Source organism: Candidatus Protochlamydia phocaeensis, assembly GCF_001545115.1.
GTDB lineage: Bacteria > Chlamydiota > Chlamydiia > Chlamydiales > Parachlamydiaceae > Protochlamydia_A > Protochlamydia_A phocaeensis.
On the sequence record NZ_FCNU01000023.1, the window covers coordinates 57,672 to 115,342 of the forward strand.

47 protein-coding genes (2 of these 47 cut by a window edge) are annotated in these 57,671 nt (G+C 42.9%); 22 read left to right on the top strand and 25 right to left on the bottom strand.

The features are described from left to right. Both BN3769_RS08955 and BN3769_RS15140 read left to right on the top strand, forming a co-directional pair. On the top strand, positions 1–630 hold the final stretch of the coding sequence (locus BN3769_RS08955) for an LOG family protein (protein ID WP_068469731.1). It extends 1,485 nt beyond the left edge of the window; 630 of the gene's 2,115 nt are visible here — the last part of the coding sequence; the start codon falls outside the window, past its left edge; its stop codon occupies positions 628–630. A gap of 10 nt (positions 631–640) precedes the next feature. Continuing rightward, on the top strand, positions 641–769 hold the full coding sequence (locus BN3769_RS15140; protein ID WP_255354190.1) for a hypothetical protein: 129 nt from the start codon (positions 641–643) through the stop codon (positions 767–769). A 100-nt stretch (positions 770–869) separates the two neighbouring features. Here the strand turns inward: BN3769_RS15140 and BN3769_RS08960 are convergent, their stop codons facing one another. From BN3769_RS08960 to BN3769_RS14755, 3 genes are all read right to left on the bottom strand, one after another. Beyond that, a complete protein-coding gene (locus BN3769_RS08960) occupies positions 870–1,799 on the bottom strand; it encodes a hypothetical protein (RefSeq protein WP_068469733.1) in 930 nt (309 codons plus the stop codon). Positions 1,800–1,803: 4 nt separating this feature from the next. After that, positions 1,804–2,910, bottom strand: a complete 1,107-nt coding sequence (locus BN3769_RS08965; RefSeq protein WP_079989493.1) for a DUF1207 domain-containing protein — start codon at positions 2,908–2,910, stop codon at positions 1,804–1,806. Positions 2,911–3,113: 203 nt separating this feature from the next. Then, positions 3,114–3,320 (bottom strand): hypothetical protein, encoded by a 207-nt coding sequence (locus BN3769_RS14755; RefSeq protein ID WP_154017870.1) that lies wholly within the window; start codon positions 3,318–3,320, stop codon positions 3,114–3,116. Positions 3,321–3,743: 423 nt separating this feature from the next. Between BN3769_RS14755 and BN3769_RS08970 the strand changes: the two genes are divergently transcribed. After that, the gene (locus BN3769_RS08970) at positions 3,744–4,640 is read left to right on the top strand and encodes a M48 family metallopeptidase (RefSeq protein ID WP_068469734.1); all 897 of its coding nucleotides are present in this window, start codon (positions 3,744–3,746) and stop codon (positions 4,638–4,640) included. 123 nt (positions 4,641–4,763) lie between these two features. On the opposite strand, the gene BN3769_RS08975 is transcribed toward BN3769_RS08970, so the two are convergent. Continuing rightward, the gene (locus tag BN3769_RS08975; RefSeq protein ID WP_068469736.1) at positions 4,764–5,219 is read right to left on the bottom strand and encodes an NUDIX hydrolase; all 456 of its coding nucleotides are present in this window, start codon (positions 5,217–5,219) and stop codon (positions 4,764–4,766) included. 327 nt (positions 5,220–5,546) lie between these two features. Continuing rightward, positions 5,547–6,281 (bottom strand): hypothetical protein, encoded by a 735-nt coding sequence (locus BN3769_RS08980; protein WP_068469738.1) that lies wholly within the window; start codon positions 6,279–6,281, stop codon positions 5,547–5,549. Positions 6,282–7,028: 747 nt separating this feature from the next. On the opposite strand from BN3769_RS08980, the gene BN3769_RS08985 reads away from it, so the two are divergent. Further along, complete coding sequence (locus tag BN3769_RS08985) at positions 7,029–8,522, top strand: cyclin family protein (protein WP_068469740.1); 1,494 nt, start codon at positions 7,029–7,031, stop codon at positions 8,520–8,522. 194 nt (positions 8,523–8,716) lie between these two features. Then, positions 8,717–10,294, top strand: a complete 1,578-nt coding sequence (locus BN3769_RS08990; RefSeq protein ID WP_068469742.1) for a hypothetical protein — start codon at positions 8,717–8,719, stop codon at positions 10,292–10,294. Between the two features lie 4 nt (positions 10,295–10,298). On the opposite strand, the gene BN3769_RS08995 is transcribed toward BN3769_RS08990, so the two are convergent. Continuing rightward, positions 10,299–10,844, bottom strand: coding sequence for a histidine phosphatase family protein (locus BN3769_RS08995; protein WP_068469744.1), 546 nt, complete (start codon positions 10,842–10,844; stop codon positions 10,299–10,301). Positions 10,845–11,387: 543 nt separating this feature from the next. Here BN3769_RS08995 and BN3769_RS09000 point away from each other — a divergent pair. From BN3769_RS09000 to BN3769_RS09015, 4 genes are all read left to right on the top strand, one after another. Next, entirely contained in the window at positions 11,388–11,996 is a 609-nt protein-coding gene (locus tag BN3769_RS09000) for a LysE family translocator (protein ID WP_068469745.1), read from the top strand. Between the two features lie 158 nt (positions 11,997–12,154). Beyond that, positions 12,155–12,892, top strand: coding sequence for an HAD family hydrolase (locus BN3769_RS09005; protein ID WP_068469748.1), 738 nt, complete (start codon positions 12,155–12,157; stop codon positions 12,890–12,892). 14 nt (positions 12,893–12,906) lie between these two features. Then, on the top strand, positions 12,907–13,608 hold the full coding sequence (locus BN3769_RS09010) for an HAD family hydrolase (protein ID WP_068469750.1): 702 nt from the start codon (positions 12,907–12,909) through the stop codon (positions 13,606–13,608). 271 nt (positions 13,609–13,879) lie between these two features. Beyond that, positions 13,880–14,242 (top strand): hypothetical protein, encoded by a 363-nt coding sequence (locus BN3769_RS09015; RefSeq protein ID WP_068469752.1) that lies wholly within the window; start codon positions 13,880–13,882, stop codon positions 14,240–14,242. Positions 14,243–14,380: 138 nt separating this feature from the next. On the opposite strand, the gene BN3769_RS09020 is transcribed toward BN3769_RS09015, so the two are convergent. The 3 genes from BN3769_RS09020 to BN3769_RS09030 form a co-directional block, all read right to left on the bottom strand. Next, positions 14,381–15,571 carry an FAD-dependent oxidoreductase gene (locus BN3769_RS09020; RefSeq protein ID WP_079989495.1) on the bottom strand — a complete coding sequence of 397 codons (1,191 nt, stop codon included), beginning with the start codon at positions 15,569–15,571 and terminating at the stop codon, positions 14,381–14,383. A 50-nt stretch (positions 15,572–15,621) separates the two neighbouring features. Then, the gene (locus BN3769_RS09025; protein WP_068469757.1) at positions 15,622–16,368 is read right to left on the bottom strand and encodes a sulfite exporter TauE/SafE family protein; all 747 of its coding nucleotides are present in this window, start codon (positions 16,366–16,368) and stop codon (positions 15,622–15,624) included. A gap of 177 nt (positions 16,369–16,545) precedes the next feature. Then, positions 16,546–17,244: a two pore domain potassium channel family protein gene (locus BN3769_RS09030; protein WP_195155567.1), complete on the bottom strand. Its 699-nt coding sequence runs from the start codon at positions 17,242–17,244 to the stop codon at positions 16,546–16,548. Between the two features lie 223 nt (positions 17,245–17,467). Here BN3769_RS09030 and BN3769_RS09035 point away from each other — a divergent pair, with 223 nt between their 5' ends. From BN3769_RS09035 to BN3769_RS09045, 3 genes are read left to right on the top strand one after another with little or no spacing between them, the layout of a single operon-like run. Continuing rightward, on the top strand, positions 17,468–18,643 hold the full coding sequence (locus BN3769_RS09035) for an efflux RND transporter periplasmic adaptor subunit (RefSeq protein ID WP_068469760.1): 1,176 nt from the start codon (positions 17,468–17,470) through the stop codon (positions 18,641–18,643). Between the two features lie 4 nt (positions 18,644–18,647). Continuing rightward, the gene (locus BN3769_RS09040) at positions 18,648–21,779 is read left to right on the top strand and encodes an efflux RND transporter permease subunit (RefSeq protein WP_068469762.1); all 3,132 of its coding nucleotides are present in this window, start codon (positions 18,648–18,650) and stop codon (positions 21,777–21,779) included. Position 21,780: 1 nt separating this feature from the next. Continuing rightward, positions 21,781–23,298 (top strand): efflux transporter outer membrane subunit, encoded by a 1,518-nt coding sequence (locus BN3769_RS09045; RefSeq protein WP_079989496.1) that lies wholly within the window; start codon positions 21,781–21,783, stop codon positions 23,296–23,298. Positions 23,299–23,342: 44 nt separating this feature from the next. Here BN3769_RS09045 and BN3769_RS09050 read toward each other — a convergent pair whose 3' ends face one another. The 3 genes from BN3769_RS09050 to map form a co-directional block, all read right to left on the bottom strand. Next, positions 23,343–23,732, bottom strand: a complete 390-nt coding sequence (locus tag BN3769_RS09050) for a DoxX family protein (protein WP_068469764.1) — start codon at positions 23,730–23,732, stop codon at positions 23,343–23,345. A gap of 65 nt (positions 23,733–23,797) precedes the next feature. Next, positions 23,798–24,400 carry a DNA-3-methyladenine glycosylase I gene (locus BN3769_RS09055; RefSeq protein ID WP_068469766.1) on the bottom strand — a complete coding sequence of 201 codons (603 nt, stop codon included), beginning with the start codon at positions 24,398–24,400 and terminating at the stop codon, positions 23,798–23,800. A 126-nt stretch (positions 24,401–24,526) separates the two neighbouring features. Next, positions 24,527–25,420, bottom strand: a complete 894-nt coding sequence (gene map / locus BN3769_RS09060; protein ID WP_068469768.1) for a type II methionyl aminopeptidase — start codon at positions 25,418–25,420, stop codon at positions 24,527–24,529. A gap of 442 nt (positions 25,421–25,862) precedes the next feature. Here map and BN3769_RS09065 point away from each other — a divergent pair, with 442 nt between their 5' ends. Then, entirely contained in the window at positions 25,863–27,587 is a 1,725-nt protein-coding gene (locus BN3769_RS09065; protein ID WP_079989497.1) for a metallophosphoesterase family protein, read from the top strand. Positions 27,588–27,637: 50 nt separating this feature from the next. Here the strand turns inward: BN3769_RS09065 and BN3769_RS09070 are convergent, their stop codons facing one another. Both BN3769_RS09070 and BN3769_RS09075 read right to left on the bottom strand, forming a co-directional pair. After that, entirely contained in the window at positions 27,638–29,017 is a 1,380-nt protein-coding gene (locus BN3769_RS09070) for an amino acid carrier protein (RefSeq protein ID WP_068469771.1), read from the bottom strand. A gap of 598 nt (positions 29,018–29,615) precedes the next feature. Then, on the bottom strand, positions 29,616–30,818 hold the full coding sequence (locus tag BN3769_RS09075) for a TIGR02452 family protein (protein WP_068469773.1): 1,203 nt from the start codon (positions 30,816–30,818) through the stop codon (positions 29,616–29,618). 95 nt (positions 30,819–30,913) lie between these two features. On the opposite strand from BN3769_RS09075, the gene BN3769_RS09080 reads away from it, so the two are divergent. The 5 genes from BN3769_RS09080 to abc-f all read left to right on the top strand — a co-directional run bounded on the left by BN3769_RS09080 (position 30,914) and on the right by abc-f (position 37,482). Then, entirely contained in the window at positions 30,914–31,273 is a 360-nt protein-coding gene (locus BN3769_RS09080; RefSeq protein ID WP_068469775.1) for a peptide chain release factor-like protein, read from the top strand. Between the two features lie 109 nt (positions 31,274–31,382). Beyond that, complete coding sequence (locus BN3769_RS09085) at positions 31,383–32,429, top strand: phospholipase D-like domain-containing protein (protein WP_068469777.1); 1,047 nt, start codon at positions 31,383–31,385, stop codon at positions 32,427–32,429. A gap of 448 nt (positions 32,430–32,877) precedes the next feature. Next, on the top strand, positions 32,878–34,668 hold the full coding sequence (locus tag BN3769_RS09090; protein ID WP_068469780.1) for a thiamine pyrophosphate-requiring protein: 1,791 nt from the start codon (positions 32,878–32,880) through the stop codon (positions 34,666–34,668). A gap of 41 nt (positions 34,669–34,709) precedes the next feature. Beyond that, positions 34,710–35,711, top strand: a complete 1,002-nt coding sequence (locus BN3769_RS09095; protein ID WP_228840663.1) for an NAD(P)H-quinone oxidoreductase — start codon at positions 34,710–34,712, stop codon at positions 35,709–35,711. A 130-nt stretch (positions 35,712–35,841) separates the two neighbouring features. Continuing rightward, positions 35,842–37,482 (top strand): ribosomal protection-like ABC-F family protein, encoded by a 1,641-nt coding sequence (gene abc-f, locus BN3769_RS09100; RefSeq protein WP_068469782.1) that lies wholly within the window; start codon positions 35,842–35,844, stop codon positions 37,480–37,482. Between the two features lie 392 nt (positions 37,483–37,874). Here the strand turns inward: abc-f and BN3769_RS09105 are convergent, their stop codons facing one another. Beyond that, positions 37,875–39,425 (bottom strand): protein kinase domain-containing protein, encoded by a 1,551-nt coding sequence (locus BN3769_RS09105; protein WP_068469784.1) that lies wholly within the window; start codon positions 39,423–39,425, stop codon positions 37,875–37,877. A 748-nt stretch (positions 39,426–40,173) separates the two neighbouring features. Here BN3769_RS09105 and BN3769_RS09110 point away from each other — a divergent pair. Beyond that, positions 40,174–44,655 (top strand): hypothetical protein, encoded by a 4,482-nt coding sequence (locus BN3769_RS09110; protein WP_068469786.1) that lies wholly within the window; start codon positions 40,174–40,176, stop codon positions 44,653–44,655. A gap of 295 nt (positions 44,656–44,950) precedes the next feature. Continuing rightward, entirely contained in the window at positions 44,951–45,721 is a 771-nt protein-coding gene (locus BN3769_RS09115; protein ID WP_068469788.1) for a class I SAM-dependent methyltransferase, read from the top strand. Positions 45,722–45,735: 14 nt separating this feature from the next. Here the strand turns inward: BN3769_RS09115 and BN3769_RS09120 are convergent, their stop codons facing one another. From BN3769_RS09120 to BN3769_RS09130, 3 genes are read right to left on the bottom strand one after another with little or no spacing between them, the layout of a single operon-like run. Continuing rightward, positions 45,736–46,125 carry an NUDIX domain-containing protein gene (locus BN3769_RS09120; RefSeq protein WP_068469791.1) on the bottom strand — a complete coding sequence of 130 codons (390 nt, stop codon included), beginning with the start codon at positions 46,123–46,125 and terminating at the stop codon, positions 45,736–45,738. Between the two features lie 8 nt (positions 46,126–46,133). Beyond that, positions 46,134–46,883 carry a 2-phosphosulfolactate phosphatase gene (locus BN3769_RS09125; RefSeq protein ID WP_068469793.1) on the bottom strand — a complete coding sequence of 250 codons (750 nt, stop codon included), beginning with the start codon at positions 46,881–46,883 and terminating at the stop codon, positions 46,134–46,136. Positions 46,884–46,901: 18 nt separating this feature from the next. Further along, positions 46,902–47,357: a GyrI-like domain-containing protein gene (locus BN3769_RS09130; protein WP_068469795.1), complete on the bottom strand. Its 456-nt coding sequence runs from the start codon at positions 47,355–47,357 to the stop codon at positions 46,902–46,904. 278 nt (positions 47,358–47,635) lie between these two features. On the opposite strand from BN3769_RS09130, the gene BN3769_RS09135 reads away from it, so the two are divergent. Continuing rightward, the gene (locus tag BN3769_RS09135) at positions 47,636–48,058 is read left to right on the top strand and encodes a hypothetical protein (RefSeq protein WP_068469797.1); all 423 of its coding nucleotides are present in this window, start codon (positions 47,636–47,638) and stop codon (positions 48,056–48,058) included. 160 nt (positions 48,059–48,218) lie between these two features. Continuing rightward, the gene (locus BN3769_RS09140) at positions 48,219–49,064 is read left to right on the top strand and encodes an aminoglycoside 6-adenylyltransferase (RefSeq protein WP_068469798.1); all 846 of its coding nucleotides are present in this window, start codon (positions 48,219–48,221) and stop codon (positions 49,062–49,064) included. A 49-nt stretch (positions 49,065–49,113) separates the two neighbouring features. Here the strand turns inward: BN3769_RS09140 and BN3769_RS09145 are convergent, their stop codons facing one another. The 7 genes from BN3769_RS09145 to BN3769_RS09175 form a co-directional block, all read right to left on the bottom strand. After that, positions 49,114–50,868 carry a glycosyl hydrolase family 18 protein gene (locus tag BN3769_RS09145; protein ID WP_068469800.1) on the bottom strand — a complete coding sequence of 585 codons (1,755 nt, stop codon included), beginning with the start codon at positions 50,866–50,868 and terminating at the stop codon, positions 49,114–49,116. 578 nt (positions 50,869–51,446) lie between these two features. Further along, entirely contained in the window at positions 51,447–53,003 is a 1,557-nt protein-coding gene (locus BN3769_RS09150; protein WP_068469803.1) for a hypothetical protein, read from the bottom strand. 79 nt (positions 53,004–53,082) lie between these two features. Next, positions 53,083–54,036 (bottom strand): ribose-phosphate diphosphokinase, encoded by a 954-nt coding sequence (locus tag BN3769_RS09155; RefSeq protein ID WP_068469805.1) that lies wholly within the window; start codon positions 54,034–54,036, stop codon positions 53,083–53,085. Further along, a complete protein-coding gene (gene kynU / locus BN3769_RS09160) occupies positions 54,033–55,316 on the bottom strand; it encodes a kynureninase (RefSeq protein WP_068469807.1) in 1,284 nt (427 codons plus the stop codon). Before kynU ends, BN3769_RS09155 begins: the two co-directional genes overlap by 4 nt. Continuing rightward, positions 55,313–56,098, bottom strand: a complete 786-nt coding sequence (gene trpA / locus BN3769_RS09165; RefSeq protein WP_068469809.1) for a tryptophan synthase subunit alpha — start codon at positions 56,096–56,098, stop codon at positions 55,313–55,315. Before trpA ends, kynU begins: the two co-directional genes overlap by 4 nt. Before the next feature lies 1 nt (position 56,099). Next, the gene (gene trpB, locus BN3769_RS09170; protein ID WP_068469811.1) at positions 56,100–57,290 is read right to left on the bottom strand and encodes a tryptophan synthase subunit beta; all 1,191 of its coding nucleotides are present in this window, start codon (positions 57,288–57,290) and stop codon (positions 56,100–56,102) included. After that, positions 57,287–57,671, bottom strand: partial view of a phosphoribosylanthranilate isomerase gene (locus tag BN3769_RS09175; protein ID WP_068469814.1) — the 3' portion only. It continues 239 nt past the right edge of the window; the window shows 385 of its 624 coding nt (coding positions 240–624); its start codon lies beyond the right edge, outside the window — the gene reads right to left on this strand; it ends in the stop codon at positions 57,287–57,289. Before BN3769_RS09175 ends, trpB begins: the two co-directional genes overlap by 4 nt.

Consider the following 57,671-nt stretch of genomic DNA (forward strand, 5'->3'; position numbering starts at 1 on the left):
GCCGGAGATTTTGGCCAGGAACTGCAGAAGCTCCTTCAGGGAATTTTAGATATGCGGGCCGAAATGAACCATCCCCTCCTTAGCAAAAATACACCTCTTGCCCTAGTGACAGGCGGGGGGCCGGGAGCGATGGAAGTGGGCAACCGCATTGCCAAGGAGCTCAATATTTTATCGTGCGCGAATATAGTCGATTTCCGGCAAAAAGATGCCTCGGTCGTCAACGAACAGCTGCAAAATCCCTATATAGAAGCCAAAATGACCTACCGTTTAGATAAACTGGTAGAAAGGCAAGCGGAATTCAACCTGGACTTTCCCATTTTTCTAATGGGAGGCGTTGGAACAGACTTTGAGTATTGCCTAGAAGAAGTCAGGCGCAAAGTCGGCTCTGTCAATGCCACACCCATTATTTTATTTGGAGAAGCCGAGTATTGGCACAAAAAAATTACAAATCGATTCGAATGCAATTTGCACAGCGGAACAATCAAGGGATCAGAATGGCTGAGCAATTGTTTCTATTGCATTCAAAAAGCGGAACAGGGCTTAAAGGTCTATCGAGACTATTTTTCAGGCGCCTTGCAAATCGGCAAAAATGGCCCCATTTATGAAGAAGGGTTTGTCGCAGTGACTTAGCAAGTAAATTGTGGCAAAGTTGCTCGGGTCCTTGCTAGATAGGCGTTGGTTCTTATTTATTCTTGGAATGGCTTACAGCCAGACTTTTGAAGAAAGCTGCCAAAAAGCCCCTCTCTATGCCGGCTGCTTAAAAAGATAAACCAGAACCCAAAAGAATATACAAAAGCCAGTTAAGCTTTTTCGCGACGATTTTCCCCTCTAAGGGATGCATTAAAACCGCTAATCATTTTTTACAGGATTTAACGTTCTGCCTGCTCCTTTTCTGCTTGTTCGGCATTGAAAAGCGCAACTTTCAGAAATGGAGCCACTTGATCGACCGGCACTTTTTCATCCAAATTAGAGGACTTGGTTAGCAAAATAGATAAATAGTCAAGCCCTGCTACGTCTTGATTGGCAATTTTTTCAATATTGCGCCAATAATTGCGCCTATAGTTAGGATATTTTTTTAAAAAGCTTAGGATTTGGCTAATGGTTGGACTGATTTCATTGATAAGAGAGCCTTCTTTATAATAATTTTTCCACCCTTGAAAAGCTTGGCGGACGATAAGAGGCAAAGTGGAATCCGGCAATGTCTGCAAGTCTTTTAGGTTTTTATATTCCTCTTTTTGAATGAGCTGAACATAGGCTTCCGGAGCTTTTTTCCAGTTTTTAGGCTGCCATTCCTCCACTTGCTGTAAAAACTCCTCAAATTCCCCAGGAGCAATCGAGCGCGGAATGAAATTAGGGACCAATAAACGCTTCCAGGTATGATAGAGAAAAAGAAGATCCGGAGGAGCCGAGACAAGGTCTTCCGTAGAACTCAAGTTCAACGTCTCCTTTGTTGATAAAAACCCTGGCAAATAACCTGTTTTATTAGAAACATTGGAACGCAAAAAAGAAGGGAATTGCCATAAAAAGACAGAGAAATCCCGATTGCTGACGTCAAGAAAAGGCTCTACCTTTTTTTCCTTTTGAACAACTCCTTGATACCATCCCGTCATCCCCCAAATAATTGCAATCACAGCAGTGGCTAAGAAAATCCATAGCCAAATCGGAAAACCCGCTGCCGGAGACGGGCTTTCCTGAATAAAATCCTTCTCCGATAAAGGCGGCGGAGAAGAGGGTTGGGAAGGAGAGCTTTTGCTCTCCAATGTATCTTTATCAAAAGGGCCTGGCTCGTCTGGGTTCATATCATTAATATCCGTAAGAGCCTCTTACACTAAAATAATGGGTAGGATGCTTGCAAAATTGACCATCTAAAGAGTAGCCATCATGGTACTCAATAAAGAGTCGGAATTTATGCCGGTTTCCCGATACCTTTCCCCATTCATAGCCCAATACATAGGTATTGTTGATATGCCGTTTGAAATGCGACTGATAGTAAAAATTCATGCCAAAAAAAGGTTCGCCATAGAGGCGGTTGCAATAGTCGCGATAGCCTAGCTGAGGCAGGCGCAGTTCCAATCCAGCCTGAAGATAAATTTCCCCGACTCTAAAAGAATCGTCCTGGCAGGCAACCCAACCGATTCCTCCATAGAGGCGAATTTCTCTGGTGAATTGATTGGATACAAAAAAATCAAACGCTTCAATACTTGGATTGCGGCGGTCAAAGTGGGGATGGTTTAATAAAAACTCATCTCCAATATGCGTAGAAATATGATAACCCCTTAAACGGAAAGCCCAATTTTCAAAGGCATATGTCAATGGAAAACCGACATAATAGTCTGCATCAACAAGGGGGGATGAATCATGAAGCGGATCAAAGATAGCCCATACGCCGCCTTCAAGATCTAATTGAAGATCCCCGTGCCAGCACCACACATCCACCCATCGGAAGATGGGAAATGTATCCCAAAAAGAGACATCAATGACATTCTTCTCGATTACACGGTCATTGAAACGCCAGCCAACAGAATAAGTCGCCTGCCTAGGATCGGCAAGGAGCGGACGGAATAAAGGAGGTCCTTCCGGAAACCATATCCCCCATAAATGATGAGAACGGGCAAACTCGCAATCTGTCTCGGGATCTGCTTCACACCATTCATTTTCATTATAAATTTCAGGATGGACCTGTCTATAAAGATCAAAATCTCGTTCTAGCTGTTGGTCTACTACAGACGTTTCGCTTGCACAGGGATCGCATTCATTGATTTTTTCACAACTATTTTCGCAACAATAGGAAGAATTGCCTTGGTTTAATTCCCCATATACATTGTCATAACCATAATCGGGCTCATCTGCCTGGAGTGCGGTCCCATTCAACCCCAATAAAAAAATCCAAAGATATCTCGCATAGCGCATAGTATTTCTCTCGTAAATGCGGTTAATGGCAAGAGTCTTTTCGACTCTAGTTTTTTTTATATAAAAGAATTAACGGATAGCAAAATGATGAGATATCTGCAAGAAACAACTCATAATGCAGGCTATAAATTTTAATTTTTACTTTGATAAGTCAAGCGGAAGGATGGATAGGCCTTGCCTATCGAGCAAGGCCCTCAGGATTTTTAATGAGAACGAGTGGGAACGGGACAATCACAAGGCTTGCCTTGGCCGCAACCGCAATGGCAAGGAGCCACACACCCGCATCCACAAGGACAAGACGAGCCGGATCGATAGGCAGGCCTTTGAGAATAACCTTCATATCCATAAGGATCGGCCATTAATGATGATGAGCTCAGTAAACAGGCTATAAGAAAAAAGTAACCTTTCATCGTACCCTCCTTCTATTGTTAGAGTAATTCTTTCACTTGTTCAATTATTTTATTTATAACCTTTCCTTTCTTTCAGATCAATCTTGCCAATGAAAATCCCCTTTTTGCTTGCCGTTTTAAAACCCATAGTTACTTCTGCTTGAGGTGATTTTCTCCCTATAAGGCAATAGGGAGATCACAATATTGGATGGATATTGCCCGCTATTTCCTATGGCTTCCTAGGAGAAAACTCGGATCTCGGTCGTTAGCAATTGCAGGATGCCTTGTAGGGAATATCTTTCGCTTCACAATCCCCTATCCTTTTCTCTTTTCTGGCAATTTTCGTCTTCCATATTAAACAAATAGAGATTTGTTGAAGAAGATCTATCCGAAATTTGCCTGGTTTGATATATCCAATTTCAAATAAGACGGAAGGAGGCTTTCATGGGGCTATTTGACGACTCTGGTAACGAGCCAAGAAGAAGAGGCGGCGGAGGGATTTTCCTAGCCTTGATCATCGCTGCGGTGGGCTTTTTAATGTATATGACCCAAACGGAACAAAATCCGATTACTGGAGAAAAGCAGCATATTTCTTTGACTCCCGAGCAGGAAATCAAATTGGGCTTGCAATCCGCCCCCGAAATGGCCGCCCAAATGGGAGGAGAAATTCCCGCCAGCGACCCGCGCACCCAAGAGGTTCGAAAGATCGGCCAGGAAATTTTAGGCAAAAGCATTGCCCATAAAGGACCCTGGAGATTCCAATTTCACTTATTAGCCGATCCTAAAACAATTAATGCTTTTGCTTTGCCTGGAGGACAAGTGTTTATTACGCTTGGACTTTTCAACCGCTTGCAGACGGAGGGACAATTGGCCGGGGTTCTCTCCCATGAAATGGGCCATGTCATAGAAAGGCATGCGGCCCAGCAAATGGCTAAAGGGCAGCTAGGGCAAATTCTTGTGATGGCAACGGGTGTAGGGGCAAGTGATAGCCAGCATCCTGGGCGAGGATATCAAGCAGCCATGATCGCTAATGTAGTCAATCAAATGACGCAATTGCGTTATGGCCGAAAAGATGAATTGGAAGCCGATCAATGGGGACTTCAGCTCATGACAGAAGCGGGATATAATCCGGAAGCCATGATACAAGTCATGGAAATTTTGGAAAAAGCTGTCCCAGGTGGACATACGCCTGAAATGTTACTGACCCATCCTTATCCCGAGCATCGCATTGAAGCCATTAAAGCTTACTTAGAAAAACACCCGGCAAGTAAGAATCTTAAGGAAGGGGCGAGCCTTAAACCTCTCACCACTCAGTCTTCTTCCTTTTCGTCGGATTCATAAGGCAAGAGAAAAAATGGATTATCTTCTCAACTGGCATGCCCTATCTTGCTTCTAGCTCAAAGTTGGAAATAAGCCAAATTAGGGCTACGCTCTTCCATTCACGAGAAAATCATTAAGGCCTTCTTAGGAAGGCTTGTCTTTTAAAAATTTTTGATAAAAGGCTAAGGTATCCTTTTCCCCTGCCATTAAGGGCATCTTTAAAGCCTCTTCTACTGTGACCCATTTGAACTCATCATGCTCGCGTAGCTCTAAGACAATAGACGGCTGCTGCGAGAAGGAATAATGGAACATATGGTACACAAAATCGATTTGCTGCCGGATATAAAGCGTGATAATTTCTTCCAAGCCCTCTTTTCTCAATACCACTCCTATTTCCTCAAAAGCCTCTCTAATAATCGCGGAAACAGAATCTTCTCCCTGCTCAAGCTTTCCGGCAGGCACTCCCCATGTATGCCCCTGGGATTTAGCGGGATGGCGCCGCAATAGAAGAATGTTGTCTTGATAAGTGCAATAGCAACTAGCGACCTCTACGCGAGGCTTAAAATCAGAAGGAGGAGTTAAAAAAATAAGGCATTCCATGAAAAAGAAGATGAATGGTTATGTTCACCTTATCATCATAGCGCAAATGATCCCCTTCCTCAAAACTAAATCTTTTCAAATCGACCGTCGGTTAACGACCTGAATGTTGAGTTTTTCCCTTTCAATTGCATCAAAGCTCTCGCAGATGAAAAAGGACGGGAGCTTTCCACGTTAATCCCAAGGGTAAAAAGAACCCCAAAATTCAAGTTAATAAAAGTTCCAAAACATAAAGGCTTTGCCAAATCCCTTTCAGGATCGACAAAGCCTAGAAACTTCAACGGTTTAGCTTAAGGAATAGCTATATCTGAAAATTTGTCCTATATCTTATCAATGATGATGATGGCTGCTGCTTTGATTAACAAATTCTCTATCAATGCCACGAGCGATATAAGCCCCGATATGCATCATTTGCGCACGAGACTGGTCAAATAATTGAATAGATGCTGTATAGTTTCCTAAAATAGAGAAAGCAATTTGGAAAGCTTCTGTTTGAGTATGTTGATCAAAAAGTGAGCGTAATACAGCATCAGAGAAAACAGAAGGATCCAAGCTGCTGATCAAATCGGCAATCGCATCGCCTTGAGCTTGCCATTGAGTTAAAATAGCCTGTGCTTGAGCTGTATTTCCAGCCACTAAAGCCACTGTAAAGGCTTCCTCTAAAACAACATACTCAGCTAAATCGATAGCTAATTGTGTGAAGAGTTGAGGATTATTGGGGAAAAATTGAGCGATAAAATTAGAAATGTCCAAAGCATTCTGTGTCAAGCGGGCATTGAGGGCATCAATAGCCGCAGTAGGCGCTCCATTGATAATGGCGCTCGCAACAGCGCGTGCATAAATAGCTTCTTGTTCAAACAGTTCAACCAGCGTTTCGCCAATAATGGCTTGAGGATTCACAGGAAATTCTACAGGCGCGTCGGGATTGACGACGATATCGGGAAAAACTTCGTTTAGATCAAAAGGAACGATTGGATCGATCGGTTGCGCTTGAAGAGAAGGAGTCGCAACGGCAGCAAATGCAAGCAAAAATGCGCTCAAGTTCTTTTTAATGGATAATTGCATAGGGAGTCTCCTTAAAGTTAGGATTTTTTAATTCAAAGTCAGACAACACAAAAATTTAATCATTCAGGACCTTTCTAAAGGCCTTAATGAAATCGTTTCTTTAGCTAGACGATATACCCTCAAAAACTGCTAATCTTGCCTATAAGCATTCCCAGGCCAATTGTATAGCGCGTGTTGTGATCGTTTCTTTTCCCCTCAGATGGATACTCATCTAAAATATTTTTTTATTCTTAAAGTATTGAATTAAAAAAATCAAGCTCAATTATCAATATAAAATTTTAAATTGAGAGCTGTTAAGATCTAATGCGTTAGCCAATCTAAAAGAATTTCTTAAAACTCAAATTTGAATGGCATACATAAGAAAAAGGCCTGCTAGATTAAACAAGTCACGCGAGTGACGCAGCTTAAGGCGGTTTCAGATGATGTTAACTCTCTTCTTTTCCAGAACCAATCTTAGCGTTAATATCCCCTCTCAGAAACCAGTATCAATTCGATTGATTATCTAAAAACCCGAGTTTGGTGTTAAATCAATCCGATCGAATTTTATTTAAAAATAAAAAACAGCAAAAAAAACCAGTTTATTATTCACATTAAAACACAACCAATAAAAACAATTAATTAAAAAAATAAATAAATTTATAGCAGTAAAAATCAAAACAATTAATTAACAAAACCATTTCTTAATAAAAAATTAACATTAATTTGATAATATCACATCAATTTAAACAAATATTTACTATAAATTTAATGAACATTAATTGTATTCATACTACTTTTTTATATCCTTGGCATTCTTTCGAATTTAAGCATGAGGATAGAGATGGAACAACAACAAAGACCCATCTATTGGCCTTATCCGAATTTTTTTTAAGCGGGTTATTTTATAATTTTTTAACAAGAGAACCCATTAAGTTTAAGATAAGTTCTGAACCCGAAGTTTATATAACGTCTTTGCACGATTTAAAAAATTTACTAACTGAAGAGGCTGCGTTTATATCTTTTCTTTATCCGGAAGAAAGTCAAGAATGGGTAGAAAGATGCTTGGAGGAGATTGGACGGGGAACCCCAATCGATACGCTTTTAGAAAGAGAAATTGTTTTGCCATTTAAACCATTTGAAAGCAGTTGCCAACCCAGTGAAGGCGTTATTTCAACCCATAAATCTTTTTGTTTAAAAAGTAGTCCGTATTTAGATAGTCCGAGCAAACCGTATAGTTGTGGCCAGACCCCTGAGACTATTTCTTATATGAATGTCAGCCCAATAAAATTGCCGCCTTTCTTAAGCGTTGGTTTAAGCACTTATCTAGAGGAGGAAGAACGGGAATTAGAAAGCCCTAAACCATCACAAAGGCATTTACATGCTGCCATACAAGGTAATGAAACGGTTGAAAAATGCGTCCACGATTTAACTGATTCAGAAAGGATTTGCATGCTTCCAGATTCCCCCATTAGCTTTGAGCAGAAAATGCAGCTACTTAAGCCTTTCTTTAGAACAGGAAATGATTACATATCCTCTAAAGAAAATTGTTATACATTTTTTAAAAATAAAATTTTTGAAGAAAGGGCTAATCTAGAACGGATGGATCATGAATTTTCTTTGTCCCCCAATAAGAGAACGGCTACTTGCGATCAATACGATGATCCAGCTATTTATGAAAAGCTAGTCGAGACTTATGTTAACCGTTTTACGAGGATGCAAGGTCTAGATCTTTATCTAACAGAAGACCAAGATTTGAATTTGCAGGCAGGAGTCCATCTTCATCTACCGGAAGGCCCGCTTTCTTTGGCGCTAGGGATAGATCTTCTAGAGCAAGGCATTTCGCTGCCCTTGCAAAACGAGCTAAATCGCCACACATTGGCTCCTATTATTCCCTCACTTCAAATTGCGGCTCTGATAATAGTTATCAAAATGTCAGATGATTTTAACATTCTTAATAAACACTTTCTCTCTTATCTCCCTCCTTCTTCTTATAGTTTAAAAGAGATAAATAACATGGAGCTTGCCTTTTTAAAAGGAATAGATTGGAAATTATCTTTGTCGAAAGCCACGATCAATTCGTTAAGGAATGGAATAAGAGAAAAAGAAAATAAAGAGGAAAAGCAGAGAAGGGATCCCGCTACTGATTCCCTTCATTCTAAAAGGAAAGAGCGAACAGAGATAGATAAAATGAAGATAGGGGATAAGGAAGAGTGTTCTGAAAAAGCATTCTTTCCTTCAGCTCAAAATTGTGCTTTGCAATAAATGGATTAACGAGCGTCTCCTTTAATGCCTATCAAATTATTTATAGCTAGAATTTAATGAAAAAGCTACATAACTAGGCGTGTTGCCAATTAGACAATGACTCACTATGCGAATGCTAGAGAGAAAACAGCTTCGGATGAAGGTCTTTAGCGGTTTTTAATATACCCCTAAGCAAAAAAAGTTATGTCATTCTTATGAATGAAGCAAATTCTTTAATCGCTTCTTTAAAAGAAGCGATTCATGCGCAAAATAGGCGCGAGCTTGAAGAGCTTTTGCAAAGTCCTGACTATTCAAGCTTGCCAGCGCAAGGGCTGGATGAAATCTTATATGAGATTTCCCCTGTTCTTTATGAAACAAACCTCCTCCATCAATTTTTAAGGCATTCTTCATTCGATCGGATTTCTTCCCGCACTCTTGGCAATTTGACATTGATTGCATTAGTCCTTAATGATTTGAATGCTATCCAGCCCCTCTTCTATCATGCCCAATTTGAAAATATATCAGCTGTCCAAGCTGACTTAATTGTAAAAGAAGCCTTAGCTACTCAAGGAAGAGACTTAATTGCACAGTTGCTGCATATTCCGCTTTTTAAGCAAAAGCTGGATCAACAATTAGAAGGCCAGATCAAGTGCGCAATCCGCACGCATGACCGCGAATGGCTAGAAGATTTATTCAAGTATCCTCATTTTACCGAAATTGCGCCTCGTGTTTTTCCTGAATTGATTAAATGGGCCTTTAGACGCCGAGATAAAAAATTTATCCATTTATCCATCCGCTCTATTCGCTTTACTCCACAACTAGAAGAGGTTCTACTGCAAAGTTTATTCGAATCTTTTTTAGATGATCGAGCCCGCAGAAAAGAAGACATCGAAAGATATGTAGTCGAACAAATCTACAAGCATCCCGACTATATAAACTTATCGCCGACTATGCTGGCATGGCTCCTGGAAAAAGCTGTTTCCTTATCACTGCCAAAGCTCTTTCAGCAGCTTGTCCATCATCCGCATTATCATCAACTCTCTACGGATAGCCTTACAACCGCGCTTGCTCAAACTTTCCCTATCCATTCCACGCCTATGCTAAAAATATTAATTCATCATCCCGTCTTTGGCCATTTATCAGGGCCGCAAGTAGGTTTAATTCTAGAGGAAGCTGTTGCAGCCGATGATTGGGAAACCGCCCAGCTTCTTTTGCATCATCCCCACTTTGATCAAATCCCTGATGATTTCTTCAAACGCATCGCCCTCTCCAAAATTCGCACTCATGACCAAACGTTAAGGCTTTTGCTCGCTAATGAGCCTGCTTTTAAAGGAAAATTTGGCCATGTGATCTATGAATCTATTCGCCGAAATGAAAGCGATTTGCTCGATCAGCTGCTCCTTGATCCCTTTTTAAAAGAAGAGGTCATCCATCAGCTCATTAATTATGCAAAGACGGATCAAATTTTTGTAAGCACGTATATCATTCGGGATGTCCTGCGAGAAGTCTTTCTGACAAGAGATCCCTATCTCACAAAAAAAATCATTGCACAACCTCTTTTCCATGCACGAATTGAAGAACTTATGCAGCAAGCCATTGATTATGATGATGAGGAACTGATTGAAAGCCTAATTTTGAATCCTTTTTTAAATAAGCCTTTTAAAGCTTTTATGGATTTAGCAAGCCCAGAAGACAAAAAACGACTTTACGATCTTTTTACCACTCAAGCGACCTTTAACCAAAAACCTGCCGAGCTAATTCAGGAAATACATTCCTGGCAGATACCTGATTAATCTTTTACTTTTTTGCTGAAAGACATGTCGCCTTCCATCCCTCTAAAGGGTTTGCATCAAAATGAACAGGAATACAATTGCCAATTTTTTTTTCATGCTGAATAGATAAATGGTGGCATAAAGCCCAATGAATTCCTCCATGGGCCACAATTAGAACAGGCCCTGGATAGCTTAACGCTTCATTGATGCCTTGAATTGTTCTTCGAAAGAAATATTCTACATCAGAACAATAGCTAGCTGGGATAAGCATGCCCTCTCCAGCAGTCATTCTCATCCAAACATCTCCCGAGCACTCTCTTAAATTCTCAATAATAATCGTTGGACAAGCAAGTCGTTCAGCAAGAATAGCTTTTGTCTCTTGAGCCCGCTTAAGAGGACTCACGCAAATAGTCTTAATAGGCAGCTTCTCAATAATTAATTGAATGCTTTTGGCTTGCTGGATTCCTCTCTCATTTAAAGAGACATCTTCTTCACTCGTTAAGATCTGGCGAAGATTAAAATCCGTCTCGCCATGCCGTACAAAATAAAAACTTTTCTCATGAACTTTCATCGCTCTATCCAGGATTTGGATCAACTGTCCTTTTCTGCTATTATTCATTAAATATGAATGAATTAAATCATTAATAATACTTTCTCATTCAATTTTCACGAAAGCGATAAATGTAATTATTTTAAAAAACAACTTAAGTAGACCTTACAAAACAAATAAAACTTTCGAAGGTTATTTATGAAGCTTTGCCTCTTATCTATTTTAACAAGAATTTCGCGAATTCTTTTTTATCTCCTAGTTCAGAAAACGAAGATATCTCTAAACAGCTGGTTTCATTAAAACATTACTTCCGTTAAACTTAGGCTATCTTGCGAATGGAATAGGCCGCTCAAAAGATTTTCCGGCATTCTTTGACTCGCAGATTGCTTAATTAGACATTGTCCAAAGGATAAGTCTGATTAATGAAAATAAATTTATAGGTAAAAGTTAAGATAGACATCTCCTGTTAGGGCGTGTCCCTAGGCTATAGCTTTTCATTTTATTAACAGGAAGATGAGAAATCGCTCTAGAAATCTCTAAAGCTGGTTTTTGAAAGAGGGACCTATGCTATTTAATTTACTAGCCGAAGGAACCTTGATTGGTTTTTTGATAGCTATGCCAGTGGGGCCAATTGGCATGCTATGCATCCGCAACTCTCTTTCCTGGGGAATGCGTTATGGCTTTGCAACGGGAATGGGCGCTGCCCTAGCCGATGCTTTATATGGCGCCCTTGCAGGATTTGGAATAGCAACGTTAACGCCTTTAATTATGGATTACCAATTCTGGTTTCAGCTAAGCGGAGGAGTTTTCTTATGCTATTTGGGCTGGAATACCTTGCGGATCAATCGCATTAAAGAGCAGCATGGGTTCAAGAAAAGCAGCTTAAGGCGTGTTTTTTTAACGACTTTTTTCCTTACCCTCACCAATCCTTTGACAATCCTCTGCTTTGCCGGAGTGTATGCTGGGCTAGGGGTAGGCTTAAATGAAAGCGGCCTAGATACAGCCTTTACACTTACAATAGGCGTATTTATCGGATCTGCCATTTGGTGGCTGCTCTTGAGCAGTACAACAGCTCTGCTAAGAAAAAAGCTCAATTCCTCTGTCTCTAAATGGATCAATCGAGTCTCCGGCACCATTTTAATAGGTTTTGGGCTAGCGGCTTTTTTGATTTAAATATCTATCGATTGTAGACAGTCTATCAGCACTTCTTTTATTTTATATAGATGCAATCTTAAAATGATTAATTTGCTAAAATTGTAAATTTTAGCAAGAGAGTCTTGTTTTCGATTTCACAAATTATTATATAATAATAATCAATTAATGGAGTGCATATGCTTAAATTTCTTTCATTTCTATTCCCTCTTTTTTGCTTAACCTGTCTGCCTAGTCTAGTTTCCGCTCAAACTCCCCCAGTTAAAATCATTGTCTTTGATTTTGGCGGAGTGATTGCCAAAGGAGACAAGCAAGAAATTGGCAATTATATAGCAAAAACTTTTGATATTTCCCCTGAAGAGGGTCTAAAATCGCAAACAGAGCTCAAGCAATATCTAACGCAAGGGGGTAGCGAACAGGATTTTTGGAAAATGTATGCACAATCAAAGGGAAAAAGCTTACCAGATCAGTGGATAGAAAAACTGGACCAAGTCCGCTTAAGAGCGATTAAAGAGATTCCGGGAATGGTGAATGTTGTTAAGACTCTTCAAAAGCAAGGCTATCAAACAGCGCTTCTTTCCAATGTACGGATGAGCCAAGCTAAGCTAAAACGCCAATTAGGCTACTACTCTCTCTTTGATCCTGTCCTTTTATCCTATGAAATAGGGGTAGATAAGCCTAATGCCAAAGCTTATCAAATTTTACTGGATACCTTAGGAGCGCCGCCGGAAAGAGTCCTATTCATTGATAACAAACCTCAAAATATTGAAGCGGCCAAATCAATGGGAATAGATGCCATTTTGTTTCAAAATGCCGATCAATTAATTCGCGAATTCAGACAAAGAGGCATTATTATCTCTCAAGACAATCAAGAAGCGACTTCCCCTGCTGCATCCGCCCAAATAAAAAACCCTTAAAGCGAGAAATTGCCATGGCAAGTAAATATTTATTTAAAGTGCTTACCCTCTTGCTTGTTTTAGTTGGCTTACCCTCTCTTCACGCCCAGCCACAGGCCACAAGCGTCAAGGCCATCGTTTTTGACTTTAGCGGAGTGATTGCGAAGAAAGATAAGGGGCAGATCGTCCAATTTGTAGCTACTTCTCTGTCCATTTCCCCAGATCATGCACAAGAAGCCCTCCAAAATCTTAAACATTGCCTTAAGAAAGGCAGCAATGAAGAAGATTTCTGGCAAGTTTATGCTCAATCGATAGGCAGGAAACTCCCTGCTAATTGGCTTCAACAGCTCGATCAAGCCCGCTTAAAGGCCATTGTTGAAATTCCCGGAATGGTCAATTTAGTTAAAAATTTGCAAAAGAACGGATTCCAAACAGCCCTTTTATCCAATGGCGGGACAAGCCGCGCTCGCTTAAAAGATCAAATCGATTTATATAACCTTTTCCACCCCGTCCTCTTATCTAGCGATATTGGAATAGCTAAACCGAATCCAAAAGTGTTTCAAATCTTATTAGATACGCTTCAATTATCCGCCAACCAAGTGCTGCTGATTGATAATAAGGCTGAAAATATTCAAGCTGCAAAAAAGCTGGGAATAGATGGCATTGAATTCAAAAACCCGGATCAATTGATCCAAGAACTCGATAAAAGAGGCATTCGCGTATCTACTGCCCCTTAGAGAGTATTAAAATCGCTAATGACCTAAATTCGCCTTCTTTTCCCCTAAGAAGCGATAGGAGAACGAGCCAATATTTACTCAATATAGCCCACTTTCTCCTATTACTTCTTAGGAAGAAAATAATCTCAAATATAGATTATCGCATGCATCTGATAGCAGCTTCTAAAATCAGAATGACTGATATTAATTAACATAAAGTTGACTATTATTTAATCAAATGTTAACTATAAATAATTAATATAATTAAAATTAACAAACAAAGAAAGTAACAATGAATATTAGATTCGATTCATTTATTTCCAATACAGTTGAGCCCCTAAAAAAAACAGTTCAAACTTATAGCAAAGAGATATTCGCTGCAGCTGTGTTAGCCATCAGCGCTTTAGCAGCCCTTTTATTTTCTGTTTACCGCTCAAATATACAGGCACAAACGCGTTCTTGCTCGAATATACAAGCAAATGCCAATCCCCCACCGGATTGCCAGGAAATACAAGAAATAGAGGTGAAATCAAGAGAGATATTAAAAGGGCTTCCACAGCCTTCCACTCCAGCTTTGACGCATCTCACGAAAGACCGGGTTAGAGTGCAAGCCAAGCGGCCGCCTACGCGCAAGCCTTCTAAAAGGGTCCATTAAATCGGTTATGATGGCATTAAGAGTCTCTTAGAAGGCTTCTTAAAGCCAGTTAGCTTTTATGCATTTGGTCAAAGCAAACTAACCAAGCAGGATCGAGCGAAAAACCGGTCGCCCGATTTTCCGCCATGAAGAAAGCATTTATTCCAAAAAGGGATGGCCTAAGAAAAACAGGGAATTGCGATCGAGTAGCTTCTTAAATTCTTTGCGGTCGAGCTCTTTTTGCTCTTCTTCGGACAATTGGTCGGCATGAGGAATAAAAGTTCCGCCTAGTACGCCAGCGCAATTGATGCCTGCTATTTGATCAGGTGTGACAGAACAATTTTTGGGAAAAAGATAAATATATTCTTCTTTTCCTTCTTGCTCAACCTTAGTGTAGATCATGTAATCCATATGCTCCGTTCCCGCTGCAGGGCTTAAGACTGCTAGATGACCTCGCACAGGAACCATATGGGCATCTTGGTTCAGTTCCCTTCCTCCCAAGCCGGCGCAATTAAAAATCACGCTTTCGTCTATGTCATCATAGGAGGTTACCGTTTCAATTTTAATGGGAATACCCAGCTTTTCCACTTCAGCCTTTAGTTGGCGCATTAAAGTCGTTGTATTCATAAAATAAGTCATATATTTGATATAGCCGGGATGCATGACTCCATTGCCAAAATCAAGGGTGACCAATTCTTTTTGGGGAATCAATCCGCGCGCTTCCAAATCTTCCACTCCCGATTCAGTCTCTTCGCTACAGAAAACAGGCATCAAACGGACTGCCTCAGGGCCAATATAGGCATGCTGTCCTTGTTCTATTTTTCGATAAGTCAAAAAAGTCTTCATGCCTATTTCATTTAAATTGGCTTGTTCCTGAGGAGATGTCTTCACAGACACTAAAGCAAAGTAGCCGGCTGCCCGCCAAGAAGGAATGTCATAAGCTTCCTTTGTTGTTATCCCATCCACACGATAATCTAAACGCGAAAGCTCAATAGCCGCAGTTAATCCCATGCATCCGGAACCGATTACTCGGATAGGCCGCTCTTTATCCGGTATTGTTCCCTCGAACAATTCAATAGCCTTATTGACAGATCCAAAAAGGGTTGTCCATCCCGACCCTCCCATGCCATAGCAATTTACAATCAACTTTTCTTTTTCCTTTTGCCGATGCTTCTGAAGGGAAATATTAAAGCATCCTTCACGCATGGGGCGGGTGCAAACAAGCTCTTGGGAAACTGTTTGCCGAGAGATAGAAGGAGGCGTCAATTGGACAACAGTAGGCTCCGAATAAGCAAAATACGTAAAAGACATAAACGAAAGGGGGGATAACCATTTAAATAATTTCATCATTATGCCTCGCTAGAAGATTAGAAATAAAGGGGCCATTGCTTACTTTCCACTTAGAGTTTATTGAACAGAATAAAAATCCCTAAAATGATAAGGCTGATTCCAAATCCTTTTCTCAAGTAGTCTTTAGGTACGCTCCCAGCAATCAGACTGCCGATCCAACTGCCAATAATGCCAAGTAAGGAGACTAAAATGATGACCGATGAATCGACATGCAGCCCCATCTTTTCTATCATTACGAACTGCTTGACAAAGCCTGTAAAGGCATTGATGGCAATAATCATCAAACTTGTTCCAATGGCCAAGTGAATGGATAGATGCAAGAGAAGGACAAGGGCGGGCACAATGAGAAATCCGCCGCCAATTCCGATAAATCCCGTCAAACATCCAACCAGAAAACCGACTAGCATGGTGAAGCTGATGGGAATCGTCCTGATTAATTTCTCTTCACTTGGCTTTGCCAGCATTTTCCAGGCTGCGATAAGCATGGTGATAGCAAAAATCACAAGCTGGGTTTTGCCGCTAAAATAAATTGAGACACAAGCGCCAAGATAGGCTCCGATCATTCCCGTTAGCCCAAAGAAAACAACGCTTTTCCAATCAATCATTCGCTTGATTCCATAGGGAATTGATCCGGCCAAGGCAATGGTTCCAACGATGGCTAATGACTCAGCAATGGCAAGCTTGTCGGGACGATGCAAAAGGAAAACTAGCACGGGAACAGTTAAAATGGATCCGCCTGATCCTAGCAAGCCCAAACTTAATCCAATCGTTAAGGCGCCCAATAAAGTTAATATCATGTCCGTTCCTTAGCTAAGAGGGTTTCTTAAAACCTCGATCGGATGGTTTGTGTGTGAATTTTTGTTATAAATGTGTAAAAATTTTGTAGCCATATTTAATAATATTGCGAAAAATTTTTCCGTATTTATAGCAAAAATTGACAGCAAAGCATCCTGATCATGGTTTTAATACACCCTCTAAGAGCGCCGATGCCAGACGCTAACGACTTTGGCTATAAAAGTCGCGACAAAAAGCTGACCAAAGACGGCTTCTAAAATCATCATTGACTTAGCAAAGCGATGGATGGGAACAATATCCCCTACTCCTAGGCAAGTCAGCGTTGTCAAACTAAAATATAGCAAATCAAATTGTACGCCATAGCCATTCTCAAACATATTTTCAGGTTTTATTTCACTTATGCCATGAAAACTATGCGGAATAGCGATATTAATTAAAAAATAAAGCCTGGACCAAAGGATCCCCGCTAACCAATAAATAGTAAAAGCAGCAAACATCAGGTTCGTGCTAATAAGCGAAGCGGCTATAACCCTGATTGATAAAAAGAAAATCGCCATGCCTAAATACAGGCAATAGCCGCAATAAGCGATTATTACAAAAGTTGAAGAGGACCGCATCAACCCTAATCCGTCAAAAATCAAGGAAAAAACAATTAAAAAAGCCCCTGCCGCCAACACTTTTTTTTGCTGGCTTAAGGTATAGAGAATAGATAAAATTAAAGCGGTAAAGCAAAATTGCAATAAAAGATGGGCATAGAATCCCTCGTTGAATAGCGGGATAAGGACAAAAGTGGCCACAAGGCTAATAAAAACGCCGATAAAGCCTTTAGTAGGCCAGAAATTAGATAAGTTCCATTTAACAGCCAAGTCCGGCATCATTGTCATCTCTCATTAAGTTTATAGTTCTATTGAATCTTTTCTTTTCTCTTATCGAAATAGCCGCTTATCTTTGCAAATGATTTTTAATTTTCATCTATCGGCATCCGATCAAGCTCTGACTCATTTCTTTTCTCATGTCTGCCCTATCTCTTCCCATTTCACATTTTTACTTGAGGTTTGCGAATAAGTTCGATATAACCACTTAAAAAAAATTATTATCTTTATGTTTCGATCTCTCTATCTTTCTCTTCTGTTGATTGTGTTAGCCGCTTGTTCCAAGACGGATATTAAGCCTCCACCCCCGAAAGTCGATGTAACAGACTACGTGGTTGAGCCTAAAACGATTCCTGCCGTTTTTGATTTTATCGGCTTTGCGGAAAGCAGCCATGCCGTAGAAATTCGAGCCCGGGTAGAAGGCTATCTAGATACGATTGCTTATGAAGAAGGGCAGATCGTCAATGAAGGGCAGCTTTTATTTCAATTAGATCCTAGACAGTATGAAGCGAAAGTGGCGCAAGCGAAAGCCGATGTCTCCAAGCAAGAAGCCATCTTAGAAAATGCCAAGCTCACCGTCAACCGCTTGACGCCTCTTTATGAACAAAAAGCGACTAGTAAAAAAGATTTAGACAATGCCATTGCCAATCAACTGTCTGCCGAAGCTTCCCTGCAGGCATCTAAGGCGCAATTATTGGACAGCAAAATTCAGTTGGATTATACGACGATCCGTTCGCCCGTCACGGGCATGGCAGATAAAGCCAAATTTAGAGAAGGCGCTTTAATTTCTCCGGGTCCCGATAATTTGCTGACAACGGTTTCTGTATTGGATCCAATGTGGGTGTATTTTACCATCTCGGACAATGACATTCTAACCGTGACACAGCAGCAAGCAAATAAAAAGCTGATTCTGCCTAAAGATGATCAATATAAGGTAGAAATTATTTTGGGCGATGGCAACATTTTTCCCTATAACGGCCGAGTCGACTTTAGCTCGCCCACTTATGACCAAAGTACAGGGACCATGCTAGTAAGAGCCGTTTTTCCCAATCCCAAGGGCGGCTTTTATCCGGAGGATTATTTGCGTCCGGGCCAATTTTTGCGAGTCAAGGTTTATGGAGCGGAGAGGCCCAATGCCATTTTTGTTCCTAAGCGGGCTTTATTGCAAAAAAAAGGCGGGATGTTCGTCTATCTCATTGATCAAGATCAAAAAGTCATTGCTCAAGATGTGACTGTTGGAGAATGGTATCAAGATTATCAAATCATCACAAATGGATTAAAAGCAGGCGATCGCATCGTGGTGGATGGCATTAATAAAATCCGTCCGGGGACAACAGTTCAGGTGATCGGGCCTTGGAACGCTGCTTCAGATTCAAAAACGCCTTCTTCGCCGCAGGGAAAATAGGTCTATGCTTTCGAGTTACTTTATCGATCGTCCCATTCTGTCCAGCGTGCTTTCCATTTTTATCTTTCTGGCCGGATTGACATCCATTTTCCTTCTTCCCATCGAGCAATTTCCCAATGTGCTTCCTCCACAAATCAACGTCCAGACTTCTTATTCGGGAGCGAATGCCCAAACCGTTGCCAATACGATCGCCTCTCCTCTTGAGCAGCAAATTAACGGCGTGGAAAACATGATCTATATGTATTCCAATAGCTCTTCGACAGGAGATTACAACCTCAACGTGTTTTTTGATATCGGATCAGATATCCAGCAGGCATTAATTGATGTGCAGAACCAGGCCAATTTGGCTATTCCCCTGCTTCCGGAAGAAGTGCAAAAAGGCGGCGTCAATATCCTTAAGCAAACGCCTGCTATCTTGCTTGTCATCGGCGTGCAATCTCCGGACAACCGCTATGATGAAATTTTTCTTAGCAACTATACAACAGTCAATATTGTAGAAGAGCTGCAACGCACGCCTGGAGTCAGCAGCGTCACGATCATCAATGACCGCACCTATGCCATGCGCATTTGGCTGGATCCTGCCCTTTTAGTCAAATACGGGCTATCGCCTAGCGATGTAGCCAATGCAATCCGGGATCAAAACTCCGAGTACTCGGTCGGCCGCTTAGGAGAGCCTCCCACTCACGGCCCTGTTGAATTGACGTTATCCATCTCAAGTGTGGGTCGTTTAAGCACGCCGGAAGAGTTTGAAGATATCATTTTAAAGGCCAATCCCAATGGATCACTTGTTCAAATCAAAGATGTCGGCCGCGTTGAGCTTGGCGCCCAGCGCTATGACGTAGTCGGAACGCTTAATGGCGTTCCCACCATTTCCATTGCCATTTTCCAACAGTATGGAGCGAATGCCTTAGCGGTAGCCGATGCCATCAAGAAAAAAATGGAACATATTGCCAAAGATTTTCCTCAAGGGATTGAATACTCCATCCCCTATGACACGACTAAGTTCGTTATTGTTTCCATCCATGAAGTCGTTAAAACGATTTTTGAAGCTGCCATATTAGTCGCCCTTGTCGTATTTGTATTTTTGCAGAACATGCGGCTGACGCTCATTCCCTTGCAGGCCATGATCATTTCCATTGTCGGTGCATTTGCAGGCATGCTGATACTTGGCCTGTCCATTAATATGTTGACTCTTTTCGGCATGGTGCTGGCTATTGGAATTGTCGTTGACGATGCGATTGTCGTCATTGAGAATGTCGAGCGCAATATGCGGTTTCACGGCTATTCAGCTAAAGAAGCCGCCCATCAAGCCATGAAAGAGGTGACAGGCCCCATTATTGCCATTGTCTTGGTTTTATGCTCAGTCTTTATTCCTGTCGCTTTTCTAGGCGGAATTGCAGGTCAATTATATAAGCAGTTTGCTTTGACCATTTCCATTTCTGTCATCATATCCGGCTTTGTGGCTTTGACTCTAAGCCCAGCTCTTTCAGCTATCTTGATCAAACATCGCAGTACCTCCAGATTTACAGAGTGGTTTGACCGTTTTTTTGATGGATTTACCAATCTATATGTGATCGGAGCCCGTTGGCTTATCATCCGCCCATGGATAGGACTATCCGCATTTGTGGTCCTCTGCGGATTCGTGGCTTGGCTTTTTTACATTGTCCCGACAAGCTTCGTTCCCAATGAGGACCAAGGCTATTTGATAGGCGTTGTCAGCATGCCGGAAGGATCCAGCCTTAACCGCACGGTTGAAACGTCCGATCAAGCTGAAGCGATTGCCCTAAAAAATCCAGCTGTCGACTTATTTTTCGAGCTGTCCGGCTACAGCTTTATCGACGGATTGAACCGCACGAATCAGGCTACTAATTTTATTGTCTTAAAGGATTGGGACCAGCGTACAAAGCGCAGCGAAAGTGCAGATGCTGTCATGATGCAGCTTTATCAGCAATACTCTAAAATTCCTCAGGGCAATGTTTTGGTCTTCAATCCTCCTGCCATTCAAGGGTTAGGAACGATCGGAGGCTTTGAATTTTGGATTGAGAATCGTGGATCGGGAGACTATGCCCATTTGGAGGAAATCACTCATCAATTCATCACCAAAGCCTCGCAACGGCCTGAATTGACTAATTTGGTTTCTATGATCACAGCTAATACGGAACAGGTTTATGTCAATCTTGATCGGTCCAAAGCGCGCTCTTTAGCTGTTCCGATTAATGAAGTATATAGCGCTTTGCAAAGCCTTTTCGGCTCTTATTACGTCAATAATTTCAATAAATTTGGCCGCGTCTATCGCGTCCTATTGATGGCCGAGCCGCGTTTGCGCACCAATCCTCTTGACATTGAGCAAGTGTATGTCAAATCCAATACCGGTAAAATGATTCCTTTAAGTACGCTTGTAACATTAACAAATACGGCCGGGCCTAATTTAATCAGTCGCTTCAACGCTTTTCCCTCTGCTAAAATCAATGGCAGCGCCTCTCCTGGCTACAGCTCAGGACAAGCCATGCAAGTAATGGAAGAAATTGCCAAAGAGGTCTTGCCAGAAGAGATGAGCTTTGCCTGGGGCGGCGAATCTTACCAAGAAAAAGCAACGGGCGGAAGCTCTTCGAAAATGATGATGGCTGGCCTGTTGATGGTCTTTTTAATCTTAGCTGCCCTATACGAAAAATGGACGCTTCCATTAGCCATTGTCCTCGCTGTGCCTTTTGGCCTTTTCGGCGCCCTGTTGGCTGTCTGGTTAGTAGGAATGAATAATGACATCTATTTTCAGATCGGCCTTATTACCATCATTGCCCTAGCTGCAAAGAACGCCATTTTGATTGTCGAATTTGCCGTGATCAAGCATGAAGAGGGATTATCTTTTATTGAAGCCGCCATTGAGGCCGGCAAGTTGCGTTTTCGAGCGATTTTAATGACATCCTTGACCTTCATTTTCGGCGTCGTTCCTTTAGTATTGAGTACAGGCGCAGGAGCCAATAGCCGCCATTCGGTAGGAATGGGAGTGCTAGGAGGAATGATCTCAGCAACCTTCTTGGCCATCTTCTTTGTTCCGCTTTTCTTCCGCTTGATTCAAGAGTGGACATCAAAAAAGAAAAAGCCGACTGAAAATGCTCCTTTACCCCCTAAGGCCTAAGATGCGTAAATCCATTTGCTTGTTAAGCCTGTTCCTGTCTTTGACCGCTTGCTTTAGGCCCACATACGATCCTCCTTGTATAAGTGTTCCGCAAAGCTGGCGCCTGAATACGGACGAAGGAAGCACACTATGCAATATGCGCTGGTGGGAGCAGTTTAACGACCCCATCCTTAACCAATATATTATTGTCGCCCTGCAAGGGAACCAAAACCTGCAAGTTGCCATTGCCCGTGTACGCGAATATTATGCCCGGCTTGGCATCGCCGATTCTTTTCTCCTGCCAACGATCAACGGCAATGCCAGCTTTACGCGCAGCAAAATTTCCCTAGCCTCTGCCAATCTTTTTCCAGGAACGACAGCAGCAAACGGAGCGGCGGCTCCAGCACTACCAACGGGCTTTAAGCGCATTTTTAATGATTACCAATTGTTTCTTAGCTTGAATTGGGAGCTTGATTTCTGGGGACGCCTGCAAAGTCTTTCGGCAGCTTCCTATGCTGAATTGCTTGCTCAAGTCGAAGCTAGGCGGGCTGTCGTCATGATGGTAACCACGGCTGTTGCCAATGCCTACATTACGCTTCGCCAACTGGATGCTCAATTAGCCGTCTCTCAAAAAACACTAGAGTCGCGCTTAGAATCGCTTAAGCTTGCTCAATACCGCTTCGAAATGGGCGAAACATCCGAAATCGAAGTCAAACAAGCTGAAGCGGAAGTGGAAATCGCCGCCATCCGTGTCATTGAATTTCAACGCGATATCCCTCAACAGGAAAATCTGCTAAGTATCTTATTGGGAGAAAACCCCCATTATATCGAGCGGGGATCTTCCCTGGATGCCCTGCAGTATCCTCCCACTATTCCTGCCGGCCTCCCCTCTGATTTATTGACGCGCCGTCCCGATATCATTCAAGCTGAAGACAATTTGATCGCCGCCAATGCGCGTGTATTCGCAGCAGAAGCGCTCTACTTTCCTCAAATCAATTTGACCGGGACTTATGGAAGCGAAAGCGAAAAGCTCCATCGGCTGCTGACTTCCCCTGCCGAAATGTGGCAATATGGGCTCAATCTCATCGAGCCGCTCTTCGATGCAGGCCGAACATATTTTCAAGTGGAAGAAGCCGAAGCGGTCCGAGCAGAAGCCCTCTTCAATTATCGCCAAGTCGTACTGACAGCTTTCCGGGAAGTCAACGACGCATTGATTGCTTATCGAAAGGACCGCGAGCTTGTACATGAGCACCAAAGGCAAGTCAAAGTCCTGGCAGACTATCTGCATTTGGCCCAGCTTCGCTATGCAGAAGGCGAAGTCGACTACTTAAACGTACTGGATGCCGAGCGCTCCCTCTTCGATGCTCAGCTGCAGCTTGTGCAAGCCCAAGCGGACAGCTTTATTGCTATTGTGCAGCTTTACAATGCGCTAGGCGGTGGATGGGTCACTGATGCCGATAACATTGCCTTGGCCGGCGGTCAGTGTGAATTAATCGAAATGCTCGATCTGCCGAACAAATGTGAGCAAGAGGGTGAATAAAAGAAGAACAAGGGCTGCCTTCGAAAGCGAAGTCAGCCTCTCATTTAGCCATTCTTATTATCTAAGCTAAGAGGACCTGAGCCAAAATAAGCAATCAGCAAGGCAGCTCCCAACATAGAAAGGTTTTTCATGAACATGATCTTTTGGATCTCAGCCATTGCAGGATCAGATAAGCTCCAAAAAGCGTGCATCATTAAAGTGACCGGAATGAGAAAGAGTACAATCAGCCAAGCGCCCAAGCGCGCTTTATAGCCAATTAGGATGCTCAATCCTCCGATAAGAGCCATCAAACCGGAAAGAGGAACAAGCAAAAACGGCACCGGAACGCCTTGGTTAGCCGCATAGGCAATTGTGCCATGAGAGAAATGCCCCATGGCTGCCATAATAAAAATGGCCGAATAAAGAATGCGGCCTAATAAAGCAAGATAGTCCATAAATTGATCCCTCCACTTATTTCTGAGATGCAATCTACGGTTGTAACCCATTAAATAAAATTAAACTATTTATTTTTTAACAGCTCCTGATAGCGAAAACAATCCACCGTATGATCATTCACAAGTCCAGTTGCTTGCATATGGGCATACATGACAGTAGGTCCAACAAAGGTAAACCCTCTTTTTTTTAAGTCTTTGCTCAATGCAATCGATTCTTTGGTTTCAGCTGGAATATCTTTCATGCTTTTCCAGTGATTTTGAATGGGCGCCCCCCCGACAAAGCTCCAAATGTATTGATCAAAGCTGCCGTATTCTTCTTGCACTTCCAAAAAGTGCCTAGCGTTGTTAATCGCCGATAAAATTTTTAACCGATTCCGGATGATGCCCTCATCAGCAAGAAGCTCGGCCACTTGACGCTCTCCATACTCGGCCACTTTTCGAGGATCGAACCGAGAGAAGGCTTTTCGATAGCCCTCTCTTCGCTTAAGGATAGTCAACCAGCTTAGGCCCGCCTGCGCACCTTCAAGAATTAAAAATTCAAAATGCTTTTTATCTTCATGGACGGGCACTCCCCATTCTTTGTCATGATATTCCTCATATAGCTTATTGCCACTAGCCACCCAATGACAACGGCATACCGGTTCGCATAACAATTCTTTCTTGCTCATCCCTTATTCCTAAACTATTTTCAAGCTTTTTTAGAGGATCTTTAAAACGGCTAATGGCCTAGGTTTATATTTTCCCCTAGAAGGAAATCATCTCAAATGGACTATTATGGGGTTTTATACACCCTCTTAGCGAGTCGTAATAAACACGGCGCCTTTTTCATCCACAAGAACAGAATTTTCCGCTTGGGCCACCATCCCATTTTCTTCTTCGATCAAAGCAGCATAGCCTTCAATCGCCCCAACTTTAAGTAATTCCCTAAGCCCTTTCCTAATCTGAGCAAGCGTCAGGTCTTTGTCCAATAAATCATGGATGGCAAAAGGAAGCCCATGAAAAGACTTTATCTTGATCAATAGGGCTTTGGCAATATCGGACTGAACCGCCTTTGCTGATGCAAAGGAAAAAATAGCCGGTTCGCCCGCTTCATAGATCAAGCCTTTTCCGTTCGTCATAAACGGTTCAATGGCAAATGTCATGCCAGGCTTAATAACGGCAGTCGACTGATTGTCATAATTGGGAATAATCGGAGAAGTATGAACCTTATAGCGGGCTAGGCCATGGCCGGATAGATTAAAAATCGGGGACAACCCATGCGAAGCGGCGACGTCTTCTATGACTTTGCCGATTTCACGGACGGGCAATCCAACCTTAACAATTTTCTCCGCTGCTGCCAATGCCTCTTCAGCCGCATCAAGGAGAACTTGGTGCCGGCCCGACAAATCGACTGTCACCGCACAGTCGCCAATTGCTCCATTATAGGAAATTCCCACATCTAATTTGACAATTTGATCCGAAAAAATAATATCCTCATCCGGCTGCGGCAAATAGTGGGCGGCCACTTCATTAAGGGCAATTTGAGGCGGAAAAGCAGGCCGAGCGCCTAATTCCGCAATCTTTTGATTAATTTGGGCAATGACCGCATTATAAGAGGCGCCCGGTTTAATCAATCCTTTGCCAAAGGCGCGCACGTCTTTCGCAATTCTCCCGGCGCGAATGAACTCTTCTTTATATGTCTTATTCATGCAAATGACCTAGTTTTAAGAGACTACTATGAGTTTTTAGACGTTTGAAAATTTTAACATTTTCATTCTTAGAAAAAAAATAGAATCTCAAAGAGAGAACATTTATATTAAGAAAGTGTCGGCTTCCTAAAAGAGCGTATTAAAACTGCTAATGACGTAGATTCGCATTCTTTTCCCCTAGGAAGCGATAGGAAGAAAATAACCGCAAATATCGATTAGTATGGGTTTTAATACACCTTCTAAAAAAATATAAATAAATCCCTTAACAGTTCAATAAACCTATCCCGAAGCGAACTCAACATCTTAGAATCGAAAATTCAATTTTTCAACTCACTTCGCCATAAATAACCCTTTTGTTTATTAATTATAAATAAATTACAATTTCATTTATTTACAATTTAAACTTTTATAAATAAGTTTTATTAAACTTGGAGGATGAGTGATGCGATTATGCGGCACGGGTCATTTAAAAGCAGAGGATCGATTGATTAGCGCGCCTTTTCTACAGTTGCCTGCAGCACATAGTGTGCGTGTCGTATGGTTTACTTCCTTTGAAGGGCATTCCCATTGGGTAGAGTGGGGAAATGAGACGAAGCAGCGAGCCGTTGCGCATTCACGCCGTTTAAGCCGGATCCGAGAAGACCTCTTTCATCCGGATGGATCCATCAAGGGATGCGCCCCTGTAGCAGTCTGGCGTCATGAGGCAGAAGTGGCGGGCTTAAAAGCTGGCCATCGCCTGCCCTATCGAATCGCCAGTCAGAAACTAGATGGAGAGATCCTCTATAGTTCCACCTATTCGCTGGCCCCCGCCCCGCCACCTGGCCAGGCGATGCGCATTCTCTTGACGTCGGACCACCAACGCAAGCCCATGGTTCCCGCAAACCTGCAAAAAGCAACAGAAACAATCGGACACTTTGACGCTGTTTTTTTTGCTGGGGATTTAGTTGAGCTGGCGGATGGCTATCCCGATTGGTTTACTCATCCTTGCGGATTCTTCCCCAGTCTGCAAGGCAAGGCAGAGGGGCCTGTCCACGGACGCGTTTATAAGGGAGCGGAAATTATTCAGCATACTCCAGTTTTTCCCGCTATCGGCAATCACGATGTCATGGGACGCTACTCTTTAGAAAAGAGCTTACATTTTCAATTTCACGATCCTTATCCAAGAGAGCAAGCCGCCCTTCTCTCTTCCGGTCAGAACGAAGACAAGCTAAAAGATCTGTCCTTTAATACCGATACTTACGAAGAAATTTTCACACTCCCCGTCCAATCGCAGGGACATTCGACCTATTACGCAACCACGGTTGGAGATGTCCGCCTAGTGGTGCTATATGCCACGCGCATTTGGCGCTCTCCAGAGGAGAAACGTTCTCAAAAAGGGAAATATCAAGAGGCGAAAGACGCGCTGGCCCATCCAGATCAATGGGGGCACGGAGATTTTATTTTCGAACCTCTAGAAAAGGGCAGCAAGCAGTATGAATGGCTGATCGAAGAGCTGCAGAGCGCGCCTTTTCAACAGGCCAAGCTGCGAATGGTCATGCTTCATAATCCCCTTCATACTTTAGGAGAAAATGCCGTTCCGCCCTTTTCCAATCCTATTCAAACGATCCGCAGAGATGAAAAGGGCTGCATTCAAGCAATCGAGTACGCTTATCCCAAGGAGCAAGACATCCTTATCCGGGATATTGAACCCTTGCTCGAGCAATATGAAGTCGATCTCGTGCTATGCGGCCATAGCCATGTATGGAATCGCTTTCAATCTAAAGAAGGCATGCACTTCTTGGAAACATCTAATGTTGGCAATAGCTACGGAGCTTATACAAGCGCGAATAACCATTTTCGCGAGATGGCCTTAGAAAGGGATTTAACTAATTATGTGGCAATGGATGATCCCAATGGGTTAGAGCCCATTGTCCCTTCTATAGCTCCTTTGAAAGATGAGAGGGATCAGCCGCTTCCTTATATTGCAAGCAACGAGCTGACCGTTTTCTCTGTGCTTGATACCGGACGCAAAGTCATAGACAGCTATTATTTCGATACTAAACATCCCGAAAAAGGAGTAGTCAAATTTGATTCCTTCTGCCCCTATAGAAGGCTTTCTACCGATGAAATGGCGGAGAAATACAGGATAAAAATGTCTCAAGGACATCTCGCAATGGAAAAATTATAAATGAATAGAGGGCTCTCGCATTATGAAAGCAGCAAGAGCCCATCTTTAATTTAACGCTCTCCTTCTGCGACAAGAAGACTTGCAGGACCAGTTATAATTGCCTTCTCTTCAATCTTGTCCTCAACGGTAAAGACAATTTCATGCCTTAGGCGATAAATGCCTGTCAAATTGACGATCAGTAATAAAGCCCCTGCTAAACGCATGACCAGCAGCGCATGGGTCTGGTCGAAAAAAGCAAAGAAAGTCAAAATGGCAATCGCATAGCCCATATAAAAAGAAGCGCCTCGCGTCGGATGCAAATAACGGGCGCACTTCATCCCAACGATTAAATAAGCGATCAAAGTAGTATACCCCAAAATGAAAATGAAGAGAGGCATGAGCATATTCACTAAAGGAAAATAACGCGCCAGGGCTAATTGCACCAAAGGGGCATTCTCTCCTCCAATAGGCGTTTGCCAAAGCCCCGTCACCAATACGACTAAGATGCTCAACGTACAAATAAAATTATCCAAGCACACGCCCAAGAAAGCCATTCGCGCTTGCCGCTCCGGATAAACGGTATGCGATTCGCTTTGGATAGTCGAATCATAGCCAATTCCAATATCAGCAGCATAGCTAGCTCCAGCAATGCCATTTTGAATGGCCAGCATTAGCGAACTGCCGGCAAAGCCTCCTATTGCGGCATGGCCAGTAAATGCCGACTTCACGACAGTCAATAAAATGGCAGGCAAATCAGCGACATGATGCCCGATCACCCACAAACACAAGCTAATATAGATGACCATAAAAAGAGGCATAATCCAAGAGCAGACTTGGGCCACTCGCGATACGCCTCCTAGGCTTGCATGCACAATTAAAGCCAATAAGGCAAAAGCAATAATGAGGCGATTAATCCCCCATGAATAAGCCAGCGTATCGACAACCACATTGAACTGATAGATTTCTGCTCCATAGATGCATAACAGCACACAGACAAGGCCTGATATCCAAGGTGCCTTGAAAGCCTTTTTAAGGAAAAACATGGGCCCCCCATCATAGCTTTGCCTCTCATTCTTGACGCGATGCTTAAGCCCTAAATAAATTTCCGCATATTTGATCAAAGTGCCGGCAAAGCCAGCGACCCATACCCAAAGCAAAGCGCCAGGCCCTCCCAGCTGGATAGCCGTGACGATGCCCACGACATTTCCCACTCCAAGCATGCCTCCTACCGAGGCAAAGAAAGCCTTAAGAGGATGCAGCCCGCGCTCACTAGCCGATCGTTGAAAGGCCTCTTGCAAAAATGTGTATATGACATGCCGAAAAGCACGGATTTGGAAGACGCGCGTTTTGATCGTCAAATAGCACCCCAATAGCATGATTAAAGAAAAACCAATATATCCCCAAAAAAACGCATCCGCTTCCATGAAAAAGTCAAAAAGATAAGTAAACATATTCATCCCACACTGTATTTATTTCTGAAGCGAGAAAAAGCCCTGAAAGGCTAAAAAAGATGGAATGAACCAGGTTAGCTTCGCCAATAAAAAAGTTATTTAACGCCTAACGTAAAGCTCTTAGAGGGTGCCTTCAAATTCATAATGCCTATACTCAAGATTATTTCTCGGGCAGGTTGCGATTTGAGACAAACTTTTAACCATCAAAGGCTAATTATCGCCATATTTTAAAAATGAATTAACAAAAGACTAAAAAGGGAATTATTTTCGTTTAGAAGAAACGAAGGAAGGTTTGCGTTTCAAAGACGCGAAAGAGGAAAGGATGGAAAAAAAAGAAATTAAAGACGCCATTGCTGTCCGTTCTTGATAAACCGGCGATGGCATACAATCACCATGGCACATATTGAATATCCTTTTTGTTAAAGGGTTAAATAATTAAGAGAAAATCTCTTTGTTTACTATCTTATTTATTATTTTATTTCATGTCAATTAAGTACATGCTTATTTTATCTCACCATCAATTTGGATAACTTTATTCGCAGGTGAATCCAAGCCTCTTATTTAGGATCCATTTGCGTATACTTATCCTAAAATATTCTTAAACATTGAGCTGGGCGCATGCTTGAGTAAAAGCATCCACATTGTTTTGATCTTTTTGATTCAGCCTTAAGATGGCAAAATCCACGCATTCAAAGCGTCCGTTAAATTCCGCTTCTTGAAACACTTCGACAAATAGACGAGAGACTAAGCCAGGCGGATTTTCGAACGCTCCGCATCCCAGCGCCCCTAAGACCAAATGCGTATGTCCTTTCAACGCCATGATCCGCAGCATATGCCGGATTTTGCTTTTTGTGCCTTCTATGTATGGAATGGAATTTTGCAAGACAGATTCATCTAGCTGCTCGTTGAATGACAGCCCTAGAGCTGACCGATCACTTGATATTCCTCTTAAATCATAAGCAGCCACAGCAACTAAAGCTACCTCTGCGGGATGATCCATAAAGGCAAATCCATTTGCACCATCTTCTCGAAAAACTTGAACATGGGGGCAATAGGCTCCGCCCATTTCAGGAAGCGGATAGGCCTGTGTTTTTAATCCCAAATAATGGTTGGAGCGGCGGCATAACGCTTCTTCCTGAGCCGGGCAGCCTTGTACAACACCACCTCCAGCACGGTAGCGATTGGCCATATTGATCCCTACAGGATTTTTACCTTCCTCTTTTCGCCTTAACAGCACTTGAAAGGTATCTTCTGCAAAAACAGTAAAAAGCGTTTGATGATTGTGTTCCACGGGAGGCAAACGTTCGATTTGATCATAGGTCATTGTCCCTCTTAACATCGGCTCATGGTTTAAATGAACCACAACTTGATTGGGCGTGCGATAGCCCCGCTGGCAAGCTTGCAAAGTTTCTTGAAAAATGCGCGCATTAAAGGCCATCGCATTCTCTTGTTCGCTTGGCCGATATGAGCTAGCCGTTTCAATGGGCTGATTCTCAGGATTGATAGGCGCTCGTGAAAACTGCCCTCCTATTTGGCTCCACTTAAAGCAATCATAAACAGCAATGAGCAGATTACCTACTCCAGGAATGAGTAAAATGGCACAGCGGGCATAGCTTTTTGTCTTCAGGTAAGTATAATAGCGATTTGCTTGCATATCCGGCCACCCGCGGCAATCCCATACCCTTTTTTGAAAAATATCAATCAAATTCGTTATCGTACTAATCACAGGCAGACGATCACAGAGGCGATCTACCTGGATGAGCAGAGAGGCAAGCGAAAGAGTTCTAGAAGAAATAGCCATTTTTCACCAACTAATCATTAAGCTTTTAAACCGTAGAAAAACAAAGCCCTATTAATCTTGTTTGTGCAAATATAAGTAAATGTAAAGGCAAATAAATGAAAAAGATTCTTTTACCCCAAGACGACGGCGACCTGCTTGCCGACTGCCAATGCCAAACCTTTCGCGCCAGCGGTAAAGGTGGCCAGCATGTCAATGTCACGGATAGTGCAGTCCGTCTCATCCACTTGCCAACCGGCCTGGTTGTAACCTGCCAAAAAGAGCGCAGCCAATACCTAAACAAAAAAGCCTGCCTCATTAAACTACGCGAACGCGTGGAAAAACTGAATTACCGCCCTCCCAAACGCATCCCCACAAAAATGCCTAAAGCAGCTAAAGAAAAAAACTTGGCCAGAAAAGCTCACCATTCAGCAAAAAAGCGTTTGCGCCGCCTTCCTCCTGCTTCCAACAATGAATAAATAAAAAAACAATTAAATAAAAGTTTATCAATAACATCAAAATCAATTTGAAAACAAAAATAAAACAGAAGATAATTAATCATCTAATTAAATTTATTAGGTATTTAAAATGATGTCAAAATATTTGCAGGGAATTGCGCGTTTTATTATTTGTGTCTCTTGTTTAGTAGGTTCTCTTTACGGGACAATGCCCGCCTCAGCGGCTTCTGTTGTTATTTCCTCTGAGCAAAGCCAAGCGCGATTTTATCACACGCAAGATCGCAAGCAACTACGCTCAGCCATTTTGGAAGCGCTCGATCAAGCGCAGAAGTCCATTCTCATTTTTACTTTCAGCCTTTCCGATCCGTCCATTATTGCCAAGCTAAAGGAAAAAGCCTTGCAAGGCATCCAGGTTACTGTCGTTATTGATCATGAGCATTTGAATGAAATAAAATCAAAGGGCAGCGAACAAATAGAGATTGCCACCCGTCAATTGGGACAAGGGCATTTGCATCATAAAATCCTTGTCGTAGATAGACAAGACATTTGGATAGGCTCTGCCAACTTTACTCGCGCAGCTTATGAGGGCCAAGAAAACCTCATGGTCCGCTTGTCTTCTTCCGAACTAGGCGCCTATTTAGCGAATGAAGCGGATGTCTTTAAAGGAAAAGCTTGGCGTTTTGAACACGGCCCTTTATCCATTCCTCAGCCAAATCAAATCATTGATTTCTGCTTGCTGCCGCATGAGAGCTTCCCTATTAAAAAAATAGAGGCCGCTATTAACGCTGCTTCAAAAGAGCGTCTACTCAATGCTTTTGAAGAAGCCCAAGCAAGCCTCAAGATCGCAATGATGGTATGGACAAGCCCGGAATTGGCCCAGGCGGCAATTCAAGCTCATCAAAGAGGTGTACGGGTGCAAGTCGTTGCTCCCGATTTAGGAGGTGTCCTGCCTCAATTGCAAAAAGCTGGAATTGAAGTCAAAATCAATCCCGCTTTAGCTTTCGTGCATAATAAGATGATGATTGTCGACGATACCAAATTAGTGAATGGATCGGCCAACTGGTCCAAATCGGCTTTTACCCGTAATGATGAAAGCTTTATAGTCATTCATCCCCTAACGGACGATCAACAGGAGATTTTACACGCTTATTGGAACTATCTTTGGCCCGTTGATTAATCGTCAGCCCGTAACGGCAGATTTCTGTTAGCATAAGTTTCTTAGAGGGTTTCTTAAGCGTGGATTTTTAATCTGAGTTTGGAGTTTTTAGCCAATCCAATCCCTTTTTTGCTGATGCCTTTCATCCGCAAATGATTTTGATTCGCTCAACGGAAGTCTGCCTATTCTCTGCCAGCCGAAGTAAATTCAAAAATTGGCTATTTGAACTCCTTCAGGGCAGAGGCAATCTTTACGCCCCTTGTACAATTTGACAAATTTACCTTGTTTACTTTAGTTTGAGCCTAATTCCATTTTCCTTCCGAAAAGTGATTGCTTAAGAGATTGTTGTCGAATTCTTAATTGTCTCGATTCGAGACTGTTGTGAATTCGACACCGGCCTCTAATTGTTTTTCCTTATGCTCTTCTGTACCCATTCTCATTCATAAAACATTAACATTAGAGTCCTCTTATGCTTAAAAATACGGTGAGCGATTTTATCATTCGACGCCTGTCTGAATGGGGAATTAAACGCATTTTTGGCTATCCGGGCAATGGAATTAGCGGGATGGTAGAAGCGCTTAACCGGTCCCAGGATGCGATTCAATTTATTCAAGCCCGCCACGAGGAAATGGCAGCTTTTATGGCTTGCGCGCATGCGAAATTTACAGGAGAAGTCGGCATTTGCCTGGCGACATCAGGGCCAGGCGCTATTCATTTGCTCAATGGCCTCTATGACGCGAAATTGGATCATCAACCTGTCGTGGCCATTATTGGCCAACAAGCTCGCTCTTCTTTGGGAAACGATTGCCAGCAAGAAGTAGATCTTCTTTCCTTATTTAAAGATGTGGCAAGTGCCTACATACAAATAGCGGTTGATGAATCGCAAATCAGGCATCTTATTGACCGAGCTGTTCGCATTGCCCAAGTCGAAAGAACGGTCACCTGTGTGATTATTCCTCAAGATATTCAATCGCTTAAGCTTAAAGAGCTTTCTTTTAATCAATCAACCGCTCCTCCGGGAATTGGCCACGTTTATCCCCTTATCATTCCGACAGATTTTGATCTTAAAAGGGCCGCGGAAGTGCTGAATGCCGGTAAAAGAGTTGCTATTCTTATCGGCGCAGGAGCACTTCATGCCACAGACGAAATCATCCAAGCAGCAGATCTATTAGGAGCCGGGGTAGCCAAGGCCCTTCTCGGAAAGGCGGCCTTGCCTGACCACCTTCCCTTTGTGACAGGATCGATTGGAATAATCGGCACGAAACCTTCGCAAATTTTAATGGAAACTTGCGATACTTTATTCATCGTCGGCAGCAGCTTTCCTTATCCCGCGTTCCTTCCCAAAGAAGGCCAGGCAAGAGGCGTGCAAATTGATATAGACGGACGCATGCTGAGCCTTCGCTACCCCATGGAAGTGAATTTGATAGGAGATAGCAAAGAAACATTGCGCCTTCTTATCCCCCATTTGATAAAAAAAACAGATAGGGCTTGGCGCGCGTACATTGAGCAAGAGATCATTGCGTGGAATAAAGATTGCCATGACAGGGCAAGACTTCCTGCCAAGCCTTTAAATCCTCAGCTTGTCTTTCAGGAGCTTTCCGCCCGCCTTCCGGAAGAGTGCATCTTAACAGCTGATGCAGGATCGGCAGCTGCCTGGCTGGCTCGCGATGTTAAGGTTCGTCGCGGCATGTTGGTTTCTCTTTCCGGCAATCTAGCCTCTATGGGATCTGCTGTTCCTTATGCCATTGCCGCAAAATTTGCCTTTCCTAAAAGAATAGTGATTGCACTGGTCGGAGATGGGGCGATGCAGATGAATGGCAATGAAGAACTGATTACAATCAAAAAGTACTGGCAAGAATGGCTTGATCCTCGGTTAATCATCCTCGTGTTAAATAACCGCGACCTCAATTTTGAAACATGGGAACAAAGATTGGGAGACGGGAATCCTATTTATGAGAATTCCCAATCCATTCCGGATTTTCCTTACGCTCGCTATGCCGAATCCTTAGGTCTTAAAGGCCTAAGGGTGGACTCCCCCAATAAAATTGGAGACGCTTTTGATATTGCTCTGCAAGCTGATTGTCCTATTTTAATAGAGGCAGTCACCGATCCAGATATTCCCCCTTTTGCCCCTCATATTGCATTAATGGAAAAGGGGTATGCCTTTCCTCCTTCACTGATTCCTAAACATTCAGGAACGGAAGAACTTCTTCCCTATATAGCTAAAATCAAAGCCATTCAACCAGAGTCAGAAACCTAATCCCTTGTGCACAAGCTAATTATAATTTTAGGTATGATATCATGATTTCTCCCCTTCCCTCTACGATGGCTGCCATAGAAGTGATCCATCCCGGCGATCCTTCCGTCTTAAAAAAATGCACCCGCCCTACTCCTCAACCAGGCCCAGACGAGGTATTGATCGAAGTCAAGGCTGCCGGAGTCAACCGGCCAGACATCATGCAGCGCAAAGGCCTCTATCCGCCTCCACCTGGGGCCTCCGATATTCCAGGTCTTGAAGCCGCTGGAATCATCGCCAAAGTGGGAGCAAACGTCAAGCAATGGAAAGGGGGAGAAAAAGTCTGCGCCCTTTTGACTGGAGGAGGATATGCCGCTTATTGCACAACGCCGGCAGTCCAATGCCTGCCTATTCCTACTGGATTAAACTTCATCGAGGCGGCTTCCTTGCCTGAGACGTTTTTTACCGTCTGGAGCAATGTCTTTGTACGCGCCCACCTAGCTTCTGGGGAAAGCCTGCTTGTTCAAGGAGGTTCTAGCGGAATAGGCGTAGCCGCCATTCAAATGGCCTATGCTTGGGGATGCCGTGTTTTTGCTACAGCAGGCAGCACAGAAAAATGCAGGATCTGCGAAAGCTTAGGAGCAGAAAAGGCAATCAATTACCGGGAAACTGATTTTGCGCAAGCAATCAAAGACCTGACGCAAGGCCAGGGCGTTGATGTCATCTTGGATATGGTAGGCGGCGATTATGTACCGAAAGAGCTATCGATTCTAGCTGAAGAGGGACGCCTCGTCCTGATTAGTACCTTGAAGGGATCGGAAACAAGCCTCAATTTGCGTGAAATCATGATGCGCCGTCTAACCCTAACAGGCTCGACTTTGCGCAACCGTTCGCCCGCCTTCAAAGGAGCCATTGCAGCAGATCTAAGAAAAAATATCTGGCCCTTGATCGAAACGGGCAAAATCAAGCCCGTGATTTATCGTACATTCGCATTTGAAGAAGCCGCCGAGGCCCATCGCTTAATGGAGTCCGGTTCCCATAGTGGGAAAATCATCTTGACCCTTTGACGCAGGCCCGCCATCTTGCTAAAAATTTCTCTTCCTGCTAATATGAAGCCTCATCCAACAGGAAGGAGACCCATGCGCAATTAACCTTTGTTAAAGTTGTTTTCTTAAACAGTTTAGCCAAGGTATTGCTATGTCTTCTTTTCAACTCATCAAATTTGACTCCGTCTCAAAAAATTTTGGCCCCCGCCAAGTCTTAACAGATTTAACTTTTACCATCAGCCAAGGTCAGCGTTTGGCCATTGTCGGCGAAAATGGCTGTGGAAAGACGACCCTTGCCCGTTTGGCAGCAGGCCTAGATCAACCCGACCAAGGACATGTAGGCGTCTCTGGCTGTACAATCGGCTATTTGCCTCAAGATTCCTTCCCAGAGCAATTGAATGCGCTTTCGCTAGAAGAGGCATTATTGCAAGCGCAAGGCGGATTGCATAATCTATCTAAACAGCTGCACGCGCTGGAAGAAGCCATGGCGCAACTTTCGGAAGGCCCTGCTTTGGCAGCTGCTATGGGGGAATGGGATCACCTATATAACCTATTTATGGAACGCAACGGCTATGCGGCAGAAGAACGGGCGCGTACCTGCCTTTCCGCCCTTGGGCTAAATCGCTTGCCGATGACTCGTTCATTGGCGGATTTAAGCGGGGGCGAAAAACGGCGTGTCCTGTTAGCCACCCTCCTTCTAGAATCGCCTTCGCTTTTAATTTTGGACGAGCCGACTAACCATCTTGATAAGCAAGCATTAAATTGGCTTGAGGTTTTTTTACAATCTTTTAAAGGCGCTGTTCTCCTCATCAGCCATGACCGCTATTTTTTGAACCAAGTGGCCAACGGCATCCTCGAGCTTTCACCCATTCCTCCTCATTTGAACTATTATTCAGGAAATTATCATGATTATACGGTTGCCAAACAACGGGAACTGGCCAAGCGTTTGGAGGCTTACCAGCAACAGCAAGAAGACAGGCAAACCCTTATCCGTTTTTTAAAAGAGCAAACATTCTCTTCCAAAAAAGCTACACCTTCAAAGGACGGCAACAAAATGTGCTATGATCATCGCGGAGAAAAGCACATCAACAGCAAGCGCAAGGCAATTAGCCAAGCAAAGGCCCTTCTCGAAAAGATAGAAGAGGAAAAACTTGAGCATCCGCTCCCTAAACACTATGTCGGTATTAAGTTCCATCCCAAGCCGCTCGAAAGCCCGGTCGTCCTTCGATTGGAAGACATCCAACTATCCAGAGGAGACAAGCGCTTGATCAGCCAATTTTCTGCGACTGCCCTTCTTGGCGACCGCATTATTTTGGCTACGCCGAACGGCAGCGGAAAAAGTTCGCTACTGCACCTACTAGCTAATCGCCAACAGCCAGAAAGCGGACAGATCCAATATGCCCCCTCAGCCATCATGGGATGGTTGGATCAAGAGGTTTCAATAGAGAACCAATCGCTTACTTTGCAGGACTATTTGCAACAACGCTTTTCCTTGCCTGAACATGAATTGAGAAGTTATTTGCATCGTTTGGCTTTGATCGAAGACCGCCTCATTAAGCAAAAGATTGAACATCTAAGCCTAGGCCAAAAGCGACGGCTTCAATTGCTGGAGTTGATGCTAAGCGGGGCAAACGTTCTTATCTTAGATGAGCCGACCAATCACCTTGCTCCGCGCATACTCGATGAATTGGAAACCGCTTTACTTAACTTTCCAGGAACGATTATTGCTGCAACGCACGATCGCCAGTTTGCCCAACGGATCGGCAAAACATACTGGGAATGGAAGGAATGAATGCTAATGTTGATAAAACAATCCACAACGCACGAGAATGAAAGTATCTTAACTCTTTCAATTTTTCTCTTGAATTAGGGCTTTATGTGGAGGAATGCAAGAGGAGTGGTGAGCCCGCTTATCCCTCGCTTATCCCGATCAAATTGACTAGCCAATCGAACCGTAGGCATTTACTCAACAATATAGGCAAGAAAGCCGCCTCCCAAGGCGGCTCATCTTTTCTTTTCACATCATCCTACATGCAGACAAATCTAGGCTGCCCAATCTTGCAGCAATTTAAGATGGTATTAACCTAAGTTTGGAGTTTTTGCCCTTTGGACTAACGTGAAAGCTCTTGCAGATGAAAAATGGCAAGGCTTTGACGCAGTCGAAAGAGCAAAAAAACTGCAAACTCAGGTTATTAACTTGTCTAAGCCTACTGCTGCGTCTGCACAAGAAAGCCTATTATCTGGATCAATTTTCAAAAGGCCTTTCGTTATTTCTAACATTCCAAGCGTTAATGTCTTTTCATCTTCTGAAAGGGAGCTCTTCGAAATTTTGCTAGACACGCTATCAAGATAGCCGTCCATTTGATCTTGTTTAAGCTTTTTAGAAGCAAAGTTATTGACAGGGGCATTGAATTTCGGATCTACAAACGCTAAAATTGTTATCCCTAAAGAGAAACTATCAAATTTATCATTGATCATTTGCTCGTTAATTTTTAGATCTCCATTCTCATCTAAATGTTCTGGAGGCAAAAAGGTAAGGGTTCCTCCAATAAATTCTTTTTTGTCATCTATCAAAGTATTAAACAAGGTATCAAAGTCATGGATATACCCTTTCATTTGCCCATCTGTTTGCTGCTTAAATAAAATATTGGCAGGTTTAATATCACCATGTATAAAGTGCTGTTTATGAATTTCTTTTAATCCAATCGCCACGTCTCTCATGACTTGGCAATACTGCTTAGGTGTGGCAACTTTCTTTAATTTCTCTCCATCTCCATCCATTCTTTGTTGCACAGCATAATGACTTGGTTCGTATGAGTCTTCGCTAATGTGACTAAATTTATAATTTGGGACAATATGAGGAATTCCAAGACTATGTAATTTTCGTAAATTTCGGACATTTGCCCCAGCCGATGCGATAGAGGACGGCTTCGATCGGGCCTCTACATATTCTTCTAAATTATTCAATTGAATAGCTTCGTTAATGTCCTTATTTCCCCCCTTGGCAAGGGGTTCTCTCGAAATATAGATCCCTCCATCATATAGCGTAAAAGGATAATGTTGATCATTAGCCGATTCAAAGCGAAAGGCTTGAGAATTGCTTAAATCCTGTTGCTGTGCCAATTGCTTACCGATTGCTTTTATTGTCTCTTGCATTTTTTCGTTTCCAGAAATCTGCTTATCTTTTACTTGCTTAACAAGTACCTTTAAATTTTTTAATTTTAGCCTCGATATCACGGTTGCCAAAGATTGGGTATAGTCAAAATCTTGGGTCTCCGATAAGACCTTTGCTAAAGGCTTGAGGTAATTAAAGTTACCAATTTGATTAACGAATCCCTTCACTCTATTGAGTGTCTCTAAATTCATTGTTTCAGCCAGCTCTTGCTCTGCTTGAACAAGATCAGACACATCTCCTCTGGCCTGTTCGCTAGCCTGCCTGATAGCCTTTTCGCTAATTCCTATCGCCTGACTTAAATCCGAGATTTTAATATATAAAGGATGATCACTTGCCTTTATCCGAACCATAACATGGGTTCTTTCAGGAATAAAGCAGCTAAGCGATAATAAACCCAATGTTTTGCTATATAACGTTTGTTGAGGATCAATTTGTAAAGATTGAATTTTTTGAATCGTCCCATCTACACTTTTTAATATTATATTTTGGGGACTGTTAACAGATTGATAGTATAAACTATCCGAATTAAAACTAAACTCACCGGATTGTTTTGTTTTCATATTTATTAAAAACTAAAAATAAACAAATTACCAACAAACATCTATAACATTAAACATACAACCACAAACAATAAAATAAAAACCCTACGTTTATAATTATAACACTTAACGCGTTTAATTAATAATATTGTTTAAAAATAACATAAATATATGCAATTAGATAATTTTTCATTTATTGTTCGATAATAAATTGAAATAAATTCAGAAGAAGGTATTTAGAAGATTTCTTAACTATATTTGAGAGTATTTTCTCTCTAAGCGAAAAGAACGGTGAGCTTAGGCTATTAACATGAGTTTTATAGACTTAAAATTTAATAAGGAAAAAGCGTAAGACGAAAAAAGATAGTCTGATGGTTTGATGATCAAATGGCAGCTTATAGGATCTCTTTTAAGCAAGAGAATACTTATAAAGAGAGGAAAATTGTTAAAATCCTTACTTCGAGAAAGGTGGAGGCGGCGAAGACTTTTCCCTCAAGATTTTCTAGCTTGGAGAGCGGAAGAATTCACATCTAGATCGTTAGCGGTCTTCATTCTAAAATCCGAAGAAAGGGCGCAGACATAAAAGTGTTAACCTCATTTTTAAATTAAATATTCAATTATTAAAATAATTTCATTTTAATTAAAAGTAGATTAATATCCTTGCATCCGCAGCTAATTTCAACATTTAACATATTCGATTGCTTATTAAATCATTCTTGCATCATTACTCTTTTAAGGCTTATCCATTTACTTTAATGGAAAATAAAAAATGAACATTCTTATTTCTCAATACCAGCAATTTACAAATGTGTTTACAAATGCAATGCGGAACAGAACATACATCCGCTCCGATACCTCAGCCTATTTAGAGAGTCACACAAAATTCTCTAATTTTAAAACTAAGCAAATTACAGCGATATGCAGAGAATGTATTGATTATTTTTCAAATCATAGTCCTCAGCCCCTAGGAAGCCGAATTACTCTTTTGACCCAACTCGAAGGAGCATTGCATGCATTTTCTCAGCGCATACAAAGCTCTATTGAAAATCGTTGGTGGTATCCTCTTTTACATTTTTTTGGCTATCGTGCCCAAGCTCCTAAAGACGTGCGCGATCTTCTAGCTCTTGCCCACAGGAAGCAGGCAGACTTGCAAGGCCAAGCACAAGGGCTAGATCGGCCTATCCTTCCTTCTGCTTTACCCTCTCCTTCCTCTTTAGAGAGGCAAGAGGTGCTGTGCCCTTCTTTGCCAGAGAAGGAGCTGGATGATTTGTCAACAGTTAACGATTCATCCCCGTCTGGATTTTCTCATCAAGAGCAATTATGCGAGCAGCGACTGCATGCTTTTCGGGAAGTTTTTAAGCCTTTAGAAGATCCCGCCTGCTTATCTGAGGGCCAGCTCTCTGCCATGAGAGACATGTTGAAAAGCATGTCGACGGAAGAATTAAAGGCTGCCTTTGAAAAGGATCCAAACTGTTTTTATCTTCAAGTCGATCAGTGGCAGTTTAATAGGCCGTTAACCGCTTTAGGCGCTTTATTACACCTCATGCCTGCAGATAAGCTGCCGGCTTTTTATCATCTCTGTCTGGCGCGCAAAGAATTTTATCTCAGTATTGCCAATCTCATTTTCTTATCCTTCCATGATTCGCATGCGAACTTAATCCCTCATCTTCAACATTTATTTCAATTAATGTCAGCAAGCGACCTGCTGGACTTTACCACTCAATTGGCAAGCCATAGGAACTGGCGTTTTAAACCATCTTTACTCACTGTCATCCCTTCCTTTTTATCAGAAGAGTCCCGCCAACTCTTTTATGAGCAGCTTGTTCAAGAGCCTGATGCTGCTGCCTACTTTATAGAAGCCATTCATGAAAAATATCCGCAGGAAGCAGCGAAGGTTTTACACCTTTTCTTGCTAAAAGCGGCGCTTTTCCCTTCAGCAGAAAATACCTTTGGACAGTTAGTACAGGACTTATCTGTAGAGCAAAGAGCGGTGATCGCCCATTTCCTTTTTCCCCTATTAAATGCACAAAGCTGGAGCAGGTTAATCAATCTTTGCCAGTCTTTCCAACCCTCTTTTTCATTTCTAGAAAAAGTATTGAGCCTTGTCCAAGAGCCATCCGCCCTTTCGCTTATACTGATCCCTGAAGCGCTTGCCGATAAATGGTTTTGCTTTGGCATTCTTAGAATAATCTTATCCCACCCCTCTCCTGTTATTAGAGAATCGGCTTGTCTAATTTATTTACAAAGCCCTCTGTGCCAGGTGCATGGTTTCATGGCTTTTTTTGAAGAGATGCACTTGCGCTCACTCAAAGACCCTGTTATCGATGCACCTGTTATCGATCAATTGATCCCGCATTTAAATCCCCTACAATTGCTTCTTCTAAAATCCATGTATTTTAATCGGAATCAAACGCTCCCTACCAGCCTTCAAATGGGCTTGGAAAAGACTTCTTTGTCCATGAAAGATTATTTAGCTTTGGCCGCCGGGCAGAAAAACTTGCCTAATGAAGATTTATCAACTTTAAAACCAATGCTCTACAATTGGATAGAAAGCCATTTAAGGGATAAAAATTGGGATGACTTAATAAAAAGCTTAGAAACGCAAGAATTGGCTCTCCTACTGGATATCATGCCTAAACATGCCCGTTTTGCCATTCCTGCCTTGATTTGGAGACAATGCACATCTCTGGAAAATGTGGAATTGCCGCAGGTCCGAGAAGGCTTAAGGCTTTTTTTAGAAAACGCCTCGGACCAAGCCATTCAGCAAATCCATTCTTACTTTTCCGACGCATTCAGATTCCAATCTCGTTGGTATCCCCTGCTTACGCCTAGACAGAGGATGCTCACGTTGTCTTACTGGCTGAATAAAGATGCAGAGGAGTTTTCAACCGGTATAGATGCAATTCTTAGGCACTACCCTGAAAATCAAGTGATCTTGTTAGAGATTGTTTGCTTTTGCGAATCTCAATTTGAAGAAGTGAAGCAACAATTTTATCCTCGAATAGCGGAGCTTTTTTATCTTCCTCCTTTAATTGAAAGTGCTTATGAAAATCATTCTCAAGAGGCCCAAGCATTTGTAAAAAACCTTTTCAAATACGTAACCGATCTACAGGCCTCTTCTTTGGAGAAAATATCCTTACTGCAAGAGAATGAAACCGAAGAATTATTAGAATCCTGCCAAAATCATCCAAAGCTTGCTTGCAAATTGATTTTTACTACCAATTGGCAAACAAGGGCTAGATTGCAAGAACATTTAGAGCGCTGTTTAAAAAAGGCTGCCTCTTCTTGTTTAGCAGAAAGTGAATTCAGCCTAGCGGTAAAAACTGGATTACTTACGAGACAGGCGCATGCAAATCCCTATATTTTCATTGAAGCCTTGGGCACAATGAACATTGATTCAAAAAGCCATCCCCTTTTAAAAGTTGTCTTTAGGCAAATCGTTTCTTACTTTGATGATAAGAAATTAGACATTGCCTTTTCGCCTTTTGAAGCAGCCAATTTGCATCTTTTATTGCAAACGCTAACTGAGCGTTATCATTCAGATTGCTTATCAAGAATTCTAGAAAGCCTTCCAGCGAATCAGATGGCTCATTTTCTATGTTGCATGCCTTTCTCTGCTATGCAAAACCAAAGCCGGGCGATACGCTTTTGGCCGTCTTCTCAAGTGATCAAATTATTCTCTCATTTAAGGCCAGATTTGCAAGGATTATTATTTAAGCATATGACCATCCTAGGAAATTGCAATATGGATTTCCTTGGCCAAATTGTTTCCCTTTATAAGGGTGCAGAAGCCCCTCTTCTAAAAGTTTTCTTGGATCAAACAGATAATAGTTCTGATATTCAACGCCTGATCCCTATCCTTTATTTCAGCGATTTTTTTCAGCTGCGTCTATTAAAAGATAATTTTAAAAAAGCCCTTAAGGAATTGCCTTCACCTTTAGCCTGTGCCAATGGATCTCCAAAAGCCATCTTAGATGCAGATTTAAGCCTTCCGTCCTCTCCTTTGAAGGAAGATCCGGCTAATATCATTCGAAAGCTTGATCAATTAGACCGTTTCTCAGGCCATCCTGTTGTAAACTTTGCACATATTGAATCTTTGGTCGCTTCCATAAAACAAGGGCCTGTAGAGCAAGCTAAATGGGCGATTGCGTCTTTTTCTCCCTATCAATTAGTGGTTGCTTGGCACTTTATGGATAAGCATTTAAAAGCCTATGCCAGTGAAATACATAGAGAAGAGACTCTGGCGCTCTGCCATCAATTTCCGGTAGAGAGATTGCTCCTCGCTCAAATAGAGCCTGTTGATTATCCCGCTTTTGCAGAGTCTTTAACAACAGAACAAAGACAAAGCCTCTTTGGAATACAGGATCTTAGCTTAGAGTCAATTAAAAGTAATAAAGACAAAATCACTCCTGCAGGCATATGCGTGGCTTTCTGCTTATCTAAAGAAAAGGATGCCTGGAAACCAGTTTTGATAAATTTAAGCACAGCCCAGCTTCTAGCCCTTTATGAGTTTTTAAACGCGGAACAAAAAGAAAGCCTCATTCCCCATTTAACTTCAGAAAAATTGCTTGCTCTTTTGAATCTGTCTTCTGTTCGCTCGGCAGATGATCTGCCCTTTTTGACTCAAACATTGTTAAAACAATTATTCGGCAAAAAACAAGGGTCTTTTCCCGCAAAAAATTTATTATGGTCTAATGAAACGGAATTAACCGGTCAACTTTTACGCCTGTCTTACCATTTAAATAGCTATCAAGAACCTACTTTAAGAGGAATGCAAGCCAAGGATAAAGATGAATTGAAACTGAACCTTGAACAAAACATAAATAAAATAAGCGTGCTTCCTCATACGCATTCTTTCCTCCACCCTCTTTTGAATAAATCTGCACAAGAATGGAATTGGCAAGAGAGCTTAATTGCCAAATTGGGCTTCGAAATTTTGGTGAACATGGAAAAGAAAGGCAAGCCAAGCCCTTCAGAGGTAAAATCCTCCGAAATAACCCCCTCAGGGCTAGATTTCTCGGAAATGATGGCTTATGCCCATCTAAATCAAATTCATCAAAAACTGCAGCTAGGCTTAAATGCGCTTAAAGAGGTAAAAGAATTCGCACCTTTTGCTTTGGCATTAAAAGAATTGATTGGAAATTTGCATCAAATATTAGAAGACAATCATTTGATGGAACAGGCACATGAAGAAGTGAATTATTTGCCTCAGCTCAATCAAGATATTTATGCCTACTATGCGCATGAATAAGGGTTATTTTTAGTCTTTTCCCGACTGTAGGGATCGGCAGAAATCTCCCATCTGCCGGTCCATTAGCCAAAATAGAAAAGTATAAACTAACCTCATCTTATTGATAACTAACCTTTTAATATGATCACTAAATCCGTCGGTAAAGATAAACCTAATGAAGAAGAGGGAAATGCCTATCTTTTATACCGAAATGAGTTCAAAAATTGAAATTTCGACTAGCATGAAATAGTCTTTTATTGATTATAATCAAAATTGTAAGGTTATTTTTCTCAAACAATTAATTTTAGGTAACTTTATGCTCAAAAGTTATCAGCAGCTTTGCACGGAATTTTATGATTTGACCAAACCACGGGCGTGTGAGGGCGAGGTCAATTTTTATGCCAATTTGATAGACAATGCAGATGGCCCTATCTTAGAAGCCATGTGCGGATCCGGGCGACTGCTCATTCCCCTTCTCGAAAAAGGCTATCAGATTGAAGGCGTCGACCTTTCCTCCTCCATGCTTCAGCAATGCGCCAAGCGCTGTCGGCAGGCACATCTTCCCGTCCAGCTCTATCATCAATCCATGCAATCGCTTTCTCTTCCCCATCCCTATGCCTTGATTTATATTCCCGTCGGCTCTTTTCAACTGTTCCCCGATCGCTTAGAAGCTTTGCATATCTTGCAAATCCTTTACCGTCATCTTATTCCTGGCGGTCTATTGATTTTAGATATCTCCGTTCCTTGGGACTCTTTGCACGCCTGCATTGAAGGAGATCAGCTAGTCGATTCGCCCAAACCAGTGGTGCTTGAGCGTCGGATCAATGACGCGGAAGGGCACCTCTATCATTTGCATTCACATCTCACTATTTATCCTAAAGAACAGCTAGAAGTCTATTTTAATCGCTATGAAAAATGGAAAGGAGACCAATTGCTGGCCACCGAAGAAGAGGAATTATTTATTCGCTGGTATTATCGCTATGAAATGGAATTGCTTTTGGAAAAAGCAGGCTTTTCCTCTATTAAGCTTAGCGAAGTGTCTTTTAGCCACAGTCCACAAGCCCAGCTTTATCAAGCCAAAAAATAAATGATTTTTTGAATTTATTTTAAGGCAGATTGGGCAAAAGGAGTCAGCCCTTGCGGATTAAGCGTAGAAAGCGGATACCAATCAAAACTATCTTCTGGCTTGGCATCAAGAAGCGAATACCACTCTTTGACGATATAAAGAAGGCCTAAATGGTGAAAATCGAATTGTTCAGCGCGGATAAAATAAGAGACATTTTGCAAAAGTTGCATAGAGACAAAGCCCATGGCAACTTCTTCTCGCATCTCTCTTCTTAAAGCCTCTTCGATGGTCTCTCCAAACTCAATTTTCCCTCCAGGTAAATCCAACTTACCTTGATAAGGACCGGATCGCTTAGGAGTTAAGAGGATAGATTGCTTGTCAATCAGCACACCATAAACGCCTATCCGCGTCACTTTGTTAACCATTTTATTCTTTACTTCATTCCTTGCAGATTAAATGGCCAAGCCAAGCCTTCTCTAGTAACCGGACGCAGAACAAACAAGCCGTTTTCCACAGACACTTCCATGGCAAAGGGAAATTGATCGGCTTGGCAAGCTGCTTCTAAATCATGGACAGGAAAATGGGGATAAAAACCACTAGAAAACGCCGCTCCTATCGGAGAAAGCCTGACCCGCTCCAAATAGGGTTCAACGCTCTCCTCTCCTTCCTCTAAAAGCTTGGCCTCCAAATAATCAGCCAAAGCCAGATCCTCAAAACCACCTCTTGTTGTTCCGGTAATCACAAAGCTGACCGAATGCGATTCTAAAAAACGGATGCGCTCTAAAGTCGCTTTTGCCACCACAAAGCTGGAAACTAATATTTTAGACGCCCGATGCGACTTCACAACGCCTTGAGTCCCCGAAGATGTTCTAAAAATCAGCGTCTTCCCATGCAAAGAAGCATTTGCCATTTCGATCGGCGAATTTCCAAAATGGAAACCGTCGATGGGAATTCCCTGCTGCTCTCCAGCCAATAAGGCGTCCGGAAATTGCCTCTGAAGGCGGAAGGCCTCCTCTACCTCGCCAACTAAAACCATCTTTTCCGCTCCCGCAGCAAAGGCATAAGCAGCTGTTGTAAAAGCCCGTACAACATCGATGACAATGACAAGTCCTGTCAACTCTCCACAGGCAGACAAGCGAATTTTTTGAATGTCTAAGCTTTTTTTAATTTTTAATAGACTCATCAGCCGCCCTCCTTTTTGCTAATCCCTTATAGCAATCGAAATGTTCATTTCAGGATCAACCATGCTATTATACTTGCTGCCATAAATTTCAAAATCGCCTGTATATGTGCGCTTTAATGCCGTTTGCCAAATAGTTTTCCATGTTTCTATGATCGCTTTAGGAAAGGCTCCTTTGGCAGTGAAAACCGCATAAGTCGAAGCAGGGACCGTTTTACCGACCATTCCTTGCGGAATTTTCTCTAAAGAACTGACTTCGCAACCAATAACTAACGAATAAGGCTTCGTATGATCGCTTTCATAATCGCAATAAAGCGCCATGACGTCTTCTGATAATCGATCAGGAATGCGGCTTAATACGCCCTCTTTATAGAAACGCTCCCAGTGCTGCGCAATGACAAGCGGATTGGCATTGGATGCCCGACATTCAATGCCAATCATGTGCTTAGCCGGAACTTTGACTTTCTGGTACTTCATTTTCTCACCCCAAAATAAAGATATGATGAACCTATCCCACTATTCTATTCATTGAGATTTTTAGGTAATTTTTGAGGACAATCTTAAATTAAGATGACTGAAAAAGAAATCAAAAAGATCAAAGGATAGAATGGCGTGACAGCCTCCCTTTTCCTTATATAAAATAGCCAGATTAACCCATCCTATATAATTAAAAATATAATTAATATTATTATTTACTTCTATTTTATTTAAAAATAATTAAAATAAATCGTTTTTTAAAACAAATAGGTACTTGCATGCATACAACTTTTGATTTTCTTATAGGAACGAATCCTGCTTATCCTTCTCAACCGACGACACAGACAACGGGGCAAGCTCAGTCTAATCAAGCTCTAATTAACTCGGCCCAGCTTCAGAATGCTGCGACGATTGCTCAGTGGATGCAAGCGTCTGCTCCGCTATTTTATCTAACAAGAGTCCCTTTAGCAGACCCAAATTTTAACACTCATCCTTACACAGGCCCAAGCTTCTCTTCCGTAGCGACGACTCCACTTCCTGCTATTCCAGAAGGTGAAGAGAGCGAAGAATGCGAGGAAGGAGATAAGGCTGAGCCTCAAGAACAATTGGTTTCTAATATAGCAGATCTATTACCCTCTTTAAATCCAAACGACTCTTCTTATCATTTATCTTGCTCTTCTATTCAGCTGCTTCCAAAATAAGCATTTGATTGTCTTGCTAGTAGGGCGGCTTATTGAATAAGCTGCCTGCTTGAGAGCTATTCTAAAAGGTTTCCCAATCAGACCCAGCAAATATTGCTTTACTTTTAGCTCTTGCCATAGAGAATTCCGCATTAATCGAATAAGCGATGGATTAAACAAGATGATGGAACAACTTATCCAATGGGTGGAGCATGAACATTCCATCCGAGCAGCTTTTTTGATTGGATCGCGGGCTGGACAGCATTTTGACGAATTATCCGATTATGACCTCTCTCTTTTTTGCCAAAGCTTAGAGCCTTTCATTCATCAAGATGACTGGCTTTTTGCTATTGGACGACCATGGATTTGCGTACATGAGAAAATCTATTTGAAGCAAAATGCTTTTCCCTCGCGCTTGGTTATTTTTGAAGGGGGTATTAAAGTCGATTTTTCATTTTTCCCTTTAAATGTCCTGCAAGGCTTTATTTCTTCCTCTTCGTTGCCCGCAGACTATCAATCCGGCTACCGCATACTTGTGGATAAAGATCACCTTCCAGCCTTAATACCCACTCCCTCTTTACAAAAGCCGGAAGACAAGCAGCCATCAGAGCACGCCTTTTCAACAATTGTCGAGGAATTTTGGTTTGAAGCCTATCATGTCGCCAAGTATTTAAAACGGCATGATTTATGGTCGGCAAAGTTCAGAGCGGCCTTGATTAATGATCATTTTCTATTAAAAATGCTCGAATGGCATGCGCAAGCCTCGCATGGGTGGAGGCTAGCCCTCCCTCCAAATGGCAAAGGCATGCATACATGGCTAGACGATCAGTCTTGGAAGGCGCTAAATGAAATCTTCGCCCGCCTTGACAGGCAAGAGAGCTGGCAGGCATTGGAAAAGACGATCGACCTTTTCCGTCAGCTGGCTATTCCACTCTCCAAACAGATGGGATTTGCCTATCCCCATGACATGGATAGCCATCTATCGCAATTCGTTCAGAAGCTGAGAAAAGAAGATGAGCATGAATAGTAAGTTAAATAAATGCCAAGAGGCCCTAAAAGGGCCTCTTGATTCAAAATTAATGCAAAATATTCCAAGCTGTATTGGTCGCCCCATCGCTTCCAAGTCCAGTTAGGTTTTCGTGATCGCGGTTCAAATCCCAAAACATGATTCCACCAAGTCCATTGGCAATCACATATTCGGCCGCATTTTGAATATCGCTCAAAGAGGTCATCACGTGCAGATCATCATATCCCGGCATCAATCCAATAATAATCTTAGAGGCAGGTACGCCCATATTTTGCAGGGCTTGAATATCCTGTTGGTAAGAATAGCCCGGGCCATAGTCATAGGCCATGATGCTAATCGAATTGACATAAGGATGCGCCCCTTGAATCACTTGATCATAGGGATAAGTGGTCGAAGCCGGCGTTTTTGGCGTATAGCTGATAAGCGCTTGGCTTCCCAATAGCTGCCGTGTGTTTTGCAGCAAAGCGATTTGCAAATCGGGGGCGGGATAATCTTCGATATCAAAGTCTACACCGTCCAGATTATTCCCTTGAACAAAGGAGGCTATTGCTTGAGCCATTCCAACTGCATCTTGAGCTGTCAAAAGCTGCCCTGATAAGCCATAAGTCGCTCCTCCAATAGATAATTTAACCTTTTTGCCTGCATTGTGGACGGCTGCAATGAATTGCGTCAAAGTCGCTTGATCGCAGTCTAGGCCTGCAATGGCGAATGTATGCGTGCCTGTTGAATTAAAATTGGCAAACGCAATATCGATGACATCGGCATGCATATTGACAATAGTGTTGATGGAATCAACCGAATTCCAAGACTCCCAATAGCCTTCCACAATGGCGTTAGTCTGTGGCGCCTGCTGAGTCACGATGGCTTCTTCAATATTGCTTTGAGGGCCGGTTAAGACTCCTGAGTAAGCTGTTGCGCGATAGTAATACTGGCCAGGCTGTTTCCCGCTTGCTTGGTAAGAGGTATTCGCTCCATGATAGGCAATTTGGGGATCGGAGAAATCGCTAGTTAAAGACTCTTCTAACGTATAGCCTTGAGCCCCCGCCACAGCACTCCAGCTGACGAGATATTGGCTGTTGCCCGTAGGATTGCTAATGGGCTGTAGGATTGGAGCTGCCAGATCAACTTGAACGGTCACGCTTTGTACATTGCTATAAGGACTTATGCCGGAAGAGTTGATCGCAGCCACTCGGTAAAAATACGTCCCATTAGGCTGATTGGCCGCTGAATAAGAGAGCGCTGTTCCTTGGGCAACCACCTGCGGATTGGAAAAAGCACTGGTGATATCTTGTTGAAGCTGATAAGTGGCCGCATTAGCGACGCTGTTCCAAGAAACCAAATAGCTTGTTGGAGAAGAAGAACTAATGACAACCGGATTTAAGACAGGCGCCTTGGGGACAGGTGGAGGAGTCGGCACGCCATTTGCCATAGCCAATAGCCCATTAAGGGCAGGAGTGCCGGAATCCGGGTTTTGCACAATCATGCCAAAAGTCGTTGATCCCTCCCCCGGTATAGTTCCTCCCCCAATCCAAGTCGGGTTTTTAACCGTTATATTCTGGCCGCTAGCTGTATACGCACCATTCCAAAGACTGCTAATAGATTGCCCATCAGGCAGGCTGAAAGCGGCTGTCCAAGAAGAAGTCGCTGTTGAAGACGGATTGGTCAAAGTGACTGTCGCTTGGTATCCGGATGGCCAAGCAGTATCGATCACATAAGACGCCTGCAATGGAAAAGCTGTATCGGCATACGCCCTTGCTACAAGCAATAGCAAAAAGGAAAAGATTAAAGACAAGCCTCTTTTCATATATCAATGCTCCTTAGATAAGGGTTAGAGGATTAAAACTGCTAATGATCGAGATTTGAGTTCTTTTCACTTAAGAGAAAATACTCAAATATCAACCATTATGAGTTTTAATACGCCCCTTTAAAAGATCGTGGAATAGGTTCTTAAAACCTCATATTAAAAAAATAAACCAGGCTATAGATCTATCAAGCTGCTCTTGCGCAACCGAATTAACCATGCATAAATAGTAGCCGTAAAGGAAGGCAATTGCTCCCCTTACGACTACTACTCTGCACAGTTAGTGCTGCTGAGAAAGTAATTTTAATCTAGGTAGAAACTAAATACATCAGAGGCGAACCTATTGTACTTTTCCCTTGTTAAAGGCCAATAAAGGAAAAGCAAAGCAATATGCAATGATAAGGACTAATTAGGCTCATTTGGGAGTGAGCTGAATTGAAGCAATTTAATCAACAATTGTCAATAAATTATTTTAAATTTTTAATTTTCTCCCGATAAAAGCATAACCGGGCAGCTTAGCCTTATTGATTACCTATGCCAGATCAAGGCATGCCAAGTTCCATGGAGAAAAGGCTATCTCGCTAAAATTGAACGATCTTATCGTATTTGCCAAACGGCTTTCTAAGATCAATATTCAAATTGGTCGCCTCATCTGCATTTAAAACTGAATGTATGAGTCCTTTTTGCTGCAGCCAAGGGAGCAAGTGATCTGCAATTTCAAAGAAATGCTGACCAATTGTTTTTTTATAATTGCTATCTACTGTATGATAATCCATCGTCAATCTCCATTCCCTCGCTTGCTTCAAGTCGGTCCGCATTTCTCCCTGCTTCATCAATACTTCATTAATGTCGGATAAGATAGCCCGATAAAGTTCTCTTTTCTCCTCTTCTATGTCTAGTAAATCCACTTGCATGAGATCAACGGCAGGCGTTTCAGCCGTCACGCCTCTTGCTCGATGAAAGGCTTCTATGCTTTCATTGCGCCGATTGATCTCCTGAGCTTTAGCCCTGGCCTCTTCTAAAGCCGGACGCATCGCCTCAAAGTCCTCAGAAGAGAGATGTTCTTTTGCTATTGAATAAATCAACTCGGCATAACGCGGACAACATCCCATTAAACCAGGCGTAGGACTCCCCCACCCATTGCCTTCACCCCAGCCAATCAATCCGCCCTTACTGCCAAACTGATCGTGAGGCTCCAAATCAATCAAGAGAACGCGCCATACTTCGCCCATATGGATTAAGGGTATGTTATCCCATTTGACGTCGGCAAAGCCTGTCTTACAGATCAAGATGGCAAGCTGCCTGACAATGTCTTCCAATTCGCTTTCATGATTAGTGAATGCTATTTGCTGCGCATGTTTGCCATGCTTAATGTCATATTTCCTTTCGGCTACTATATTAATTGTCTCCTCTCCTGCAGATATCTCGAGCAACGAGCAATCGGGCACAATCAAACGCTGAAGATTGTTTTCTCGGCAGACCTCTTTTGCTTTAACCATAGCTTGATACCTATCCCGCATTTTATCGCTCGTATAGCTAAGCTTAAAAATGACTCCCGGAAAGGGATCCAGTTCAAAAACCGGAATATTCAGTCCATAGTACTTAACAGCAATCTCCTCTCCATCTATGCGGATAGCAGGCTTCCTTTGCCGTAAAGCTTGCCTATTTTCTTCTGAAAAACTTTTTAACAGCAGCTCTTGCTCGTCAGGGCCGAAAGATATGTCACCTCTAAAAGCTAACGTCAGTTGATTTAAATCTTGCCTGATGCAATCCAAAGCACGGTTGACTAAGACCCTTGAATCAACAAACCCTAGCCCTTGGAAATAGTTGCGAATGGCAGATAGGAAAGTTATAAAAATCCTTTTCAATAGAAAACAAGAGCGTTTCTGCTCTACTCTGGCTTTCAGCTGCAAAAGGGAAGATTTAAGCTGGACTTTTTCTTCTCGGGAATAGGCATTCAAATACTGCTGGGCATATTTTGCTATCTGCCCGCTAGGCATCCTCGAGCAATTGGCAGGAATAGAATTCGCCGAGCAAACTGCAAATTGATGGCCGCTCGCATACATAGACTGAGAAATAACAGGAGCGTCCTGAAAAGTTTGATTCAATGTAGATAAAAAGCTGACAGAAGATACCATAATAAACTTTATTAATAGATTAACAACAAAAAAATAAAGTAAACATTTTAAATCATAGATTTATTAAAATCCATCTATTTTAAATTAAACTCATCGCATAACCTGGCCTGATATAATCATCCAGCAATCCTTTGATTGCCTCTGCGATCAAGGAAGCGATCGAAAGGACCGCCACCTTTTTAGAATGAGAGAAGCGATTAAGCATAGGAACGGTATTGGTCATAATCAAAGACGTTAAAATGCTGTCTTCTATGTCCTTGATGGCATCACCTGCGCAAATGCCATGCGTCACAGCAGCAATCACGTTTTTTGCTCCTTGCTGCCGGCATAATTGCGCTGCAGCGACAAGCGTTCCGCCTGTTGAACACATGTCATCGGCCAGCAGGACATGCTTGCCCGCTACATTGCCAATCAATGTCATTTGTACGTCGAATGCCGTTGTGCGCTGTTTTTCGATAATCGCCATCTCTATCCCCAACAGCTTAGCCATTTTTTTAGCAACCTTTACGCTTCCGATGTCTGGAGCGACCACAATGCCATCCTTCCCAAGCATTTGCCTGGCTTGGGCAGCCAGCAAGGACTGGCAAGACAGATGATCGACAGGCACTTCAAAAAATCCCTCAAGCTGGCCGGCATGCAAGTCCAAAGTGATCAGGCGTGACATGCCGGCGACTGCTAGCATGTTAGCCACGAGCTTAGCGGTAATGGGAACGCCGGGCTTGTCCTTGCGGTCTTGCCGGCAATAGCCAAAATAAGGAATGATCGCCACAATGTTTTTAGCGGATGCCCGCTTGAGCGCATCGATGAGGATGAGCAGCTCCATTAAATAGAAATTGGGATTCAAGGCCGTCGATTGCAAAACGAATACGTCGCGCCCTCTTACCTCTTCTAAAATTTCCACTTTGGTTTCTCCATCGGGAAACTGATCGAGGGATAGGCGTCCCAATGGGATGGCTAAGCAACGGCTTATTTCTTCTCCCAAAACGGTATGCGAAGAGCCGCAGAATAATAAAGGGCCTCTATAATAGCTCATTGTAAGTCTCCTAAAAGATCTAGCAGGCGTGAAACGCATGCATAAATCTCGCTAAAAGTATTGTAAAGCGGCGAAGGAGCCAGCCTGATCATATCGGGCTGCCTAAAATCGCAAATAATTTCCTTTTCTTCCAATTGCCCAAGAAAAAATTCAGCTACAACCGGCATGCGTAAAGTCAGTTGGCATCCCCTTTCATTGGAATGCCTGGGGGTCAATAGATGGAATTGGCCCTTAGGCAACTCTTCTAGCAATTCCAATAAAAAAGCCGTCTGCAGCTTCGATTTTTCGCGCAGCCGCGCAATCCCCGCTTCTTGAAACAGTTCAAGCGAAGCTAAAAGGGGCGTGAGCGCCAAGACCGAAGGCGTGCTCACCTGCCAACTGGCAGCCCCTCCATACGGAATAAAATCTGGCTCGAGCTGCATGCGGAAGCGAGACTGCGGATCATTGCCCCACCATCCGCTGAAGCGCGGCAGGTGCTCTGCATGGTGCGAAGCGTGCACATAGGCAATTCCCGGTCCGCCCGGGCCCGCGCATAGGTATTTATAAGAGCAGCCGACGGCAAAATCGACTTCCCATGCATGCAGCTGCAGAGGAATATTTCCCACAGCATGGGCAAGGTCGCATCCGAACAAGCCCCCCTTCTCATGGACAGCTTTCGCGATCGATTCCATCTCTAGCACTTGTCCGGTAAGAAAATTGACCGGATTCAAGAAGACCAAAGCGATCGATTCTCCTTCTTTTGCGATTGTTTCCTGAATATCCTCCATCCGCAGAAGAGATTCGCCCGGGCGGGGCGCCATTATAATTAAAGCCTCTTCCGGTTTCAATCCATGAAAGGACAGATGGCTTTTAATGGCATACAAGTCCGAAGGAAACGTAGGCGAATCGATCATAATTTTACAGCGTTTAGCTGTGGGACGATAGAATGAGACCAACAGCAAGTGCAAATTGACCGTCAAGCTATTCATCAAAATAACTTCCTCTTCCTGCGCGCCTAGCAAGCCGGCCAATGGTTTCTGTAAAGAAGCAGCTAATGAGGCATACCAATTATCTGTTCCCTGGAACCAGCCCTCCACTCCTTGGCTGGCCCATTTCTGCATTTGATCTTGCATGAGTGTCAGCGCTTTGACGGGCGGAAGGCCTAAGGAATTATTGCAAAAGTAAATTTTATGCGGAGCCAAACGCCCTTCCGGAATAGAGAAATATTGCCTGAATGCCTTAAGAGGATCTTGTTCATCCAGCTGCTGGGCCTTCGCTTGGTATTTCGTTAAATTTGTCATGTCTCTTTCCTTGACCTGGGATCAATCGCTTGGGCCAACGCTTTTAAGTCAGCAGGCGATCTTTTTTCTTCCATTAATTTAACGAAGGCCGATCCTACGACAAAGCCATCGGCATGCGCAAGAGCTGCGCGGGCAGCTGATTGGTCAGCGATTCCAAAACCTGCTGCAATGGGGACCGGAATCAACGGACGCAGACGGGATAAGTGATCGGCAAAATCAGCAGCTAAGTCTTTTCTCATCCCTGTCGTTCCTTTTTGCGAGACATAATAGACAAATCCTTGCGCCATTTTGCCTATTTGCGCCAAACGCGTCGAATCGGTAGAGGGCGTTGCCAAGAGAATCGGCAGCAATTCCACTCTTTCAAGCGCTTGAAAAAAAGGATCTTGCGCGCCTGGTTGGATAGAAACCGGCAAATCAACGACTAAAACGGCATCAATCCCCGCTTCTTTGGCCTTCAGGAGGAATTGGTCCTGTTTTCTAAGCAAGGGATTATAATAGCTAAATAACACTAAAGGCGTATCGCTTAGCCTTTTCAATTGTTTGATCATTTCCAATACTTCAGCGGAAGCTGTCCTATTTTCCAGCGCTCTTTGATGAGCACGCTGGATGATGGGACCGTCGGCAATGGGATCGGAAAAAGGCAATCCGATCTCCAGGATGTCCACACCGCCTTCGATCAAAGCCTGTGCGCATGCCAGGCTATAGTCCAGCCCGCCATCCCCAGCCGTCAAATAGCCAATAAATGGCTGCCCGTTTCTAAATTTTTTTGCAATCTTATCCATCTTATTTCTCTTTTGACTCCCTTTTCTCTTGTCTTGCCTGATTGAGAATCTGCCCTAAGTCTTTGTCCCCTCTTCCCGATAAATTGACAATGACTAGGCTATTTTTTTTTAATTGGGGGGCTTGTTTAACGAGGTACCCCAAAGCATGGCTCGACTCCAAGGCGGGAATGATCCCTTCCGTCTTGGAAAGCAGATAAAAAGCGTGCAAAGCCTCCTCATCCGTTGCAATCTCATAAGAAGCCCGTCCGGATTCATATAGCCTAGCATGGTCAGGGCCAACGGCGGGATAGTCCAGTCCAGCCGATACTGAATGGGTCGGCAAAATTTGCCCTTCTTCGTCCTGTAACAAATAAGTATAGCAGCCGTGCAGTACGCCTGGGCTGCCGCCGGCAAATCGGGCAGCATGCTTGCCGGGTTCTAATCCCACTCCTCCAGCCTCTACGCCGATCAATGCCACTTTTTCATCAGGAATAAAGTGATGAAAAAAGCCGATAGCATTGGATCCGCCTCCCACACAAGCGATCATGATATCAGGCAACCCATAACCTTGCTCCAAAAGCTGCTCCTTGATTTCCAAGCTGATCACAGCTTGGAAAAAGCGCACGATCTGCGGATAGGGATAAGGACCAAGGGCCGATCCCAAGCAATAGTGCGAATGCTCATAATGGGCCGACCAATCGCGCAGAGCTTCATTAATCGCGTCTTTTAAAGTGGCAGAGCCTTGCTGGACTGCAATGACTTCTGCACCTAATAAACGCATTTTATCGACATTGGGCTTTTGCCGTTCCATGTCTTTGGCTCCCATATAGACAATGCAATCTAATCCTAAACGCGCGCAAGCTGTCGCTGTTGCAACTCCGTGTTGTCCCGCTCCCGTTTCAGCGATGACGCGTTTTTTATTTAAGGATTTGGCAATCAAGCACTGACCCAAAGCATTATTAATCTTATGCGCTCCTGTATGCAAAAGGTCTTCCCTTTTTAACAAAATGCGCGGACCATCAATCGCTTGTGAAAAACCTTTGATTTCCGTCAATGGAGTCGGCCGGCCGGCGTAATGCCTAAATAAGCCCTGAAGCTCGCTCAAAAATGACTGCCTTTTATGCAGAGCTTCCCAGGTATGGGCAAGCTCTTGAATGGGTGTCATTAAAATCTCCGGCATAAACTGCCCGCCAAATGGGTAAGGATGTGTCATTTTTTCTCCTTTGCTTCTTTAACCGCTTCAATAAAAGCCTTTACTAAAAGCGGGTTTTTTCGGACGGATTGAGGATATTCGACCCCGCTTGCAACATCTACCCCCGATGGCTGAAGCAAGCGAATAGCAGAACCGACATTATGCGGATTAAGTCCGCCGGCTAACATCCACGGCTTGTTCTTTGGAGGAGTAAAAGCCTTCCATTCAAAAGTTTGGCCTGTGCCTCCGCTTAAATGATCGTATAAGGGGTAAGCGCAGGCAGGTAGATCGTGGGGCTGGTCCAAATGACCATCGAAACCGACAGGCACGGCATAAAAAATCAAGGGATAATCACGATAAAGGCCTACCGCATCCTGTTGAGACCGCTTTCCATGCAGCTGA

Excerpts from the sequence above, each read along its gene's own strand:
- BN3769_RS09145 (WP_068469800.1), bottom strand. The coding sequence starts at position 50,868 with ATGAAAAGAGGCTTGTCTTTAATCTTTTCCTTTTTGCTATTGCTTGTA.
- BN3769_RS09135 (WP_068469797.1), top strand. The coding sequence starts at position 47,636 with ATGCATACAACTTTTGATTTTCTTATAGGAACGAATCCTGCTTATCCT.
- BN3769_RS09150 (WP_068469803.1), bottom strand. The coding sequence starts at position 53,003 with ATGGTATCTTCTGTCAGCTTTTTATCTACATTGAATCAAACTTTTCAG.
- BN3769_RS09120 (WP_068469791.1), bottom strand. The coding sequence starts at position 46,125 with ATGGTTAACAAAGTGACGCGGATAGGCGTTTATGGTGTGCTGATTGAC.
- BN3769_RS09110 (WP_068469786.1), top strand. The coding sequence starts at position 40,174 with ATGAACATTCTTATTTCTCAATACCAGCAATTTACAAATGTGTTTACA.
- BN3769_RS09050 (WP_068469764.1), bottom strand. The coding sequence starts at position 23,732 with ATGGACTATCTTGCTTTATTAGGCCGCATTCTTTATTCGGCCATTTTT.
- BN3769_RS09030 (WP_195155567.1), bottom strand. The coding sequence starts at position 17,244 with ATGATGCCGGACTTGGCTGTTAAATGGAACTTATCTAATTTCTGGCCT.
- BN3769_RS14755 (WP_154017870.1), bottom strand. The coding sequence starts at position 3,320 with ATGAAAGGTTACTTTTTTCTTATAGCCTGTTTACTGAGCTCATCATCA.
- BN3769_RS09000 (WP_068469745.1), top strand. The coding sequence starts at position 11,388 with ATGCTATTTAATTTACTAGCCGAAGGAACCTTGATTGGTTTTTTGATA.
- BN3769_RS09045 (WP_079989496.1), top strand. The coding sequence starts at position 21,781 with ATGCGTAAATCCATTTGCTTGTTAAGCCTGTTCCTGTCTTTGACCGCT.
- BN3769_RS09010 (WP_068469750.1), top strand. The coding sequence starts at position 12,907 with ATGGCAAGTAAATATTTATTTAAAGTGCTTACCCTCTTGCTTGTTTTA.
- BN3769_RS09105 (WP_068469784.1), bottom strand. The coding sequence starts at position 39,425 with ATGAAAACAAAACAATCCGGTGAGTTTAGTTTTAATTCGGATAGTTTA.
- BN3769_RS09140 (WP_068469798.1), top strand. The coding sequence starts at position 48,219 with ATGATGGAACAACTTATCCAATGGGTGGAGCATGAACATTCCATCCGA.
- BN3769_RS09130 (WP_068469795.1), bottom strand. The coding sequence starts at position 47,357 with ATGAAGTACCAGAAAGTCAAAGTTCCGGCTAAGCACATGATTGGCATT.
- BN3769_RS08990 (WP_068469742.1), top strand. The coding sequence starts at position 8,717 with ATGAATGAAGCAAATTCTTTAATCGCTTCTTTAAAAGAAGCGATTCAT.
- BN3769_RS08985 (WP_068469740.1), top strand. The coding sequence starts at position 7,029 with ATGAACATTAATTGTATTCATACTACTTTTTTATATCCTTGGCATTCT.
- BN3769_RS09040 (WP_068469762.1), top strand. The coding sequence starts at position 18,648 with ATGCTTTCGAGTTACTTTATCGATCGTCCCATTCTGTCCAGCGTGCTT.
- BN3769_RS08965 (WP_079989493.1), bottom strand. The coding sequence starts at position 2,910 with ATGCGCTATGCGAGATATCTTTGGATTTTTTTATTGGGGTTGAATGGG.
- BN3769_RS09055 (WP_068469766.1), bottom strand. The coding sequence starts at position 24,400 with ATGAGCAAGAAAGAATTGTTATGCGAACCGGTATGCCGTTGTCATTGG.
- kynU (WP_068469807.1), bottom strand. The coding sequence starts at position 55,316 with ATGACAAATTTAACGAAATACCAAGCGAAGGCCCAGCAGCTGGATGAA.
- BN3769_RS09080 (WP_068469775.1), top strand. The coding sequence starts at position 30,914 with ATGAAAAAGATTCTTTTACCCCAAGACGACGGCGACCTGCTTGCCGAC.
- BN3769_RS08975 (WP_068469736.1), bottom strand. The coding sequence starts at position 5,219 with ATGGAATGCCTTATTTTTTTAACTCCTCCTTCTGATTTTAAGCCTCGC.
- map (WP_068469768.1), bottom strand. The coding sequence starts at position 25,420 with ATGAATAAGACATATAAAGAAGAGTTCATTCGCGCCGGGAGAATTGCG.
- BN3769_RS09125 (WP_068469793.1), bottom strand. The coding sequence starts at position 46,883 with ATGAGTCTATTAAAAATTAAAAAAAGCTTAGACATTCAAAAAATTCGC.
- abc-f (WP_068469782.1), top strand. The coding sequence starts at position 35,842 with ATGTCTTCTTTTCAACTCATCAAATTTGACTCCGTCTCAAAAAATTTT.
- BN3769_RS08995 (WP_068469744.1), bottom strand. The coding sequence starts at position 10,844 with ATGAAAGTTCATGAGAAAAGTTTTTATTTTGTACGGCATGGCGAGACG.
- BN3769_RS08960 (WP_068469733.1), bottom strand. The coding sequence starts at position 1,799 with ATGAACCCAGACGAGCCAGGCCCTTTTGATAAAGATACATTGGAGAGC.
- trpA (WP_068469809.1), bottom strand. The coding sequence starts at position 56,098 with ATGGATAAGATTGCAAAAAAATTTAGAAACGGGCAGCCATTTATTGGC.
- BN3769_RS09155 (WP_068469805.1), bottom strand. The coding sequence starts at position 54,036 with ATGAGCTATTATAGAGGCCCTTTATTATTCTGCGGCTCTTCGCATACC.
- BN3769_RS09065 (WP_079989497.1), top strand. The coding sequence starts at position 25,863 with ATGCGATTATGCGGCACGGGTCATTTAAAAGCAGAGGATCGATTGATT.
- BN3769_RS09020 (WP_079989495.1), bottom strand. The coding sequence starts at position 15,571 with ATGATGAAATTATTTAAATGGTTATCCCCCCTTTCGTTTATGTCTTTT.
- BN3769_RS09095 (WP_228840663.1), top strand. The coding sequence starts at position 34,710 with ATGATTTCTCCCCTTCCCTCTACGATGGCTGCCATAGAAGTGATCCAT.
- trpB (WP_068469811.1), bottom strand. The coding sequence starts at position 57,290 with ATGACACATCCTTACCCATTTGGCGGGCAGTTTATGCCGGAGATTTTA.
- BN3769_RS08970 (WP_068469734.1), top strand. The coding sequence starts at position 3,744 with ATGGGGCTATTTGACGACTCTGGTAACGAGCCAAGAAGAAGAGGCGGC.
- BN3769_RS09005 (WP_068469748.1), top strand. The coding sequence starts at position 12,155 with ATGCTTAAATTTCTTTCATTTCTATTCCCTCTTTTTTGCTTAACCTGT.
- BN3769_RS09070 (WP_068469771.1), bottom strand. The coding sequence starts at position 29,017 with ATGTTTACTTATCTTTTTGACTTTTTCATGGAAGCGGATGCGTTTTTT.
- BN3769_RS09090 (WP_068469780.1), top strand. The coding sequence starts at position 32,878 with ATGCTTAAAAATACGGTGAGCGATTTTATCATTCGACGCCTGTCTGAA.
- BN3769_RS09035 (WP_068469760.1), top strand. The coding sequence starts at position 17,468 with ATGTTTCGATCTCTCTATCTTTCTCTTCTGTTGATTGTGTTAGCCGCT.
- BN3769_RS09115 (WP_068469788.1), top strand. The coding sequence starts at position 44,951 with ATGCTCAAAAGTTATCAGCAGCTTTGCACGGAATTTTATGATTTGACC.
- BN3769_RS09085 (WP_068469777.1), top strand. The coding sequence starts at position 31,383 with ATGATGTCAAAATATTTGCAGGGAATTGCGCGTTTTATTATTTGTGTC.
- BN3769_RS08980 (WP_068469738.1), bottom strand. The coding sequence starts at position 6,281 with ATGCAATTATCCATTAAAAAGAACTTGAGCGCATTTTTGCTTGCATTT.
- BN3769_RS09015 (WP_068469752.1), top strand. The coding sequence starts at position 13,880 with ATGAATATTAGATTCGATTCATTTATTTCCAATACAGTTGAGCCCCTA.
- BN3769_RS09025 (WP_068469757.1), bottom strand. The coding sequence starts at position 16,368 with ATGATATTAACTTTATTGGGCGCCTTAACGATTGGATTAAGTTTGGGC.
- BN3769_RS09075 (WP_068469773.1), bottom strand. The coding sequence starts at position 30,818 with ATGGCTATTTCTTCTAGAACTCTTTCGCTTGCCTCTCTGCTCATCCAG.